The organism is Streptomyces shaanxiensis (assembly GCF_039537145.1).
In the GTDB taxonomy this organism is placed as follows: Bacteria; Actinomycetota; Actinomycetes; order Streptomycetales; family Streptomycetaceae; genus Streptomyces; species Streptomyces shaanxiensis.
This window is the reverse complement of sequence record NZ_BAAAZY010000007.1, coordinates 510,625-568,295: the sequence shown is the minus strand read 5'-3', so window position 1 is coordinate 568,295 and position 57,671 is coordinate 510,625. Positions and strand designations below refer to the sequence as shown.

At 70.0% G+C, this 57,671-nt stretch carries 43 protein-coding genes (1 of these 43 running past the window's edge); 38 read left to right on the top strand and 5 right to left on the bottom strand.

Features of this window, described 5'->3' with window-relative positions; translation table 11 throughout:
- Window positions 1–189: 189 nt before the first annotated feature.
- From tig to clpX, 4 genes are all read left to right on the top strand, one after another.
- Window positions 190–1,584 (top strand): trigger factor, encoded by a 1,395-nt coding sequence (gene tig, locus ABD932_RS11675; protein ID WP_345011439.1) that lies wholly within the window; start codon window positions 190–192, stop codon window positions 1,582–1,584.
- A 319-nt stretch (window positions 1,585–1,903) separates the two neighbouring features.
- Window positions 1,904–2,509, top strand: a complete 606-nt coding sequence (locus tag ABD932_RS11670; protein WP_020136159.1) for an ATP-dependent Clp protease proteolytic subunit — start codon at window positions 1,904–1,906, stop codon at window positions 2,507–2,509.
- A 50-nt stretch (window positions 2,510–2,559) separates the two neighbouring features.
- Window positions 2,560–3,240: an ATP-dependent Clp protease proteolytic subunit gene (locus tag ABD932_RS11665; RefSeq protein WP_345011437.1), complete on the top strand. Its 681-nt coding sequence runs from the start codon at window positions 2,560–2,562 to the stop codon at window positions 3,238–3,240.
- A 180-nt stretch (window positions 3,241–3,420) separates the two neighbouring features.
- Entirely contained in the window at window positions 3,421–4,707 is a 1,287-nt protein-coding gene (clpX, locus tag ABD932_RS11660) for an ATP-dependent Clp protease ATP-binding subunit ClpX (protein WP_126392213.1), read from the top strand.
- A gap of 73 nt (window positions 4,708–4,780) precedes the next feature.
- Here clpX and ABD932_RS11655 read toward each other — a convergent pair whose 3' ends face one another.
- Window positions 4,781–5,782 carry a hypothetical protein gene (locus tag ABD932_RS11655; protein WP_345011435.1) on the bottom strand — a complete coding sequence of 334 codons (1,002 nt, stop codon included), beginning with the start codon at window positions 5,780–5,782 and terminating at the stop codon, window positions 4,781–4,783.
- Between the two features lie 136 nt (window positions 5,783–5,918).
- Between ABD932_RS11655 and ABD932_RS11650 the strand changes: the two genes are divergently transcribed.
- The 11 genes from ABD932_RS11650 (at window position 5,919) to ABD932_RS11600 (ending at window position 21,530) form a co-directional block, all read left to right on the top strand.
- Entirely contained in the window at window positions 5,919–8,543 is a 2,625-nt protein-coding gene (locus ABD932_RS11650; RefSeq protein ID WP_345011433.1) for a valine--tRNA ligase, read from the top strand.
- A gap of 195 nt (window positions 8,544–8,738) precedes the next feature.
- The gene (gene folC, locus ABD932_RS11645; protein WP_126392210.1) at window positions 8,739–10,226 is read left to right on the top strand and encodes a bifunctional tetrahydrofolate synthase/dihydrofolate synthase; all 1,488 of its coding nucleotides are present in this window, start codon (window positions 8,739–8,741) and stop codon (window positions 10,224–10,226) included.
- A 9-nt stretch (window positions 10,227–10,235) separates the two neighbouring features.
- Window positions 10,236–10,592, top strand: coding sequence for a DUF4233 domain-containing protein (locus tag ABD932_RS11640; RefSeq protein WP_345011430.1), 357 nt, complete (start codon window positions 10,236–10,238; stop codon window positions 10,590–10,592).
- A gap of 87 nt (window positions 10,593–10,679) precedes the next feature.
- Window positions 10,680–11,093 carry a nucleoside-diphosphate kinase gene (gene ndk / locus ABD932_RS11635; protein ID WP_004001296.1) on the top strand — a complete coding sequence of 138 codons (414 nt, stop codon included), beginning with the start codon at window positions 10,680–10,682 and terminating at the stop codon, window positions 11,091–11,093.
- A gap of 268 nt (window positions 11,094–11,361) precedes the next feature.
- Window positions 11,362–12,381, top strand: coding sequence for a rod shape-determining protein (locus tag ABD932_RS11630; RefSeq protein ID WP_005479350.1), 1,020 nt, complete (start codon window positions 11,362–11,364; stop codon window positions 12,379–12,381).
- A 189-nt stretch (window positions 12,382–12,570) separates the two neighbouring features.
- Window positions 12,571–13,524, top strand: coding sequence for a rod shape-determining protein MreC (mreC, locus tag ABD932_RS11625; RefSeq protein WP_345011426.1), 954 nt, complete (start codon window positions 12,571–12,573; stop codon window positions 13,522–13,524).
- Between the two features lie 13 nt (window positions 13,525–13,537).
- Window positions 13,538–14,218 carry a rod shape-determining protein MreD gene (gene mreD / locus ABD932_RS11620; protein ID WP_345011424.1) on the top strand — a complete coding sequence of 227 codons (681 nt, stop codon included), beginning with the start codon at window positions 13,538–13,540 and terminating at the stop codon, window positions 14,216–14,218.
- A gap of 157 nt (window positions 14,219–14,375) precedes the next feature.
- Window positions 14,376–16,637: a penicillin-binding protein 2 gene (mrdA, locus tag ABD932_RS11615; RefSeq protein WP_345011422.1), complete on the top strand. Its 2,262-nt coding sequence runs from the start codon at window positions 14,376–14,378 to the stop codon at window positions 16,635–16,637.
- Window positions 16,634–17,833: a rod shape-determining protein RodA gene (rodA, locus tag ABD932_RS11610; RefSeq protein ID WP_250088036.1), complete on the top strand. Its 1,200-nt coding sequence runs from the start codon at window positions 16,634–16,636 to the stop codon at window positions 17,831–17,833. Before mrdA ends, rodA begins: the two co-directional genes overlap by 4 nt.
- Before the next feature lie 129 nt (window positions 17,834–17,962).
- On the top strand, window positions 17,963–19,468 hold the full coding sequence (locus tag ABD932_RS11605) for a CYTH and CHAD domain-containing protein (RefSeq protein ID WP_345011419.1): 1,506 nt from the start codon (window positions 17,963–17,965) through the stop codon (window positions 19,466–19,468).
- A gap of 88 nt (window positions 19,469–19,556) precedes the next feature.
- Window positions 19,557–21,530, top strand: coding sequence for a TIGR03960 family B12-binding radical SAM protein (locus ABD932_RS11600; RefSeq protein WP_345011417.1), 1,974 nt, complete (start codon window positions 19,557–19,559; stop codon window positions 21,528–21,530).
- Window positions 21,531–21,660: 130 nt separating this feature from the next.
- On the opposite strand, the gene ABD932_RS11595 is transcribed toward ABD932_RS11600, so the two are convergent.
- Window positions 21,661–22,443, bottom strand: a complete 783-nt coding sequence (locus tag ABD932_RS11595) for a DUF899 domain-containing protein (RefSeq protein ID WP_345011415.1) — start codon at window positions 22,441–22,443, stop codon at window positions 21,661–21,663.
- Window positions 22,444–22,677: 234 nt separating this feature from the next.
- Here ABD932_RS11595 and ABD932_RS11590 point away from each other — a divergent pair, with 234 nt between their 5' ends.
- The 14 genes from ABD932_RS11590 (at window position 22,678) to ABD932_RS11525 (ending at window position 44,790) form a co-directional block, all read left to right on the top strand.
- Window positions 22,678–23,856 carry a phage tail tape measure protein gene (locus ABD932_RS11590; RefSeq protein WP_345011413.1) on the top strand — a complete coding sequence of 393 codons (1,179 nt, stop codon included), beginning with the start codon at window positions 22,678–22,680 and terminating at the stop codon, window positions 23,854–23,856.
- A gap of 48 nt (window positions 23,857–23,904) precedes the next feature.
- Entirely contained in the window at window positions 23,905–24,687 is a 783-nt protein-coding gene (locus tag ABD932_RS11585; RefSeq protein WP_250088024.1) for a TIGR03936 family radical SAM-associated protein, read from the top strand.
- A gap of 262 nt (window positions 24,688–24,949) precedes the next feature.
- Window positions 24,950–29,056, top strand: coding sequence for an Rne/Rng family ribonuclease (locus ABD932_RS11580; protein ID WP_345011410.1), 4,107 nt, complete (start codon window positions 24,950–24,952; stop codon window positions 29,054–29,056).
- A gap of 284 nt (window positions 29,057–29,340) precedes the next feature.
- Window positions 29,341–29,661 (top strand): 50S ribosomal protein L21, encoded by a 321-nt coding sequence (gene rplU / locus ABD932_RS11575; protein ID WP_004931419.1) that lies wholly within the window; start codon window positions 29,341–29,343, stop codon window positions 29,659–29,661.
- Window positions 29,662–29,675: 14 nt separating this feature from the next.
- The gene (rpmA, locus tag ABD932_RS11570; protein ID WP_029387501.1) at window positions 29,676–29,930 is read left to right on the top strand and encodes a 50S ribosomal protein L27; all 255 of its coding nucleotides are present in this window, start codon (window positions 29,676–29,678) and stop codon (window positions 29,928–29,930) included.
- 127 nt (window positions 29,931–30,057) lie between these two features.
- On the top strand, window positions 30,058–31,503 hold the full coding sequence (gene obgE, locus ABD932_RS11565; protein WP_345011405.1) for a GTPase ObgE: 1,446 nt from the start codon (window positions 30,058–30,060) through the stop codon (window positions 31,501–31,503).
- Between the two features lie 259 nt (window positions 31,504–31,762).
- A complete protein-coding gene (locus ABD932_RS11560; RefSeq protein WP_345011403.1) occupies window positions 31,763–33,193 on the top strand; it encodes a VCBS repeat-containing protein in 1,431 nt (476 codons plus the stop codon).
- A 50-nt stretch (window positions 33,194–33,243) separates the two neighbouring features.
- Complete coding sequence (locus ABD932_RS11555) at window positions 33,244–34,770, top strand: FG-GAP-like repeat-containing protein (protein WP_345011401.1); 1,527 nt, start codon at window positions 33,244–33,246, stop codon at window positions 34,768–34,770.
- Window positions 34,771–34,862: 92 nt separating this feature from the next.
- Complete coding sequence (locus ABD932_RS11550) at window positions 34,863–36,350, top strand: VCBS repeat-containing protein (RefSeq protein ID WP_345011399.1); 1,488 nt, start codon at window positions 34,863–34,865, stop codon at window positions 36,348–36,350.
- A 167-nt stretch (window positions 36,351–36,517) separates the two neighbouring features.
- Window positions 36,518–38,077 (top strand): alkaline phosphatase D family protein, encoded by a 1,560-nt coding sequence (locus tag ABD932_RS11545; protein WP_345011397.1) that lies wholly within the window; start codon window positions 36,518–36,520, stop codon window positions 38,075–38,077.
- 112 nt (window positions 38,078–38,189) lie between these two features.
- Window positions 38,190–39,398: a hypothetical protein gene (locus ABD932_RS11540; RefSeq protein WP_345011395.1), complete on the top strand. Its 1,209-nt coding sequence runs from the start codon at window positions 38,190–38,192 to the stop codon at window positions 39,396–39,398.
- Window positions 39,399–39,581: 183 nt separating this feature from the next.
- Window positions 39,582–41,081, top strand: a complete 1,500-nt coding sequence (locus ABD932_RS11535; protein ID WP_345011393.1) for an SDR family NAD(P)-dependent oxidoreductase — start codon at window positions 39,582–39,584, stop codon at window positions 41,079–41,081.
- Window positions 41,082–41,228: 147 nt separating this feature from the next.
- A complete protein-coding gene (locus ABD932_RS11530) occupies window positions 41,229–43,307 on the top strand; it encodes a hypothetical protein (protein ID WP_345011492.1) in 2,079 nt (692 codons plus the stop codon).
- Window positions 43,308–43,563: 256 nt separating this feature from the next.
- Complete coding sequence (locus ABD932_RS11525) at window positions 43,564–44,790, top strand: glycosyltransferase family 2 protein (protein ID WP_345011391.1); 1,227 nt, start codon at window positions 43,564–43,566, stop codon at window positions 44,788–44,790.
- On the opposite strand, the gene ABD932_RS11520 is transcribed toward ABD932_RS11525, so the two are convergent.
- Window positions 44,759–46,831: a hypothetical protein gene (locus tag ABD932_RS11520; protein WP_345011389.1), complete on the bottom strand. Its 2,073-nt coding sequence runs from the start codon at window positions 46,829–46,831 to the stop codon at window positions 44,759–44,761. The two genes, ABD932_RS11525 and ABD932_RS11520, sit on opposite strands and share 32 nt — an antisense overlap.
- A gap of 156 nt (window positions 46,832–46,987) precedes the next feature.
- Window positions 46,988–48,400, bottom strand: coding sequence for a polysaccharide pyruvyl transferase family protein (locus ABD932_RS11515; RefSeq protein WP_345011387.1), 1,413 nt, complete (start codon window positions 48,398–48,400; stop codon window positions 46,988–46,990).
- A gap of 191 nt (window positions 48,401–48,591) precedes the next feature.
- Between ABD932_RS11515 and proB the strand changes: the two genes are divergently transcribed.
- The 5 genes from proB to ABD932_RS11490 all read left to right on the top strand — a co-directional run bounded on the left by proB (window position 48,592) and on the right by ABD932_RS11490 (window position 53,947).
- On the top strand, window positions 48,592–49,719 hold the full coding sequence (proB, locus tag ABD932_RS11510) for a glutamate 5-kinase (RefSeq protein WP_345011385.1): 1,128 nt from the start codon (window positions 48,592–48,594) through the stop codon (window positions 49,717–49,719).
- Window positions 49,720–50,100: 381 nt separating this feature from the next.
- The gene (locus tag ABD932_RS11505; protein WP_425587442.1) at window positions 50,101–50,565 is read left to right on the top strand and encodes a hypothetical protein; all 465 of its coding nucleotides are present in this window, start codon (window positions 50,101–50,103) and stop codon (window positions 50,563–50,565) included.
- A gap of 139 nt (window positions 50,566–50,704) precedes the next feature.
- Window positions 50,705–51,991 (top strand): glutamate-5-semialdehyde dehydrogenase, encoded by a 1,287-nt coding sequence (locus ABD932_RS11500; protein ID WP_345011383.1) that lies wholly within the window; start codon window positions 50,705–50,707, stop codon window positions 51,989–51,991.
- 194 nt (window positions 51,992–52,185) lie between these two features.
- On the top strand, window positions 52,186–52,764 hold the full coding sequence (locus ABD932_RS11495) for an SCO2584 family spore wall biosynthesis protein (protein ID WP_486389367.1): 579 nt from the start codon (window positions 52,186–52,188) through the stop codon (window positions 52,762–52,764).
- A 109-nt stretch (window positions 52,765–52,873) separates the two neighbouring features.
- The gene (locus ABD932_RS11490) at window positions 52,874–53,947 is read left to right on the top strand and encodes an SCO2583 family membrane protein (RefSeq protein WP_345011379.1); all 1,074 of its coding nucleotides are present in this window, start codon (window positions 52,874–52,876) and stop codon (window positions 53,945–53,947) included.
- A gap of 55 nt (window positions 53,948–54,002) precedes the next feature.
- On the opposite strand, the gene ABD932_RS11485 is transcribed toward ABD932_RS11490, so the two are convergent.
- A complete protein-coding gene (locus ABD932_RS11485) occupies window positions 54,003–55,130 on the bottom strand; it encodes a M48 family metallopeptidase (protein ID WP_425587440.1) in 1,128 nt (375 codons plus the stop codon).
- A 124-nt stretch (window positions 55,131–55,254) separates the two neighbouring features.
- Here ABD932_RS11485 and ABD932_RS11480 point away from each other — a divergent pair, with 124 nt between their 5' ends.
- From ABD932_RS11480 to ABD932_RS11465, 4 genes are all read left to right on the top strand, one after another.
- Window positions 55,255–55,416 carry a hypothetical protein gene (locus ABD932_RS11480; protein ID WP_175647405.1) on the top strand — a complete coding sequence of 54 codons (162 nt, stop codon included), beginning with the start codon at window positions 55,255–55,257 and terminating at the stop codon, window positions 55,414–55,416.
- A 130-nt stretch (window positions 55,417–55,546) separates the two neighbouring features.
- Window positions 55,547–55,711 (top strand): hypothetical protein, encoded by a 165-nt coding sequence (locus ABD932_RS11475; protein WP_345011375.1) that lies wholly within the window; start codon window positions 55,547–55,549, stop codon window positions 55,709–55,711.
- A 79-nt stretch (window positions 55,712–55,790) separates the two neighbouring features.
- Window positions 55,791–56,429, top strand: a complete 639-nt coding sequence (gene nadD, locus ABD932_RS11470; RefSeq protein WP_030051755.1) for a nicotinate-nucleotide adenylyltransferase — start codon at window positions 55,791–55,793, stop codon at window positions 56,427–56,429.
- 25 nt (window positions 56,430–56,454) lie between these two features.
- Window positions 56,455–57,671: the 5' portion of an LCP family protein gene (locus ABD932_RS11465; RefSeq protein ID WP_345011371.1), read on the top strand. It continues 484 nt past the right edge of the window; only the first 1,217 of its 1,701 coding nucleotides appear in the window; it begins with the start codon at window positions 56,455–56,457; the stop codon falls past the right edge of the window.

The window sequence follows — 57,671 nt, the reverse complement described above, 5'->3', positions numbered from 1 at the left end:
ACGCGCGGCGACCTCGTGTGATCGCGTCCTGTGATCGCCTTTGAGGGCGTGTCGTCGCTGCCGTTACTATGCAAGCTGCACGCCCGTGTGTCTCTCCGTACGAAGTCACGAAGTCCTCCGGGCGGCGAATCCGCCGGACCAGTCTGGCTCCGGCAGAAACCAAGAAGTCAGCCACAAGGAGACCGAACCGTGAAGAGCGCCGTGGAGACCCTGAACCCGACTCGGGTTCGGCTCACTGTCGAGGTGCCCTTCGAGGAGCTCAAGGACAGCCTCGACGCGGCGTACAAGAAGATCAACCAGCAGGTCACGGTGAAGGGCTTCCGGAAGGGCAAGATCCCGGCGCGCGTCATCGACCAGCGGTTCGGCCGCGGTGCGGTCCTGGAGGAGGCGGTCAACGACGCGCTTCCGAAGTTCTACACCGAGGCGGTCAACGAGGCCGAGCTCAACGTCCTGGGCCAGCCCGAGGTCGACATCACCGAGCTGAAGGACGGCGAGACGCTGAACTTCACCGCCGAGGTCGACATCCGCCCGGCCATCGAGATCCCGGACTACTCCGGCATCGAGGTCGAGGTCGACGCCGTCGAGGTGACCGACGAGGACATCGAGAAGTCCGTGGAGCAGCTGCGTGAGCGCTTCGCGTCGACGTCTCCCGTCGAGCGTGCCGCCGAGGAGGGCGACGTCGTCACCATCGACCTGCAGGCCAAGGTCGACGGCGAGGTCCTCGAGGACGGCGTCGCCGACGGCGTCTCCTACACCATCGGCTCCGGTGAGCTGCTGGACGGCATCGACGACGCCGTGAAGGGCCTGGAGGCCGGTGGCGAGGCCACCTTCACCTCCGAGCTCAAGGGCGGCTCGGCGGCCGGCAAGGAGGCCGAGGTCACCGTCAAGGTCACCCAGGTCGCCGCGCGCGAACTGCCCGAGCTGGACGACGACTTCGCGCAGCTCGCCTCCGAGTTCGACACCCTCGACGAGCTCAAGGCCGACAGCCGCAAGCGCCTCGAGAACATGAAGCAGTTCGACCAGGCCACGCAGGCCCAGGAGCGCGTCCTGGAGAAGCTGCTGGAGCTCGTCGAGGTGCCCGTCCCCGAGAAGCTGCTCGAGGACGAGATCAACACCCGTAAGCACAACCTCGAGCACCACCAGCTCGGCCAGATGGGCCTCGACCTCGAGAAGTACCTCGAGATCCAGGGCAAGACGGTCGAGGAGTTCGACGCCGAGACCAAGGAAGCCGCGGTCAAGGGCATCAAGACGCAGTTCGTCCTCGACGAGCTCGTCAAGCAGGAGAAGCTGAACGTCAACCAGGAGGAGCTCACCGAGCACCTCATGCGCCGCGCCGCCTCCTCCGGCATGTCCCCCGACCAGTTCGCCCAGGCGGTCGTCGAGGGCGGCCAGGTTCCGCTCCTGGTCGGCGAGGTCGCCCGCGGCAAGGCCCTGGCCGTCGTCGTCGAGAAGGCCGTGGTCAAGGACACCAACGGCGAGGTCATCGACCTGGACGACGAGGACGAGGTCGAGCAGGCCACGGAGACGGTGGAGGCCGCCGAGGGCACCGCCGACGCCGCCGCCGAGGAGAAGTCCGAGGGCTGAGCCCACGGCGCCGAGTAGCTCGTAGGAAGGGCCCCGGGGAGGCACGATCCCCGGGGCCCTTCGACGTACCGGTGGGAGCGCGCCCCTCAGGGGCGCGAACGGCCGCGACGGACCCGCAGCCGCCCACCTGCCGAAGTCCCCACGGCTCTACGCCCCCGGCGAACACTCCCGGAACCGGGATGGCACCGCCCAGCCTGCGCGTTAGGGTCCATGAGTATGAGGGCAGGGGAGCACCCGAATCCGCTCCCGCCCCGCAGGGAACACGTGCAGACGGCCCGGCGCCGTCGTAAGACGAGCAGGTGGATACGTGACGAATCTGATGCCCTCCGCCGCCGGCGAGCCCTCCATCGGCGGTGGCCTCGGCGACCATGTCTACAACCGGCTGCTCAACGAGCGGATCATCTTCCTCGGCCAGCCGGTCGACGACGACATCGCGAACAAGATCACCGCGCAGCTGCTGCTCCTTGCCGCTGACCCGGAAAAGGACATTTACCTTTACATCAACAGCCCGGGCGGCTCGATCACGGCCGGCATGGCGATCTACGACACCATGCAGTACATCAAGAACGACGTGGTGACCATCGCCATGGGCCTCGCCGCCTCGATGGGACAGTTCCTGCTCAGCGCGGGCACCCCGGGCAAGCGCTTCGCGCTGCCGAACGCCGAGATCCTGATCCACCAGCCCTCCGCGGGCCTGGCCGGCTCGGCCTCCGACATCAAGATCCACGCAGAGCGGCTGCTGCACACCAAGAAGCGCATGGCCGAGCTCACCTCGCAGCACACCGGTCAGACGATCGAGCAGATCACCCGTGACTCGGACCGCGACCGCTGGTTCGACGCCTTCGAGGCCAAGGAGTACGGCCTCATCGACGACGTGATCGCCACGGCCGCCGGCATGCCGGGCGGCGGCGGCACCGGGGCCTGAGACCCCCGCAGCGCCCCCAGCCGACCGCCTCAGCCCCTAGGAGACAGACAGTGAACGACTTCCCCGGCAGCAGCCTGTACGACCGCTCGCGCGCCGAGTACGCGGGTCCCGTGGCCGAGTCCCGGTACGTCATCCCGCGCTTCGTCGAGCGCACCTCGCAGGGCATCCGCGAGTACGATCCGTACGCGAAGCTCTTCGAGGAGCGCGTGATCTTCCTCGGCGTGCAGATCGACGACGCCTCCGCCAATGACGTCATGGCGCAGCTGCTGTGCCTGGAGTCGATGGACCCCGACCGGGACATCTCGGTCTACATCAACAGCCCCGGCGGTTCCTTCACCGCGCTCACGGCCATCTACGACACGATGCAGTTCGTGAAGCCGGACATCCAGACGGTCTGCATGGGCCAGGCGGCCTCCGCCGCCGCCGTCCTGCTGGCCGCCGGCACGCCCGGCAAGCGCATGGCGCTGCCGAACGCCCGTGTGCTGATCCACCAGCCGTACAGCGAGACCGGCCGCGGTCAGGTCTCCGACCTGGAGATCGCCGCCAACGAAATCCTCCGGATGCGCTCGCAGCTGGAGGAGATGCTGGCCAAGCACTCCACCACGCCGATCGAGAAGATCCGCGAGGACATCGAGCGCGACAAGATCCTCACGGCCGAGGACGCGCTGTCGTACGGGCTGATCGACCAGATCATCTCCACGCGGAAGATGAACAACGCCGACGTTCGCTGACGCGGACCCGGTATTGTCTGCTGCCCCTTGGCACGGTTTGGGACGGTGCACGTCAAAGTGAACCGCGCCAAGGGGGGCCCGAACGGGGGGCCAAGCAAGGTACCGTCGACATAAGGCAGCACCAGGAGCCGCTGGATTCGAAAACGTCCAGTCGTCTCCCAGGCGAAGGGGAAGCACACCGTGGCACGCATCGGTGACGGCGGCGATCTGCTCAAGTGCTCGTTCTGCGGCAAGAGCCAGAAGCAGGTCAAGAAGCTCATCGCAGGCCCTGGTGTGTACATCTGCGACGAGTGCATCGATCTCTGCAACGAGATCATCGAGGAAGAACTCGCGGAGACCAGTGAGGTCCGCTGGGAGGAACTGCCCAAGCCGCGCGAGATCTACGAGTTCCTCGAGGGCTATGTGGTCGGCCAGGAAGCAGCCAAGAAGGCGCTCTCCGTCGCCGTCTACAACCACTACAAGCGCGTCCAGGCCGGTGAGAACGGCGGCGGCCAAAGCCGCGAGGACGCCATCGAGTTGGCCAAGTCCAACATCCTCCTGCTGGGCCCCACGGGCTCCGGCAAGACGCTGCTCGCGCAGACGCTGGCCCGGATGCTGAACGTCCCGTTCGCGATCGCGGACGCGACGGCGCTGACGGAGGCCGGGTACGTCGGTGAGGACGTCGAGAACATCCTGCTGAAGCTGATCCAGGCGGCCGACTACGACGTCAAGAAGGCCGAGACCGGGATCATCTACATCGACGAGATCGACAAGGTCGCGCGGAAGAGTGAAAATCCGTCGATCACCCGCGACGTGAGCGGCGAGGGCGTCCAGCAGGCCCTGCTGAAGATCCTGGAGGGCACCACGGCGTCGGTTCCCCCGCAGGGCGGCCGTAAGCACCCGCACCAGGAGTTCATCCAGATCGACACGACGAACGTCCTGTTCATCGTGGGCGGCGCGTTCGCGGGCCTGGAGAAGATCATCGAGTCCCGGGCCGGCGCCAAGGGCATCGGCTTCGGCGCGACGATCCGCTCCAAGCGCGAGCTGGAGGCCAAGGACCAGTTCGAGGACGTCATGCCCGAGGACCTGGTCAAGTTCGGCATGATCCCCGAGTTCATCGGCCGACTGCCCGTCATCACCTCGGTCCACAACCTGGACCGCGAGGCGCTGCTCCAGATCCTCGTCGAGCCGCGCAACGCGCTGGTGAAGCAGTACCAGCGCCTCTTCGAACTCGACGGCGTGGAACTCGACTTCGAGCGCGAGGCCCTGGAGGCCATCGCCGACCAGGCCATCCTCCGCCAGACCGGCGCGCGCGGCCTGCGCGCCATCATGGAGGAGGTCCTGATGTCGGTGATGTACGAGGTTCCCTCACGCAAGGACGTCGCGAGGGTCGTCATCACGGCGGACGTCGTCCACTCGAACGTCAACCCCACGCTGATCCCGCGCGACGCGCGCGGGCGCGGTCCCGGCGAGCAGAAGACGGCGTAACCGCACCACGGACACACGAAGGGGCCCCGGTCAACCGACCGGGGCCCCTTCGCAGTTGACGAGCCGGCGTGGGTCAGGCCTCGACGCGGATCTCCGGGCGGAGCTTCTTGGCGATGTCCGCGGCGACGTCCTTGGTGATGCCCTGCGTGGCGTCACCCGGCGTCACCATGGCGATGGTGCTGTAGTCGGCCCAGACGCAGAACCAGTCGGTCTTCTCCTTCTGGGTCAGCAGGTCCTGCCCCTTGATGCCCTGGCACTTCATGAGCGCGCCGTCCAGGTCGACCGCCTCGGGCTCACCGAGCAGCTCGGTCTTGCCCGAGCCGGTAGAGCTGGAGTCGGAGGCGCCCTTCTTGAACGCGGTGAAGAACTCGTCCAGAGCCGTCTCGGGGTCGGCGATCTCACCGTAGGCGCCGAAGACCACGATGGTCTTGTTCGTCGCGAGGTCGGACGCGTCGGGCGCGGTCGAGGGGTCGCTCGGGTCGTAGCTGCTCAGGTCGGTCGTCGAGTAGACGCTGACCACGCTCTTGCCGTTCTTGACGCCGTTCTTCGCCAGCTCGTCCGCGGTGTCGTTGTTCTTGCCCGCGGTCTCCCCGGCCGTGGGGGCCAGCGTGTACTCGTTGAGCACCTTCTCCGGCGACGCCAGCTTGTGCGCCCCGTCGTCGTCGATGGCGCCCGCGCCACCGCCCCCGCCGAAGACGAAGTACGCCCCGACACCGATCGCCACCACGACGGCCACCGCGCCGATGATCAGGCCGGCCTTCTTGTTGCCGCCACCCGGCGCCGGCGGCTGCGGCACCCCGTACGGGGCCTGGCCGTACGGCGGCTGCTGCGGCGGGACGCCCTGCGGGTAGCCGTAGCCCGGCTGGGCGGGCGGCGCCTGCTGCGGGTAGCCGTAACCGGGCTGGCCCTGGGGCTGGGCCGGGGGCTGGGGCGGCGGCGCCTGCTGAGGGTAGCCATAGCCGGGCTGGGGCGCCTGCGGCTGCTGGCCGTACGGACCGGGCTGCTGAGGCTGCCCGCCGTACGGACCGGGCTGCTGGGGCTGCCCGCCGTACGGGCCCGGCTGGTTGTAGCTCATTTCTGGGTTCCCCTCCAGATGTTTATGTGTTCCCGACATCCTGGCGCAGGCCGGGGAAGCACGTTGCATCGGGGGGCGCACCGTTACAGAACAAACGCGTTTCGGGACACCGCTGCGACACCCCTAAACTGAGCGGGTGACCGAGAACGCTCAGCAGCAGCCACCAGCGCCCAGCACCGAACTGCCGACCCAGTACGCGCCGGCCGACGTAGAGGGGCCGCTGTACGAGCGCTGGGTAGAGCGCGGTTACTTCGAGGCGGACGCGAAGAGCGACAAGCAGCCGTACACCATTGTCATCCCGCCGCCGAACGTCACGGGGAGCCTGCACCTCGGGCATGCCTTCGAGCACACCCTCATCGACGCCCTGACGCGCCGCAAGCGCATGCAGGGCTACGAGACGCTGTGGCAGCCCGGCATGGACCACGCCGGTATCGCCACGCAGAACGTCGTCGAGCGGGAGCTCGCGAAGGAGAGCAAGTCCCGGCACGACCTCGGCCGTGAGGCCTTCGTCGAGCGGGTCTGGCAGTGGAAGGCCGAGTCCGGTGGGCAGATCTCCGGTCAGATGCGCCGCCTCGGTGACGGCGTCGCCTGGTCGCGCGAGCGCTTCACCATGGACGAGGGCCTGTCCCAGGCCGTCCAGACCATCTTCAAGCGCCTCTACGACGACGAGCTGATCTACCGCGCCGAGCGCATCATCAACTGGTGCCCCCGGTGTCTGACGGCCATCTCGGACATCGAGGTCGAGTACCAGGACGACGACGGCGAGCTCGTCTCCATCCGGTACGGCGAGGGCGACGAGTCCATCGTCGTGGCGACGACGCGTGCCGAGACGATGCTCGGCGACACCGCTGTCGCCGTCCACCCCGACGACGAGCGCTACCGCCACCTCGTCGGCCGCGAGATCGAGCTGCCGCTCACCGGCCGCCGTATCCCCGTCGTCGCCGACGAGCACGTCGACCCCGAGTTCGGCACGGGCGCCGTCAAGGTCACCCCGGCGCACGACCCGAACGACTTCGAGATCGGCCAGCGTCACAACCTGCCGTCCCTCTCGGTGATGGACGAGCACGCGGTCATCACCGCACACGGCCCCTTCCAGGGCCTGGACCGTCTCGAGGCCCGCTCGGCCATCGTCGGCGCGCTGCGCGCCGAGGGCCGGATCGTCGCGGAGAAGCGGCCGTACGTCCACAGCGTCGGCCACTGTTCGCGCTGCAAGACCACCATCGAACCGCGCCTGTCCATGCAGTGGTGGGTCAAGGTCGGCCCGCTCGCCAAGGCCGCCGGTGACGCGGTCCGCGACGGCCGGGTCAAGATCCACCCGCAGGAGATGGAGAAGCGGTACTTCGACTGGGTCGACAACCTCCACGACTGGTGTATTTCGCGGCAGTTGTGGTGGGGTCACCGGATTCCGGTCTGGTACGGCCCGAACGGCGAGGTCGTCTGCGTCGGCCCCGACGACGAGGCCCCCAGCGGCGAGGGCTGGCACCAGGACACCGACGTCCTCGACACCTGGTTCTCGTCCGGCCTTTGGCCGTTCTCCACGCTCGGCTGGCCCGAACAGACCGAGTCGCTCGCGAAGTTCTACCCGAACTCCGTCCTGGTCACCGGCTACGACATCCTGTTCTTCTGGGTCGCCCGGATGATGATGTTCGGCCTGTACGCGATGGACGGCACCCCGCCGTTCCACACCATCGCCCTGCACGGCATGGTCCGCGACCAGTTCGGCAAGAAGATGTCGAAGTCCTTCGGCAATGCGGTCAACCCGCTGGACTGGATGGACAAGTACGGCTCCGACGCCCTGCGCTTCACCCTCGCCCGCGGCGCCAACCCGGGCGTCGACGTCCCGATCGGCGAGGACTGGGTCCAGGGTTCCCGGAACTTCGCCAACAAGATCTGGAACGCGACGCGCTTCGCGCTGATGAACGGCGCGACGGTGGACGGGCCCTTGCCGGACCCGTCGGTCATGTCCTCGACGGACCGCTGGATTCTCTCCCGTCTCAACTCGGTCGTGGCCGAAGTCGACGCGCTCTACGAGGACTTCCAGTTCGCCAAGCTGTCCGACGCCCTCTTCCACTTCGCGTGGGACGAGGTCTTCGACTGGTACGTCGAGCTGTCCAAGACGACGTTCCAGGCGGGCGGCGAGGCCGCCGAGGTCTCCAAGCGTGTCCTCGGCGAGGTCCTCGACGTCACCCTCAAGCTGCTGCACCCGGTGGTTCCGTTCGTCACGGAGACCCTCTGGACGACGCTGACCGGCGGCGAGTCGATCGTGATCGCCGACTGGCCGCAGGACAGCGGCTTCCGGGACTCGGCGGCCGAGCAGGAGATCGATGTCCTCCAGCGGGTCATCACCGAGGTCCGCCGCTTCCGCGCCGACCAGGGACTGCAGCCGGGCCAGCGTGTCCCGGCCCGCCTGACCCTCGACGGCACGGCCCTGGCCCCGCACGAGCCGGCCATCCGCCAGCTGCTGCGCCTCCAGCCGGAGGGCGACGCCTTCACGGCCACGGCGACGCTGCCGGTGGCGGGCGCGGAGGTCGCGCTGGACCTCTCGGGCGTGATCGACGTGGCGGCGGAGCGCAAGCGCCTCGCGAAGGACCTGGCGGCGGCCGAGAAGGAGAAGGCCCAGGCCACGGCCAAGCTCGGCAACGAGGCGTTCCTGGCGAAGGCACCGGATCAGGTGGTGGAGAAGATCCGCGGGCGGCTCGCCAAGGCCGACGAGGACATCGCCCGGATCAAGGCCCAGCTGGACAGGCTGCCGCAGGCGTAGGTGTCAGCGCGTCAATGAAGGCCCCCGGTGCCGTGCAGGCGCCGGGGGCCTTCGTGTCCCAAGGGGCGCGGCACTGTATCGATGTGCGGCTCCGCCGCGTGGGCGTGAACAGCCCCGGCGGCCCGCAGCGGCCCGACAACCCGCACCACCCCACTCCGTAGGCACTCTGTCAGTCCCCCTCCGTAGACTGACCCCGTGAGTGAGAGCGACGACCCCTTCGACGAGATCATCGCGGCAGAAACCGACCGCGACCCCGATCTCGCGGTCATCGAGGCCGGCAGCCGCACCCTGCGTACCCAGGGCGGCCCGCCGGAGGCCGACGTGCCCGCGCGCCCCGAGGACCCCGAGGTCGACAAGGCCTTGCGCGAGGTCGAGGCGGAGCTCGCGACACGCTGGGGCGAGACCAAGCTGGAGCCGTCCGTCAGCCGTATCGCCGCGCTCATGGACGTGCTCGGCGAGCCGCAGCGGTCGTACCCCTCCATCCACATCACCGGCACCAACGGCAAGACGTCGACGGCCCGCATGATCGAGGCCCTTCTCGGCGCCTTCGAGCTGCGCACCGGCCGCTACACCTCGCCGCACGTGCAGTCGGTCACCGAGCGGATCAGCCTGGACGGCGCCGCGATCTCCGCCGAGCGCTTCGTCGAGACGTACAACGACATCAAGCCGTACGTCGAGATGGTCGACGGGCAGCAGGAGTACCGGCTGTCCTTCTTCGAGGTGCTGACCGGCATGGCCTACGCCGCCTTCGCCGACGCGCCCGTCGACGTCGCCGTCGTGGAGGTCGGGATGGGCGGCGCCTGGGACGCCACCAATGTCATCGACGGTGACGTCGCCGTCGTGACGCCCATAGACCTCGACCACACCGACCGGCTCGGCACCACCCCGGGTGAGATCGCCCTCGAGAAGGCCGGGATCATCAAGCAGGACGCCACCGTGATCATGGCCCAGCAGCCGGTGGACGCCGCGCAGGTGCTGCTGAAGAAGGCCGTGGAGGTCGACGCGACCGTCGCCCGGGAGGGCCTGGAGTTCGGGGTCGTGGCGCGTCAGGTCGCCGTGGGCGGACAGCTGGTCACCCTGCGCGGACTGGGCGGCGAGTACCCCGAGGTGTATCTGCCGCTGCACGGCGCACATCAGGCGCACAACGCCGCCGTCGCCCTCTCCGCCGTGGAGGCGTTCTTCGGTGTCGGCGCCGCGCGGGCCGAGCCGCTGGACATCGACACCGTCCGCAAGGCCTTCGCCGCCGTCGCCTCGCCGGGCCGTATGGAGGTCGTACGGCGCTCTCCCACCGTCGTGCTCGACGCCGCCCACAACCCGGCCGGCGCGCGGGTGACCGCCGAGGCGATCGGGGAGGCCTTCGACTTCAGTCGGCTGATCGGCGTTGTGGGGGCGAGCGGCGACAAGAACGTGCAGGGGCTGCTGGAGGCCTTTGAGCCGATCTTCGCCGAGATCGTCGTCACGCAGAACTCCTCCCACCGCGCCATGGACGCCGACGAACTGGCCGCCATCGCCGTCGAGGTGTTCGGCGAGGAGCGCGTGCAGGTCGAGCCGCGGCTGCCGGACGCCTTGGAGGCGGCGATCACGCTGGCCGAGGAGGAGGGCGAGTTCGCGGGTGGTGGCGTGCTGGTCACCGGGTCCGTCATCACGGTCGGCGAAGCCCGGCTGCTCCTGCGGAAGGGCTGAGTCCGAAAGATGCGTACGCTCTGTTCCTCGACTCTGATCGGCGAGTTCTTCGTCATCGGCTTCGCCGGTCTGGTCGCCATGAAGGACCCCGACCTGTCCATGTCGCAGGTGTGGACGGTCAGCGGCATCGCGATGTTCCTGTGCCTGGTGCTGTGCGGCGTGGTGACCCGCCCCGGCGGCGTCGCCCTCGGCTGGGCCCTGCAGATCGCCCTCATCGCCTCGGGCTTCATCGTCCCCACGATGTTCTTCCTCGGCGCGATCTTCGCGGCGCTGTGGTGGGCCTCGGTGCACTTCGGCAGGAAGGTCGACGAGGCGAAGGCGAGGTTCGCGGCGCAGAGCGGTGAAGGCAGCCCGTCCGGGGCTTGAGCGCAAGCTGACACTGCGTAACAGGCACCTGGGTACGCACTGTAGCCTCATCCCACCGCACCACCGGCTGTAAGAAGGAGCCCCCTCGTGACCCAGCGCACCCTCGTCCTGCTCAAGCCCGACGCAGTCCGCCGCGGCCTGACCGGCGAGATCATCAGCCGCATCGAGCGCAAGGCCGGCTGGCAGATCACGGCGCTGGAGCTGCGCACGCTGGACCAGGAGACGCTGGAGCAGCACTACGGCGAGCACAAGGGCAAGCCCTTCTACGAGCCGCTGGTGGAGTTCATGGCCTCCGGCCCGGTCGTCGCCCTGATCGTCGAGGGCGAGCGGGTCATCGAGGGGCTGCGCCAGCTCGCCGGCCCGACCGACCCGATCGCCGCCGCGCCCGGCTCCATTCGTGGTGACTACGGTGTGATCGTCCGCGAGAACCTCATCCACGCCTCCGACTCCGAGGAGTCCGCCGAGCGCGAGGTGAAGATCTTCTTCCCGGGCCGCGCCTGAGCCCCTTCAACCGGCCCGATCCGGGGCGGCCGTAGAAACCCGGCCGCCCTGCGGCATATGCGTGGCGATCGAGGGAACGAGTGCCCCCGATGGCCCGTCCCTACAAGCGGGGCGGCTCGTCATCTGCTGACAATGGCGAAGACCCTCCCGCAGTGTTCGCGAAGGCGCGTCTACGATAGAAGCCTTCACGTCACAGCACCCACTTCGCCGACCTGAAAAGCCATCAAAAGCTCCCAGGAAGGCCAGACGAATCCTGATGGGGAACTCAATGTCGTTCATCGGCCGTGACATGGCTGTCGACCTCGGGACCGCCAACACGCTGGTGTACGTCAGGGGTCGCGGGATCGTACTCAACGAGCCGTCCGTCGTCGCGATCAACACCAACACCGGTGGCATCCTCGCGGTCGGCGCCGAAGCGAAGAAGATGATCGGGCGCACGCCCGGCAACATCGTTGCCGTACGTCCGCTGAAGGACGGCGTGATCGCCGACTTCGAGATCACCGAGCGGATGCTCCGCTACTTCATTCTGAAGATCCACAAGCGGCGGTATCTGGCCCGTCCGCGGGTCGTCGTCTGTGTGCCCTCCGGCATCACCGGCGTCGAGCGCCGCGCCGTCATCGAGGCGTCGTCCCAGGCCGGCGCCCGCCAGGTGCACATCATCGAGGAGCCCATGGCCGCGGCCATCGGCTCTGGCCTGCCGGTCCACGAGGCCACGGGCAACATGGTGGTCGACATCGGCGGCGGCACCACGGAGGTCGCGGTCATCTCCCTCGGCGGCATCGTCACCGCCCAGTCCATCCGTGTCGCGGGCGACGAGCTGGACAACGCGATCATCCAGCACATCAAGAAGGAGTACTCCCTTCTGCTGGGTGAGCGGACGGCCGAGCAGATCAAGATCACGATCGGTTCTGCGTACGATCTCGACGCTGACGAGCACACCGAAATCCGCGGCCGGGACCTTGTCTCCGGGCTGCCGAAGACCGTCGTCATCTCCGCGGGCGAAGTGCGCAAGGCCATCGAGGAGCCGGTCAACGCGATTGTCGACGCCGTCAAGACGACCCTCGACAAGTGCCCGCCGGAGCTGTCCGGCGACATCATGGACCGAGGAATCGTTCTGACCGGCGGCGGCGCCCTGCTGCGCGGCCTCGACGAGCGGCTGCGCCGCGAGACCGGCATGCCGATCCACATCGCCGAGGACCCGCTGGACAGCGTGGCGCTCGGGTCCGGCAAGTGTGTCGAGGAGTTCGAGGCGTTGCAGCAGGTGTTGGACGCCCAGCCGCGCAGATGACATAACTCTTCGATTCCGCCGTACGGGATGATCTCCTCTCGTACGGCGGATCGTTGATATAGAGGCATAAGCTCCACAATGAGCCTCGAAACCTCGCAGACAACTCCGCGTACAACCTCCGTATACAGAACCCCTCGGGTTTACCGGGGGTTTCCCGAATTCCTATGAGGAAGGGCACGGCCGCCGCACGTGAGGGACACACGAGAGAGCCGGCTGCTCCTGGTGCTGCTGATCGCCATCGCGTTCGCACTGATCACGGTGGACATCCGCGGCGGTGAGGATTCCCCCGTCGACGGCGCCCGGTCCGCAGCCGCAGCGGTGTTCGGCCCGATCGAGGACGGCGTGTCGGCCGGGGTGAACCCGGTCGGCAACGCGGTCGCCGCGATCCGCGACTCCGGCGAGCGCCATGACCGGCTCGCCCAGCTGGAGCAGGAGAACGCAGCCCTCAAGGCGAAGCTCGGCAGCGACGACCGTGACCGCAGCCGGCTGCGGCAGCTCGACAAGATGCTGAAGATCGCGGGCCAGGGCCAGTACGGCATCAAGGGCGCCGAGGTCATCGCCATAGGAGCGGCCCAGGGCTTCTCCTGGACGATCACCATCGACGTCGGCGCCAACGACGGCATCAAGCGCGACATGACGGTCCTGAACGGGGACGGGCTGGTCGGGCGGGTCACCACCGTCGGCCCGAACACCGCGACCGTACTCCTCGCCAACGACCCCGACTTCACCGTCGGCACCCGCATGGAATCCACCGACGAGCTCGGCTTCGCCTCCGGCCAGGGCGACCGTCCGCTGCGTGTCGAACTCCTCAACGGCAAGGCCGAGGTGAAGAAGGGCGACCGCCTCGTCACCTTCGGTTCGCAGGCCGACAAGCCCTTCGTGCCAGGTGTCCCCGTCGGCGTCGTCTCACGTGTCGACCCGTCCGGCGGCAACCTCACCCGCACCCTGTATGTCGCGCCCTACGTCGGCTTCAGCAAGCTCGACATCGTCGGCGTCGTCGTCCAGGCCCCCGAGAAGGACCCGCGCGACACGGTGCTCCCGGACAAGCCCAAGCCGACCCCGAGGCCGACCGTGACGGTCACCGTCACACCGTCCGGCGTGCCCCCGGTCGACGGCCAGAACCAGTACGAGCAAGAGCAGTAGGAGCTGAAGCCCCATGCGCGTCAACCGAATCCTGCTCTCGTCCTCGCTGGTCGTCGTCGCCCTGGTGCTCCAGGTGAGCGTCCTCGCCCGCCTCCACCTCCCGGGCGCCGTCCCCGACCTGCTGCTGCTCACCGTGCTGGGCCTCGCCCTCGTCTACGGCCATGTCGGCGGCGCCCTCGTCGGCTTCGGCGCCGGTCTGCTCGCCGATCTCGCCCCGCCCGCCGACCACGCTGCCGGCCGCTATGCGCTGGTGCTGTGCGTCATCGGCTACCTCGCCGGGCTCGTCAAACCGGAGAACGGGCGACTCAAGTCGGCCACCGGGCCGATGGTCGTCGTGGTCGTCGCCGCGATCGCCTCGACCCTGCTGTACGCCGGTGTCGGCGCCCTCGTCGGGGACACCGCCGCCCGCCATGTCGGCCTCGGCAGCCTGCTCTTCACGGCCGCGCTGTACGACCTGCTGCTCGCGCCCTTCGTGGTCCCCGGGATCATGGCGCTGGCCCGGCGCGCGGAGAACGACCCGCTCGCCGAGACCAACTCCCAGGCGAAGAAACCCAACATCTCCTCCGGCTGGCTCTCCGGCGGCACCGGCCTGCGCATCGGCAGTCAGCGCGGTGGGCTGGGCGGACTGAAGGTCAAGGCCGGGCGGGCGCGGACGGCGCGCGCCGGGCGCATCAAGGGGGTCAAGCGGCTGTGACCGCAGCAGAGTTCACCGGAACGGGTGACGATCACCGGAACCGCGCCGCGCAGGCCCGACGTTCATCACTCGTACGCAGACGGCAGTCGTTCGTTCGCACCCGGCCGTTCTTCGCGCACACCTATTCGTCCATGAGCTGAGAGGGGGAGCAGCAGACGTGACCAACATTCCCGAGACGGGCCGGACGCCACGCGTCCAGATCCGGCTCGTCGTCATCCAAGTCCTCGTCCTCTCCCTCCTCGGCACCCTCGGCGGCCGCCTGTGGTACCTGCAGATCCGCGAGGGCGACGCCTACGCCAAGGAGGCGTCGGGCAACCATGTCCAGCAGGTCGTGCAGCCCGCGGTGCGCGGGTCGATCCTGGACGCGCGCGGGGTGGCGCTGGCGGACAACGAGACGCGGTTGGTGGTGTCCGCCTCGCGCACGGATCTGCTGAAGATGCCGGACGACGGCAAGGCGGTCCTGACCAAGCTGGCGGGTGTACTGGGAATGACCCCGAAGGAGGTGAAGGAGAAGGTCCGGCTGTGCGACGCGCAGACGCCGCAGCCCTGCTGGAACGGCTCGCCGTACCAGCCGATCCCGATCACCGACGAGGCCACGCCGAAGCAGGCCCTGCAGATCCGCGAGCGCGCCGAGGACTTCCCCGGAATCACCGCCGAGCCCCAGGCCGTGCGCCGCTACCCGAGCCCCGGCGCGGCCAACACCGCCCAGGTCCTCGGCTACCTCTCCCCGGTCACGGACGAGGAGATCCAGCAGGCCCAGGACAGTGACTCGCCCTACCTGCGCTCGGACCAGGTCGGCCGCTCGGGTCTGGAGCGCGAGTACGACAAGGAGCTGCGGGGCAAGGCCGGTGTCACCCGGTACGAGGTGGACAATCTCGGCCGGGTCATCGGCCAGGCCAAGGCGGACGCCGCGCAGGCCGGCTCCAATCTCGTCACCAGCATCGACGCACGGGTGCAGCGGGTCGCCGAGTACGAGCTGAACGACGCGATGAAGCAGGCCCGCAAGGAGTGGGACCGCAACACCAATGAGCCGTACAAGGCCGACTCCGGCGCCGTGGTGGTGATGGAGGCCAAGACCGGCCGGATCGTCGCCATGGCGTCAAACCCGACCTACGACCCCAACGCCTGGGTGGGCGGCATCTCCGCCAAGGACTACACGAGGCTGACCGGCAAGGAGTCCAACTACCCGCTGCTCAACCGCGCGATCCAGGGCCAGTCCGCCCCCGGCTCGATCTTCAAGGTCGTCCCGACGGCGGCCGCGGTCAACGCCGGCTACTCCTTCGACGGCCCCTACCAATGCTCGAGCTCGTACTCGATCGGCGGCCAGGTCTTCAAGAACTTCGAGTCCAAGGGGTACGGCCCGATCAGCCTGGGGCGTGCGCTGGAGGTCTCCTGCGACACCGTCTTCTACCGCCTCTCCCACCAGGAATGGCAGCGCGACGGCGGCACGAAGCCGAAGAAGAACGCCAACGACTGGTTCTACAAGACGGCGCACCAGTTCGGCCTCGGCGCGGAGACCGGGATCGACCTGCCCAACGAGGTCACCGGGCGCATTCCGGACCGCCAGTGGAAGCAGGACTACTGGAAGGCCAACAAGGACGCCTGGTGCAAGTACGGCAAGAAGGACGGCTCGTACGCCGAGAAGATCGCCTACGAGAACTGCCTCGAAGGCAACCGGCTGCGCGCCGGTGACTCGGTCAACTACTCCATCGGCCAGGGCGACACCCTGGTCACGCCGATCCAGATGGCCACGATCTACGGGGCCATCTCCAACGGCGGCACCTTGTACGACCCCACCGTCGGCAAGGCGATCGTCAGCGCCGACGGCAAGAACGTCGAGGAGATCAAGCCCAAATCCCACGGCAAGCTGCCCATAAGCAGGCAGACGCTGGCCGAGATGGACGAGGCCCTCGCCGGCGTCGCCACCCGCGGTACCGCCGCCTGGCGGTTCGCGGACGTCGGCTGGCCGCAGGACAAGATCCCGATGCACGCCAAGACCGGTACCGCGGAGGTCTACGGCAAGCAGACGACCTCGTGGTTCGCCACGTACACCAAGGACTACGCGGTCGTCATGACGATCTCCCAGGGTGGTACGGGTTCCGGCGCCTCGGGTCCGGCCGTGCGCAACATCTACGACGCGCTGTACGGCGTCTCCGACGACGGCGCGATCGACAAGAAGAAGGCGCTGCTGCCGACGCCGCAGAAGAGCCTGCCCAAGGTCCGGACGGACGGCACCATCACCTCGCCGAAGGTCTCCAAGGACCCGGCGAAGGAGGAGCGGGCCCGCCAGAAGGGCAGCGACTCGACGGACCAGCAGCAGCTCGCCGGCACGGTGGCGACGCCGTCGGCCGAGAACCGGGACACACGGCGCAGGCGGCGGCGCAGCCGCAGGCGGGGAAGCCGAAGGATGCTCACATGACCGGCGCCAACAGCTTCCAGGTCTCCGGGTACGGGCCGGAACGGGCGGGCTGGACCCGCCTGTTCGCCCGTGACTCGCTCGCCCGCAGGCTCGACTGGACGATACTGCTGGCGGCGATCGGCCTGTCGCTGATCGGCTCCCTGCTCGTCTTCTCGGCGACCCGTAACCGCACCGAGCTCAACCAGGGCGACCAGTACTACTTCCTGGTCCGGCATCTGCTGAACGCCGGCATCGGCTTCGCCCTGATGATCGGCACGGTCTGGCTCGGCCACCGCACCCTGCGCACCGCCGTGCCGATCCTGTACGGCGTCTCGGTCTTCCTGATCCTGCTGGTGCTCACCCCGCTCGGCTCGACCATCAACGGCGCCCACTCCTGGATCAAGCTTCCCGGCGGTTTCTCCCTCCAGCCCTCGGAGTTCGTGAAGGTCACGATCATCCTGGGCATGGCGATGCTGCTGGCGACGAGAGTGGACGCGGGCGACAAGCAGTACCCCGACCACCGCACGGTCGTGCAGGCCCTGGGCCTGGCCACCGTGCCCATGCTGATCGTGATGCTCATGCCCGACCTCGGCTCGGTCATGGTGATGGTCGTGATCGTGCTGGGCGTGCTGCTCGCGTCCGGTGCCTCCAACCGCTGGGTCTTCGGGCTGATCGGCACGGGGACGATCGGTGCGATCGCGATCTGGCAGCTGGGAGTTCTGGACGACTACCAGATCGCCCGTTTCGCGGCCTTCGCCAACCCCGAGCTCGACCCGGCGGGCGTCGGCTACAACACCAACCAGGCGCGTATCGCGATCGGTTCGGGCGGGCTCACCGGCTCGGGTCTGTTCCACGGCTCGCAGACGACCGGCCAGTTCGTGCCGGAGCAGCAGACCGACTTCGTCTTCACGGTGGCGGGGGAGGAGTTGGGCTTCGTCGGCGGCGGGCTGATCATCCTGCTCCTCGGTGTGATCCTGTGGCGGGCCTGCCGGATCGCGCGGGAGACGACCGAGCTGTACGGGACGATCGTCGCGGCAGGGATCGTGGCGTGGTTCGCCTTCCAGTCGTTCGAGAACATCGGGATGACGCTGGGGATCATGCCGGTGACCGGTCTGCCGCTGCCGTTCGTGTCGTACGGAGGGTCGTCGATGTTCGCGGTGTGGGTGGCGGTGGGGTTGTTGCAGTCGATCCGGGTGCAGCGTCCGATGTCCGCGTAGCGCCGGGCCGGACCGGGGTCCGAACCCCGAGACCGAGCCATCGGCTGCCCTGCCGCCATCGCCCGTTTGCCCGGTGTCCATGTCGGGTGGGCCCTGTTATCACGTCGTGACACCAACTAGATTCGGGTCATGGCGGACACAAAGCGCGAGATCGAGCGGAAGTACGAGTCCGACGAGAGCGGCCTGCCCGATCTGACCGGCGTCGCCGGGGTCGCGGCGGTCATCGACAAAGGTGTCGCGCAGTTGGACGCCACCTACTACGACACCGTGGACGAACGCCTCGCCGCGTCGTCCGTCACCCTGCGGCGCAGGACGGGCGGCTCCGACGCGGGCTGGCATCTGAAGTTCCCCGTCAGCCCGGGCGTACGGGACGAGATCCAGGCCCCGCTGTCCGACACCCTGCCCGGCGACCTCGCCGGACTCGTCCGCTCCCGGGTCCGGGACGCCGAGCTGGTGCCTGTGGTCCGGCTGCGTTCCGAGCGCGATGTGCGGGACCTCGTCGACACCGAGGGCCGGGTGCTGGCCGAGGTCAGCGTGGACGCCGTACGGGCGGAACGCCTCAGCGGTGGCAGTGGCACCGCACAGTGGACCGAGATCGAGGTGGAGCTGGCCGACGACGTCGACCCGGTCCTGCTCGACAAGGTGGAGAAGCGGTTGCGCAAGGCGGGGGTACGGCCGTCGAAGTCGACGTCGAAGCTCGCGCGCGCCCTGGCCGAGACCGCCCCGAAGAAGAAGCTCGCTTCCGGGTCCGCCGAGGAGGCCGTGACCGCCGGCGATCACGTGCTCGCGTACGTCCGCGCCCAGCGGGACGCGGTCGTCGAGCTCGATCCCGCGGTGCGCCAGGACGTCGAGGATTCCGTCCACAGCATGCGCGTCGCCACCCGCCGGTTGCGCAGCACCTTCAAGTCCTTCGGCAAGGTCCTGGACCGGGCGGTCACCGACCCGATCGGTGATGAGCTGAAGTGGCTGGCCGGCGAGCTGGGCGTGGACCGGGACCGCGAGGTGCTGAACGAACGCCTGTCGGCCGCTCTCGACGAGGTGCCCTCCGGGCTGGTCTCCGGTCCGGTCGCCGAGCGTGTGAGCAAGTGGGCGGGTGACAGCCCCGGCGGGGCGAGCGGCCGGCTGATCGGGGTCCTGGACTCCCACCGCTACCTGGCCCTGCTCGACACCCTGGACGCGTTGCTCACCGACCCGCCGCTGCGGAAGGCGGCCGGGAAGAAACCCGGCAAGGTGCTGCCCAAGGCCGTGAAGAAGGACTTCCGCAAGGTGACCGGGCTCGTCGAGCAGGCGCTGGAGCTGGACCCCGGCAGCGACCGGGACGTCGCCATCCACGAGGCCCGCAAGAAGACCAAGCGCACCCGTTACGCGGCGGAGGCGGCCACCCCGGCGCTCGGCAAGCCGGCCAAGGACCTGGTCAAGACCATGAAGTCCTTGCAGAACCTGCTCGGCGAGCACCAGGACAGCGTCATGGCCCGCGGGACCCTGCGCGAGCTGTCCGCGGTCGCGCACGCGGCCGGGGAGAGCGCCTTCACGTACGGCCTGCTGTACGGGCGTGAGGAGCAGCGTGCGGCGGCCGTGGAGGCCGAGCTGCCCGGGTTCTGGGCCGGCACCAAGGGCGCGGCGGAGGTCCTCTGAGCGTTCGGACGTACGGGGGGTGTCCGCGGTCGCGTTAGGCTAGATGGTCACCCCTGTCAGTTCAGTCCAGCTCACGAAGGTTCGCGACATGCCTGCCGAAGCCGCTGCGGCCGCCGAGTCCGTGTTCCCGCAGCTCGAAGCTCTGCTCCCGCATGTGCAGAAGCCGATCCAGTACGTCGGCGGAGAGCTCAACTCCACGGTCAAGCCGTGGGAGTCCTGCGACGTCCGCTGGGCGCTCATGTACCCCGATGCCTACGAGGTCGGACTGCCCAACCAGGGCGTCATGATCCTTTACGAGGTCCTGAACGAGCAGGAGGGCGTCCTCGCCGAGCGCACGTACAGCGTGTGGCCGGACCTGGAGGCGCTGATGCGGGAGCACGGCGTCCCGCAGTTCACGGTGGACAGCCACCGCCCGGTGAAGGCCTTCGACGTGTTCGGCCTGTCCTTCTCCACCGAGCTCGGCTACACCAACATGCTCACGGCCCTGGACCTGGCCGGTATCCCGCTGGAGTCCAAGGACCGGACCATCGACGACCCGATCGTCCTGGCCGGCGGCCACGCGGCCTTCAACCCCGAGCCGATCGCCGACTTCATCGACGCCGCCGTCATCGGCGACGGCGAGCAGGCCGTGCTCGACATGACGAAGATCATCCGCGAGTGGAAGGCGGAGGGCTGCCCCGGCGGCCGCGAGGAGGTCCTCTTCCGCCTCGCCAAGACCGGCTCGGTGTACATCCCGGCGTTCTACGACGTCGAGTACCTCGCGGACGGCCGTATCGCCCGAGTCGTGCCGAACAAGTCGGGCGTCCCGTGGCGGGTGTCCAAGCACACCGTCATGGACCTGGACGAGTGGCCGTACCCCAAGCAGCCCCTCGTGCCGCTCGCCGAGACGGTCCACGAGCGCATGTCGGTGGAGATCTTCCGCGGCTGCACCCGAGGTTGCCGCTTCTGCCAGGCGGGCATGATCACGCGCCCGGTGCGCGAGCGCTCGATCACCGGCATCGGCGACATGGTCGACAAGGGCCTGAAGGCGACGGGCTTCGAGGAGGTCGGCCTCCTCTCGCTGTCGTCGGCGGACCACAGCGAGATCGGCGACATCGCGAAGGGTCTGGCCGACCGCTACACGGAGGACAAGATCGGCCTGTCCCTCCCCTCCACCCGCGTCGACGCCTTCAACATCGACCTGGCGAACGAACTCACGCGCAACGGCCGCCGCTCCGGTCTGACCTTCGCCCCCGAGGGCGGCTCGGAGCGCATCCGTAAGGTCATCAACAAGATGGTCTCGGAAGACGACCTGATCCGGACCGTCGCGACGGCGTACGGCAACGGCTGGCGCCAGGTGAAGCTGTACTTCATGTGCGGCCTGCCGACGGAGACCGACGACGACGTCCTGCAGATCGCCGACATGGCGACGAAGGTCATCGCCAAGGGCCGCGAGGTCTCCCGCTCCAACGACATCCGCTGCACGGTCTCCATCGGCGGCTTCGTCCCCAAGCCCCACACCCCCTTCCAGTGGGCCCCGCAGCTCAGCGCGGAGGAGACGGACGCCCGCCTGGAGAAGCTCCGCGACAAGATCCGCGGCGACAAGAAGTACGGCCGCTCCATCGGCTTCCGCTACCACGACGGCAAGCCCGGCATCGTCGAGGGCCTGCTGTCCCGCGGCGACCGCCGGATCGGCGCCGTCATCCGCGCGGTCTACGAAGACGGCGGCCGCTTCGACGGCTGGCGTGAGCACTTCTCGTACGACCGCTGGATGCAGTGCGCGGACAAGGCGCTGGCCCCCTTCGGCGTCGACGTCGACTGGTACACGACGCGTGAGCGGACGTACGAGGAGGTCCTTCCCTGGGACCACCTGGACTCCGGCCTCGACAAGGACTGGCTCTGGGAGGACTGGCAGGACGCCCTCGACGAGACCGAGGTCGAGGACTGCCGGTGGACGCCGTGCTTCGACTGCGGCGTGTGCCCGCAGATGGACACCCACATTCAGATCGGCCCCACGGGCAAGAAGCTGCTCCCGCTGACGGTCAAGAACGCGGGGCCGGTGCCCAGCGGGCACGCGCACTGAAGGGTCGAGGCGCTCGATCCGGCGGTTGATGGCCCCGGACCTCGCTGACGCCTCGTACGGCGCCCCTGAGCCCCCTCTGGATCGAGAGATCCAGAGGGGGCTCAAGGTTTACTCCCACGCCGAAGGCGCGTCAGTGGTGATGACCCTGCCGGCCCAGGGTCTCCACAGGGGTCGCGCCGGGGCGGGTCCACTGCGGGACGGGGCGGCTGGTCGGGCCCCAGGTGGCGTTGCCGTCCGCGTCCGAGCGCCAGGACCAGCACGGGTCGCTTCCCTTGGGCCGGCCCTCGGGGTTGTCCTCCCATGCCTCGCCGCGGCCGTAGGGCGTCATGTCGAGCAGGCCGAGGGACCCGTTGACCCGCTCGTTGCCGCGGCCCGTCGTGGAGTAGGTGAGGAACACGCGGTCGCCTTCGCGCAGGAAGCAGGCGAGGTAGCCCATCTCGCCGCCGACCGGCTCCGCCACGTCGCGCACCGAGTACCAGGGCTGGGTGTAGCCCATGAACGCGACGTAGGAGGCCACTTCGTCCCACGGGCCCGTGGTCAGGACGGCGAACGAAACGCCGCGGGCGTTGAGGTAGACGGCGTCCTTGAGGTGCCAGGCCGTGGTGGTGCAGCCCTCGCACTGCCCCTGGTGCGGCGCCCCGTCGTACCACATGTGCTGGTAGACCACGAGCTCGTCGCGGCCCTGGAACAGGTCCAGGAACGGGACCGGGCCGTCAGGTCCGACGACCTCGACCGCCCCGTCGAACTCCACCATCGGCAGCCGGCGGCGGGCCGCGGCGAGGGCGTCTCCCTCGCGGGTGTAGGCCTTCTCGCGGACCAGGAGCTCGTCACGGGCGGCCTGCCAGGTGGCCAGGTCGACGACGGGAGGGCGGCCGGGCAGCGCGGCGGTCGGGTCACTGGGCGTGGTCGTCATGGCGTCCTCCGTGATGTCTCGTGCCGGGCGGTGTCGTACGACGGCGTTCCACGACATCAGAAGAGACCCGCGGACCGGCCGGAACTAATCGCGGGACGCCTCGCCCGCTCCTTCACCGAACCAAAGGACAAAAGCCGAGGCCATCCCTGCCTTCGCCTGGCGGCGGCCGCGCGACGGCCTCGGCTTTTGTCCTTGCTCTGCATCCGCCCAGGCCGTTCAGGCGTCTACGACGGTATGGATCTCGAAAAGCCGCCACCACCGCGCCAGGAACCCGAAGGGTGTCTGGTCGTCGCGATTCGCCTGCCGGTGCGGATCGTCGTGCTCGTACTGGTCATGCCGGTGCGGATGGCGTGGGACGCGCTCGTCGTTGCCGGGCGGTTTCTGAACGACACGGTGTTGCGGCCGGTGGGGCGGGCGCTGCTGTGGCTCGGGCGGGCGGTGTTCGTGTGGCCGTTCGTGGGGCTGTGGCGGTATGTGGTCGTGCCCGTGGCGAAGGGGCTCGCCTGGCTGGGGAACGTGCTCGTCGTCGTGCCCGCGGTGTGGCTGTACCGGTATGCGCTGACTCCGGTGGGGCACGCGTGCGCGTGGGTGGCGCGTGGGATCGGAGCAGGACTCGCGTGGGTGGCGCGTGGGATCGGCGCAGGGCTCGCCTGGGTTGCGCATGGGATCGGCGCAGGGCTCGCGTGGCTCTACGCGCGCGTGCTCACGCCCGTCGGGCATGCGGTGATGTGGGTCCTCAAGGGGCTCGGTACGGTGCTCGCCGCGATCGGGATCGGCGTGTTCGGCGTGGTGGCGTGGCTGGTGAGGTATCTGGTCGTCGTCCCCGCCCTGTGGGTGTACGAGTGGATCCTCACGCCCGTGGGGCGGGCGATCGCCTGGTGCGCCCGGGGCCTCGTATGGGCCGTGAGCACAGTCGTCACCGGGATCGGGACCGCCCTGTACTGGATCGTCCGTGTGCTGTTCGTGCTGCCCGCGCTGGGCCTGTACCGGTGGGTTCTCGCGCCCGTCGGCCGGCTGTTCGCCGTCATCGGCAGGGAGATCTGGGACGCGCTCGGGCACGCCTGGCGGGTCGCCGGGCGGCTCTCGCTCGCCGTCGGCCGGTTCCTCGCGACTCTGTTCCGGTGGACGTTCGTCGAGCCGGTGCGGTGGGTGTACCGGACGGTGCTCACGCCGGTCGGGCATGTCGTACGGGACATGGTGCTGCGGCCCGTCGCCGAGGCGGCGCGCAGCGTGGGGCGGGCCACCCGGCAGGCCCTCACGGCCGCCCGCGAGTCCGTACGGCAGGCCCGCGCCGACTTCCGGCGGATGCTGTTCGGGGAGCCGAAGCAGCGGGAGGTGGTCGCCCGGCGGGAACCTGAGGGCCGTGAGACACGTACTCTTGGTAGCAGTACGACCGCTCTCACGAAGGACTGAACGACACTGGGCAAGCGACAGCCCGAAGGCCCGCCGCCCGCACCTGCGGTGCAGCGCATCCGACTGCGCTACACCAAGCGCGGCCGCCTCCGGTTCACCAGCCACCGTGACTTCCAGCGCGCCTTCGAGCGTGCGCTGCGCCGTGCCGAGGTGCCGATGGCGTACTCGGCGGGGTTCACGCCGCATCCGAAGGTGTCGTATGCCAATGCCGCACCCACCGGCACGGGCAGTGAGGCGGAGTACCTGGAGATCGCGCTCACCGAGGCGCGCGATCCGGAGCAGTTGAGAGTGCTCCTCGACGAGTCGATGCCCGCCGGGCTCGACGTCATCGAGGCGGTCCAGGCCCGGACCTCCGGGCTCGCCGACCGTCTCACGGCGTCCGTCTGGGAGCTGCGGCTCGACGGTGTGGACCCGGCCGAGGCCGGGCGCGCGGTCGCCGCTTTCAACGCCGCCGATGCCGTCGAGGTCCAGCGCATGACCAAGAACGGCGTGCGCACCTTCGACGCCCGTCCGGCGGTCGTCCACCTGGAAAGCACCGAAGGAACAGAAACGCACAGTTCGACGGCTGATAGGCCGACCGACCAGCCCTGTGCGATACTGCGGCTGGTTGTTCGGCACGTGACGCCTGCCGTACGACCCGACGACGTCCTGTCCGGTCTCCGCGCCGTGGCCGACCTGGCGCCGCCGGTCCCCGCAGCGGTGACCAGGCTGGCGCAGGGGCTGTTCGATGAAGAGACCGGCACGGTGACCGACCCGCTCGCGCCCGACCGCGAGGCAGCGACGGCCCCATCCGAGGCCGAGACCGCTGCCGCCGCGACGGCGCCGGCGTAAGGAAGGTTCCGCGTAGGGACGTACGTCGAAGCGCCGCCCTCGTACTCGGGAGCCACCTGGGTCGGGCAGCGCACCGACCAGAAGACTTTCGCCAGGCCGTGCGCATGAGGCGTACGGAACCGGCGAGACAGGACACAGAAAGCTCCCGTGCGGCGCCCGCGCCCCGGACGGCGGTAGTCGCGCATCGCGCGAGCCGCGGACGTCACCGGCATATCGCCGGACCAGGCGCGGCGCCCGGGAGCCTGACGGGAGAAACGCCCGCATGCTCGAACCGACCGAACCCACCGAGGGTTCCGAACTGAACACTCCCAGCGACACCTTGCCGCCGCGTCGTCGGCGCCGTGCCGCGTCCCGCCCGGCGGGCCCGCCTGCGGCCGGCGCCGAGACGCAGGCCGCAGAGGTGGTCGAGCCGGCCATACCGGTCGCCGATGCCGCCGATGTCGCGGCGGTGACCGAAGAGGCCGAGACGGCCGAGGAGAACGTCGAGGCCCTTGAGGCCGAGGTGACTCCCGAGGCCGCAGAAGCCGAAGAGGCTGTAGAGGCCGAGGAGACGGCGGAGGCCGCGCCTGCCGGTCGTACGCGTCGGCGTGCCGTGCGTCGCGCGTCCGCGCCCGCCGGAGCCCCTGCGGCTGCCGAGGCGGCCGAGACCGTGGTCCCGGCTGCTGCCGCTCCCGCGCCGGTCGCCGAAGCGGCGAGCACGGCCGTCACCGAAGAGGTCGCGCCCCCTCGTACGCGTCGGCGTGCGGTGCGTCGGGCGTCGGCGCCTGCTGGTGCTCCGGGTTCGGCGGAGGCCGCTGAGACCGTGGTCTCCGGTGCCGCTGCCGAGGAGGCCGCGAGCCCCGAGGTCGCCGAGGTGCCCGCCGCCGCTGCAGAGGACGCCGCACCCGCCGAGGAGGCCGCGCCGCGTCGTACGCGTCGGCGTGCGGTGCGTCGTTCGTCCGCGCCCGCCGAGGCCGCTGCTCCCGCCGAGGCCGGTGAGAGCGTCGAGGCGCCCGTGAGTGCCGAGGTCGCCGCTGAGGCCGAGGTGCCGAAGGAGGCCGCCGAGTCGGGCGAGGCCGCCGAAGCCGCCGAAGCCGCTCCGCGTCGTACGCGTCGGCGTGCCACGCGGCGTGTGACCGCGCCCGCCGCATCCGACGAGGCCGCTGTCGCCGAGGCTCCCGCCGCCGCCGAGACTCCGGCGGCCGCGGAGACTCCCGCGACCCCCGAGACCGAGGTCGCTGCCGCGACCGGTGCCGATGTGCTCGCCGAGGCACCCGCCGCCGAGGCCGGCGAGGAGGCCGCCCCGCGCCGTCGCCGTCGGGTCGTCAGCCGCGCCGCCACCGGGTTCGCCGCGCCGGCTCAGTCCCGCGCCGCCGAGTCGGCCGAGGCTCCGCGCCCGGCGCGTCCCTCCGTGGCCGTGTTCCAGGCGCCCGTGTTCACCGAGCCCCAGTTCCAGACGCCCCAGCGGGCCGCGGCCGAGGCTGCCGCGGAGGCCGAGGTCGAGGACGTCGAGGAGTTCCCGGAGGAGCAGGCGGGCGCGTCGCGGCGTCGTCGCCGGCGCCGGGGCGGCGCGTTCGGCGAGGAGCCCGAGGCTCAGGGCGTCGAGGCCGCCGCCGAGGACGAGACCGAGGAAGCCGAAGAGGCCGCCGAGGACGTCGCCGACGGCGAGGAGGCCGAGGAGAGCGAGGAGACCGGGTCGCGTCGGCGTCGTCGCCGCGGTGGTCGTCGCCGTCGTCGTGGTGAGTCCGCCGATGCCGAGGCCGGCGAGGCCGGTGACGCCGAGGGTGAGGAACTCGCCGCCGCGCAGGCCGCGCAGGACGCCGAGGACACCGCCGAGCAGGAGGAAGAGGACGCCGAGGACGCCCGCGAAGAGGGCGGTGGCTCCAGCTCCAGCACCCGTCGCCGCCGGCGCCGTCGTCGTCGCGCCGGTGACAGCGGCGTCGACACCGAGCCCGGCGAGGGCGACCCCGAGCGCACCGTTGTCAAGGTCCGCGAGCCCCGTCCCGCGCGGGAAAAGGGTGCCGAGCCGTCCGACGAGGTGCAGTCCATCAAGGGCTCCACGCGTCTGGAGGCCAAGAAGCAGCGCCGCCGGGAAGGCCGTGAGCAGGGCCGCCGTCGCGTCCCGATCATCACCGAGGCCGAGTTCCTGGCCCGCCGCGAGGCCGTCGAGCGCGTGATGGTCGTCCGCCAGCACGGCGACCGTACGCAGATCGGCGTCCTCGAGGACAACGTGCTCGTCGAGCACTACGTCAACAAGGAGCAGTCGACCTCGTACGTCGGCAACGTCTACCTGGGCAAGGTCCAGAACGTGCTGCCGTCGATGGAGGCCGCCTTCATCGACATCGGCAAGGGCCGCAACGCCGTGCTGTACGCCGGTGAGGTCAACTTCGAGGCGCTGGGCATGGCCAACGGGCCGCGGCGCATCGAGTCCGCCCTGAAGTCCGGCCAGTCCGTGCTCGTCCAGGTCACCAAGGACCCGATCGGGCACAAGGGCGCGCGTCTGACCAGCCAGGTCTCCCTGCCGGGCCGTTACCTCGTGTATGTCCCCGAGGGCTCGATGACCGGCATCAGCCGCAAGCTGCCCGACACCGAGCGGGCGCGGCTGAAGACCATCCTCAAGAAGATCGTCCCCGAGGACGCGGGCGTCATCGTCCGTACGGCCGCGGAGGGCGCCTCCGAGGACGAGCTGCGCCGCGATGTCGAGCGACTGCAGTCGCAGTGGGAGGACATCCAGAAGAAGGCCAAGAACGGCAACGCGCCGACGCTGCTGTACGGCGAGCCGGACATGACCGTCCGGGTCGTCCGCGACATCTTCAACGAGGACTTCACCAAGGTCGTCGTGAGCGGTGACGACGCGTGGGAGACCATCCACGGATACGTCTCGCACGTCGCACCCGACCTGGCCGACCGGCTGTCGAAGTGGACCTCCGAGGTCGACGTCTTCGCCACGTACCGGATCGACGAGCAGCTCGCCAAGGCACTGGACCGCAAGGTCTGGCTGCCCAGCGGCGGTTCGCTGGTGATCGACCGGACCGAGGCGATGGTCGTCGTCGACGTCAACACCGGCAAGTTCACAGGTCAGGGCGGCAACCTCGAGGAGACGGTCACCAGGAACAACCTGGAGGCGGCCGAGGAGATCGTCCGCCAGCTGCGGCTGCGCGACCTCGGCGGCATCATCGTCATCGACTTCATCGACATGGTGCTGGAGTCCAACCGGGACCTGGTGCTGCGGCGCCTGCTGGAGTGCCTGGGCCGGGACCGTACGAAGCACCAGGTCGCCGAGGTGACCTCGCTGGGGCTCGTGCAGATGACCCGTAAGCGGGTCGGCCAGGGGCTGCTGGAGTCGTTCTCCGAGACCTGCGTCCACTGCAACGGGCGCGGCGTCATCGTGCACATGGAGCAGCCGACGGCCGTCGGTGGCGGCGGCAAGCGCAAGAAGCGCGCGCGTGCCGGTGCCGGTCCCGAGCAGGTGCACGAGGCGTCCGTCGCCACCGAGCCGGTCGAGACGGCCGAGGAGGAGGCGGAGACCGAGGCCGAGGTCGTCGCGGAGGTCGCCGAGCCGGCCGCGCTGCCCGAGCCGGCCTTCGCGCCGGACGAGGAGCTGTACAGCAGCGTCGCCGAGGCGGAGGCCGCCGTGCGCGGCGGTCGTTCGCGGCGCCGTGGCGGCCGGCGGGTGTCGGCTCCGGCCGGTGCGCCGAAGAAGGCCGAGACGGTTCCCACGGCTCAGGACGTGACCGTTGCCGAGGAGGTCGAGCGCCCGGTGCGGCCGGAGTCGGCCGCGGAGGCGAAGGCCGAGCCGGTGGCGGCGGAGGACGCGGTGGTCGAGGCTTCGGTCACCGAGGCCGAGGCTCCGGTCGCCGAGGAGGCCGCGCCCAAGGGACGTACGAGGCGTCGCGCGACCCGTAAGGTGTCCGCGCCCGCCGGGTCGCCCGCGGGGGCCGAGGCCGCCGTGGTGACGGTCGGCGAGGCCGCTGCGCCGGCGACCGAGCAGGTGACCGAGGCCCCGGCCGAGTCGGCTGCGGCCGAGGAGGTCGCCGAGAGCGCGGCTCCGGCCCGTCCGCGGCGCCGTGCCGTGCGCAAGGCCACCGCGCCGACCGCGTCCGACGAGGCGGCCGTCGTGGTCGTCCCGGCGGGGGAGGCCCAGGCGGAGCCCGCGGTGGCGGAGGCCACGGCTGCCGAGGAGGGCGTCGAGGAGGCCGCTCCGGCCAAGAAGACGGCCCGTAAGACGGCCAAGAAGGCCACGGCGAAGAAGGCCGCCACCAAGAAGACCGCGGCCAAGAAGACGGCCGCGAAGAAGGTGACGGCCAAGAAGGCGGCGAAGACCGCCAAGACGGCCGCGGCCAAGTCGGCGGCGAAGAAGACCACGGTCTCGGCGGCCACCGACGAGTGACGCTCATCGACGAGTGACGCTCACCGACGAGTGACGCTCATCCGAGAGTGATGTGTGGTGCGGCCGGTCCTTTGTGACCGGCCGCACTTCGTTGGGGCCCGGCCCGGTTTGACCCCCTCGGCCACGGCCCCGTAACCTTGACCGTCGGCGTGTCCGTGGATATAGGCGCGCCACATCCCCGTAAACCTCTTCCTCCGGAGCACAGGGTGTTCCGGAGAGGCTGCTCGCCTGCCGGGTGGCTGGACTTCGGGGGTGCCGTTCCCGAGCGAGAGAGTGAGATCCGCGTGTACGCCATCGTGCGCAGCGGTGGTCGCCAGCACAAGGTTGCTGTCGGCGACATCGTTGAGGTTGACAAGATTTCCACTGCCAAGGTTGGCGACACGGTCGAGCTCTCGACCCTGCTCGTTGTCGACGGCGACGCTGTGACCAGCGACCCGTGGGTGCTGGCCGGCATCAAGGTCCAGGCCGAGGTCGTGGACCACCACAAGGGCCAGAAGATCGACATTCTGCGCTACAAGAACAAGACCGGCTACCGCCGTCGTCAGGGCCACCGCCAGCAGTACACGGCGATCAAGGTCACTGAGATCCCCGCGGCTGCGAAGTAAGGGACTGAGGAGAGATGGCACACAAGAAGGGCGCATCGTCCACCCGTAACGGTCGTGACTCCAACGCTCAGCGCCTCGGCGTGAAGCGCTTCGGTGGTCAGGTCGTCAACGCGGGCGAGATCCTGGTCCGCCAGCGTGGCACGCACTTCCACCCGGGTTCGGGCGTCGGCCGTGGCGGCGACGACACGCTGTTCGCCCTGCAGGCCGGTTCGGTGCAGTTCGGCACCCACCGTGGCCGCAAGGTCGTGAACATCGTTCCGGTTGCCTGAGTCCTCTGACTCAAGGCTTCGACCGAACGTTTCGCGAGGCGGACCTCACTTCCCTTCCGGGAAGGCGGGTCCGCCTTTCGCGTGTTAGTACAAAGACACATCCGTACGTTTCTGGAGGCACTGAACCATGACCACCTTCGTGGACCGCGTCGAGCTGCACGTCGCCGCGGGTAGCGGAGGTCACGGCTGTGCCTCCGTCCACCGTGAGAAGTTCAAGCCGCTCGGTGGACCCGACGGCGGTAACGGCGGGCGCGGCGGGGACGTGATCCTCACCGTCGACCAGTCGATCACCACGCTGCTCGACTACCACCACTCCCCGCACCGCAAGGCCACCAACGGCAAACCCGGCGAGGGCGGCAACCGGTCCGGCAAGGACGGGCAGGACCTGGTCCTTCCCGTGCCGGACGGCACCGTCGTCCTCGACAAGGCCGGCAACGTACTCGCCGACCTGGTCGGGCACGGCACGTCGTACGTCGCCGCGCAGGGCGGCCGGGGCGGGCTCGGAAACGCGGCGCTGGCGTCGGCGCGGCGGAAGGCGCCGGGGTTCGCGCTGCTGGGTGAGCCGGGTGATCTCCAGGATGTCGTCCTGGAGCTGAAGACCGTCGCCGACGTGGCACTGGTCGGGTACCCGAGCGCCGGCAAGTCCTCGCTGATCTCCGTGCTGAGCGCCGCCAAGCCGAAGATCGCGGACTACCCCTTCACGACTCTCGTGCCGAACCTCGGTGTGGTGACCGCCGGTTCGACCGTCTACACCATCGCCGACGTCCCGGGGCTCATCCCGGGCGCCAGCCAGGGCAAGGGCCTGGGGCTGGAGTTCCTGCGGCACGTCGAGCGGTGCAGTGTGCTCGTGCACGTCCTGGACACCGCGACGCTGGAGTCCGACCGGGACCCCGTCTCCGACCTCGACATCATCGAGGCGGAGCTGCGGGAGTACGGCGGGCTGGACAACCGGCCCCGGATCGTGGTCCTGAACAAGATCGACGTGCCGGACGGCAAGGACCTCGCCGAGATGGTGCGGCCGGACCTGGAGGCCCGTGGATACCGGGTCTTCGAGGTGTCGGCCGTCGCGCACATGGGGCTGAAGGAGCTGTCGTTCGCGCTGGCCGAGCTGGTGGGCAGGGCGCGGGCCGCGAAGCCGAAGGAAGAGGCGACGCGGATCGTGATCCGGCCGAAGGCCGTCGACGACGCGGGCTTCACCGTGACCCGCGAGGAGATCGGCGGCGAGCTGCTGTTCCGGGTGCGCGGTGAGAAGCCCGAGCGCTGGGTGCGGCAGACCGACTTCAACAACGACGAGGCCGTGGGGTATCTCGCGGACCGGCTCAACCGGCTTGGTGTGGAAGAGGAGTTGATGAAGGCGGGGGCCCGCTCCGGTGACGGCGTCGCCATCGGGCCCGAGGAGAACGCCGTCGTCTTCGACTGGGAGCCGACGGTGGTGGCCGGGGCGGAGATGCTGGGGCGGCGTGGCGAGGACCACCGCTTCGAGGCACCGCGACCGGCCGCGCAGCGCAGGCGTGACCGGCAGGCCGAACGGGATGAGGCGGCGCAGGAGTTCGACGACTTCGAGCCGTTCTGATTCCGGGCGCCCGGCGCTGTCGTGGCCGTTGTCCGGGGGCTGCCGCTCCCGGACCCCTGCTTCGGCTCTGAACGTGCCCTTGCCCTTACCTGCCGGCCGGGCTGAATACGGCCGGTTTGGTTAACGTCGGGAAAATTCGCGGCGCATTCCAGGGCAACCCCTTCGCCTCGCGGTGAGTCGTACTGGGCGGCGTGGATGAGGATCTTGAACTTTGAGGTCCTCTCCACCGTCAACTGCCCATCTGATTCCCGGAGTCGACGTGGTCGAGGCTGTTCCACGCAGGACGCTGCGTACCGTTGCCATAGCTGTCGCCCTGGTGGCCGCGTGCGCCGGAGTGCTGCCGGCCGGGCCCGCCCGTGCGGCGACCGGCACCGTGCCGCAGGACTTCAACGGCGACGGGTACGGCGATCTGGCCGTGGCCGCTCCCAACGCCACCGTGAACGGCAAGGCCAAGGCGGGCTACGTCGCCGTGCTGTACGGGTCCGCGAACGGGCTGCGCGGCACGGCCAAGAAGGTGTACACGCAGGCATCCGCCGGCATTCCGGGCACCGTCGAGGCCGGTGACCGCTTCGGCTCGGACCTGGTCACCGCCGATCTGGACGGCGACGGGTACAGCGACCTGCAGGTGTCGGCCGACGACGAGCAGTGGGAACAGGGCGGTATCGCCAGGGAGGGCAGCCGGACCGTGCTGTGGGGCGGCCCGGGCGGCTTCACCTCGGGGAAGGTGCGGCCCGCCGTCGGCGACGGCCGGTACCAGAGCGGCGAAGGGACCGTCACCGGCGACTTCAACGGTGACGGGCATCAGGACCTGCTCGACAACGGCCGTGTGGAGTACGGGCCCTTCGGCCGTGACGGTGCGCCCGCCGGCACGACCGGCGTGCAGCTCGTCGACGGCGACATCCAGCTGGTCAAGGTGGTGGCCGGTGACGTGGACGGCGACGGCATCACCGACGTGGTCACCCTCGCTCAGTCGTTCGACGATGACGACGAGGGCAACCGGGGCGAGCATCTGAACTTCCTGCGCGGCAGCCGCGACGGCCTGCGGCCGCTCGTCGTCCTCAAGGACGCGCAGGGCGAGAAGATCGAACCTGGCTGGTCCCTGGCCATCGGCGACGTCAACGGCGACCACCGCGGGGACATCGTCATGGGCTACGGACGGCTCAGGTTCATCTACGGCACGGCGAACGGCCCGGCCAACTCCGTCGCCCCCCACGGCATCACCCAGGACACCCCCGGCGTGCCCGGTGCCGACGAGGCCGGGGACGTGTTCGGCCACGACCTCGCGGTCGGCGACGTCAACGGCGACGGCTACGGCGACGTCCTGGCCGGCGACCCGTTCGAGGACCTGGGCACGGTGCAGCAGGCTGGCGCCTTCGTCGTCGTGCCCGGCGGCCCGAACGGGCCGACCGGGGCCGGCTCCAGGCTTCTCGGCCAGAACAGCGCGGACGTTCCCGGCACCGTCGAGAAGGACGACCGCTTCGGCGAGAACGTTCACCTCGTCGACGGCAACGGCGACGGGCGGGCCGAACCCGTCGTGGCCGCGGTCGGGGAGGACTCGTACGCCGGTGGCGTGTGGGTGTTCCGGTCCGGCTCGGCCGGTGTCACCGCCAAGGACTCCTTCGCCTTCGGCGCCCGCACGCTCGGGACGCTCGCGAGCGGCGCCTGGCTCGGTGACCGGTTCCCACGCTGATCAGCTGCCCCCCACGTCAACTCGCGCGCCCTCCTCACGTCAGGAATCACATGGCTTCGCCCTCTCACCGCCGCACCCTCCTCACCCGGCGCAGACGTCTCGCCCTCGCCACCGGCATCGCCGTCGTCGCCGGAGCGCTGGCGGTGCCCGCGGTCAACGCCGCCACCACCGAGGCCACGACCGCCGCCACGCCGAGCACCAAGCGGCTGCACGACGACTTCAACGGAGACGGCTATCCCGACCTGGCGATCGGCGCGCCGCAGGCCAAGCGGGGCGAGCAGGTCAAGGCGGGCGCGGTGAGCGTGCTGTACGGCTCGGCCGGCGGATTGTCGACCTCCCGCAAGCAGGTGCTGACCTGGCCGTCGCGGGAGAACGCCGAGCCGCCGCAGCAGCTGTACGGCACCGCACTGCAGAGCGCCGACCTGGACGGGGACGGGTACGCGGATCTGCTCTCGTCCGTCTCGGAGTACGTGATGGACATCGACTCCGGGTACGCGGTCGTCGTCAACTGGGGCGGACCCCAGGGGCTTTCGACCACGCCGACGAGGCTGCTGTGGGCGCCGGACAACGAGTGGCACGGCGGGTTCACCGTGGCCGACGTGGACGGCGACAAGCGACAGGATCTGGTGACGGTCGCCACCGACCGGTGGGCGGACGGGGCCCACCGCGGGGCCGGCACGGTGTGGCACGGCCCGTTCACCCGTACCGGAGAGTCCGCGAAGAAGTCCTCCTTCGGCATCGATCCCGATCAGTACTCCTTCTACGACGCCCCGGCCGCCGGCGACGTCAACGGTGACGGCTTCGCCGACCTCGCGGTGCCCAACACGTTCCAGGACGAGTCCGACTCGCGAGCGGTCACCCTCCTTCTGGGCGGCCCCGACGGGTTCACCCGCAAGGGCAATCTCAAGGACGCCCAGGGCCGCCGCATCGGTGGTGAGGACGTCGAGATCGGTGACCTGAACAAGGACGGGTACGGCGACATCGTCGTCGGTCACTTCATCGACACCTACGACAGCGACGTCGAACTCCCCAGCAAGGGGGGCGCGTTGATCGTCGTCTACGGCGGCCCCGACGGCACGTCCACCACCCGCAAGCCGGTGTGGATCAATCAGGACACCCCCGGTGTGCCGGGCGTCGGTGAGTACCGCGACGGCATGGGCTGGGGGCTGTCGATCGGCGACACCAACGGTGACGGCTACCTCGACGTGGCGACCGGGCTGCCCGGCGAGGACTTCGACGGCATCACCGACGCCGGCACCGTGCTCGTGCTGCGGGGCAGCGCGAACGGCCTGACCACCACCGGCTACAAGTCGTTCAGCCAGAACACCGCCGGGGTGCCGGGCACCGCCGAGAAGCTGGACCGGTTCGGTGAGCAGACCGCCCTCGTCGACGCCAACGGCGACAAGAAGGACGGCCTGATCGTCGGCGACCCGGCCGAGAACGCCGACTTCGGCTCGGTCTGGGTCTTCTCGGCCGGCTCCGGCGGCATCACCGCCAGCGGCTCCTTCTCGTTCGGCCCGGCCACCATGGGCCTGCCCGCGACCGGGGCCAGGTTCGGCGCCTCGCTGGCGGACTGACGGCACGACAGCCTCGTACGACGCATACATCCCCGTATTCCGACGACTCTCCGTACGACCATCCCCCCACGAAATCGACAGGAGACAGCACCATGAACAGGCGCAAAGGAACCTGGCGCACGGGACTCGCCGTCGTCTTGGCGGTGACGGGAGCGGCCGTTCTGCCCTCCGCCCACGCGGCCGGGGACGTCCCGTCGGCCACGGCGAAGACTCAGGACGACTTCAACGGCGACGGCTACTCCGACCTCGCCGTGGCCGCGCCCGAGGCGACCGTCGACGGCAAGACGCGGGCCGGATACGTCGCCGTGCTGTACGGGTCGGCCAGCGGGCTCAAGACCACCTCCAAGCAGGTCATCAGCCAGAACACCGCCGGTGTCACCGACTCCGCCGAGACCGGCGACCTGTTCGGCAGCGCGGTGAGCAGCGCCGACCTCGACCGGGACGGGTACACCGACCTGATCGTCGGCGTCACCGGCGAGGACTCCGTCGAAGGGGGTGCCGAGACCGGCCTCGTGCAGGTCGTCTGGGGCGGGGCGAACGGACTGTCGGGCGGGGCGCCGCTGGCGTACGGACACAACACGTACGACGGGCTCAGTGCCCGGGGCGAGCTCACCGTCGGCGATGTGAACGGGGACGGGGCGCCGGACCTCGTGGTCGTCGAGAGCATGGTCAAGCTGCGGGTCGTCAAGGGCCCCTTCGGGCGGGACGGCGCCGCGAGCGGCGGGGAGCAGATCGTCCTCGACGACTCCGACCCCCGGTTCCTGGACCTGGCCGCCGGTGACGTGAACGGCGACGGCATCGACGACGTCGTCGGCACGATGAACGACGGCGACGAGTACGACGCCCGCCGCATCACCTACTGGCAGGGCACGCCGGAGGGGCTCGCCGCCGACGGGGTCGTGCTCCGGGACAGCAGGGACTGGCGGGTGCAGGGCGGCGAGTCCCTCGACCTCGGTGACGTGAACGGGGACGGGTACGCGGACATCGTCGTCGGGCGTCCCGTGGACGGCTACGACAGCGACCTCGACACCCCGATCCCCAAGGGCGGCCGGGTCGCCTTCGTCCCGGGCTCCGCGAACGGGCCCATAGGCACCAAGGCGATGTACGTCAACCAGGACAGCGCCGGAGTCCCGGGCGCCGCCGAGCGGGGGGACGGCTTCGGCTCCGACGTCTCGGTCGCCGACGTCAACGGCGACGGGTACGCCGACGTCTCGACCGGCGTTCTGGGCGAGGACTTCGACGGGCTGAGCAACGCCGGCGGGGCCATCGTGCTGCGCGGCGGCGCGAACGGCCTGACCGGCGCCGGCGCGACGGGTGTCAACCAGGACACCACGGGCGTGCCGGGCGCGGCGGAGACGAACGACGCCTTCGGCGCCACCACTCACCTCGTGGACGCCGACCACGACGGCCGCGCCGAACTCGTCGTCGGTGCCACGGGGGAGAACGCGAACGCCGGGTCGGTGTGGGTGTTCCAGCCCACGTCGGCAGGGATCACGCCGACCGGTTCGTTCACCTTCGGGGCCGGGACCCTCGGCACGGTCGCGGCGAACGCGAAGCTGGGTTCCGGGTTCAACTACTGATCGATCGACAGACCCGTTGTGGCAAGGGCACGTTCCGGTGCCGCAACGGGTCTTCTGTTGTCTCCCTATTTGTCATGCACGCGAAGCTCGCAGTTCAGCAGCCAGGCCGCCCACGGGCGTGAGCATCCGAAGTGTCCAAGAGGCCAGCGAGGCAGGGGAGTTCGCCGATGACCGGTGTTTCCGGATCCGTATCGCCCGACCGACGCCGCTTTCTGACCGCCGGAGCCGCCGTGCTCGGCGCCGCGGCCTCCGCCCAGCTGTGGCTGCCGACCGCCGCCCGAGCAGCCGAAACCCCGCTGCCCGACGGAGTGTTCAGCCTCGGCGTCGCCTCCGGCGACCCGCTGCCGGACGGCATCGTGCTGTGGACCCGGCTCGCACCCGACCCGCTGAACGGCGGCGGGATGCCCGACCGCGTGGTGACCGTCGAGTGGGAGCTCGCCGAGGAGGAGCGGTTCAGAAAGCCGGTGCGGCGCGGTGTCGCCCAGGCCCGGCCCGAGCTGGGGCACAGCGTGCACGTGGACGTACGGCGGCTGCGTCCGGGCCGTACGTACTGGTACCGCTTCCGCGTCGACGGGCAGATCTCGCCCGTCGGGCGCACCCGCACCGCGCCCCACCCGCACAGCTCCGGCGGCCGGCTGCGCATGGCGCTGGCCTCCTGCCAGAACTGGCAGCACGGCTACTTCACGCCGTACGCCGACATGCTGGCCCAGGACCCCGACTTCGTCCTGTTCGTCGGCGACTACATCTACGAGTCCACGCCGTCGACGACGGCCCTGCGCAAGCACGAGGGCACGGGTGAGCCGTACACCCTGGTGCAGTACCGCAACCGGTACGCCCAGTACCGCACCGACCCGGACCTCGCCGCGATGCACGCGAACGCGCCCTGGGTGGTCACCTTCGACGACCACGAGGTCGACAACGACTTCGCCGGCGACATCCCGCAGGACCCGGACAAGCAGCCGCACGACGCGTTCGTGGCCCGGCTGACCGCGGCCTACCAGGCCTTCTACGAGCACATGCCGGTCCGGGCGAGCGCCATCCCGAACGGCCCGCACATCCAGATGTACCGCCGACTGGAGTTCGGCCGCCTCGCCCGGCTCAGCGTGCTGGACACCCGGCAGTACCGCAGCGACCAGGTCAAGAGCCAGGAGGCGGCGCAGGACCCGTCGCTCACCATGCTCGGCGCCGAGCAGAAGGAGTGGCTGATCGACGGGCTGCGTCACTCGCCGGCCCGCTGGAACATGATCGGCTCGCAGATCATGATGGCCGAGACCGACCTCAAGGTCGGCGAGGGCAAGCTCTGGTACTACGACGCCTGGGACGGCTACCAGGTCGAACGCAACGCCCTGATGCAGGAGCTCAAGCAGGTCCGCAACCCGGTCGTGTTCACCGGCGACCGCCACCTGACGATGATCAGCGACCTCAAGGAGGACTACGCCGATCCGGGCTCGGCCGTCGTGGGCGCCGAGTTCGTCGGTACGTCCATCTCCAGCAACGGCGACCAGGACCAGGCCGCCTTCCACCGGGAGTGGGACCCGCGCGTCCCGGACAACCCGCACTGGAAGCTGCTCGACGCCCACCGCGGCTATCACCTCTTCGACATCCGCCGCGACGGCATCGACGCCCAGGTGCGGATCGTGGACACGGTCCGGCAGCCGACGGCCACGCCGAGCACGCTGGCGCGGCTGCGCGTGGAGGCGGGGCGGCCGGGCGTCGAGGTCGGGTAACCCTCGTAACTCCGGCAACTCCCGTAACTCCTGGTGGGGGGACCTGGGACTCATCCGTGTCCCAGGTCACTCTCAGGGCAGTCTCAGGAAGTGCTCTTACCGTCCTCTGACCATGGAGACGGACTGTACGAGAGATGAGATCCCTGCGAACGGCGGCGTGATCACCCCGCTGCCCACCGGCACCCGCCTGCTGCACATCGGCCCGCACAAAACGGGCACCACCTCGATCCAGGGCGCGCTGTTCGAGGCCAGGGACGAGGTGGCCCGGTACGGCGTCGAGTGGCCGGCCACCACCCGGCACCCCATGGAAGCGGTCCTGGCCGCCTGCGACCGCACCGGCATGATGGGCGACACCGCGCCCACCGCGCGGCACTGGGAACGGCTGCTGGAGCGGGTGCGCGCGTCGGGGCGGCGTACATCCGTGATCAGCAGCGAGTTCTTCGCCGACGCCCCGGACGAGGCGACGATCGGGCGGATCGTCGGGCAGCTCGGCGGTGACCGCGTGCACGTCCTGGTCACGCTGCGCCCACTGGCGCGGATCATGCCCTCGCAGTGGCAGCAGTACGTGCAGAACGGTCTGCGCATGGGCTACGAGGACTGGCTGGAGCACATGCTCAGGAAGCCGCCGTACGACAAGCCCAACCCCAGCTTCTGGCACCGGCACCGGCACGACCGGCTGGTCGGGCGCTGGGCCCGGGTGGTCGGGCCGGAGCGGATCACCGTCGTCGTGGTCGACGACCGGGACCGGGAGGGTCTGATGCGCACCTTCGAGGCGCTGCTCGGACTGCCCGCCCACCTTCTGCGCCCCGCTCCGGATGCCGCGAATCGGTCACTCACCCTCGCCGAGACCGAAATGCTGCGGAATCTTAATAAGGAATTCCGCGCCAATGAACTGCCCGAGGAGCTCTATTCACAGCTCGTCCGGAACGGCGCTGTGATGCATATGAAGAACACGTGCGCTCCCGGTCCCGGCGACGTGAAGATCCGCACTCCGCAGTGGGCCGTCGAGGCCGCCGCCGAGATCGGTGCGGAGATCGCGGAGCGTATCGGCGGGGCGGGGGTGCGAGTTATCGGTGATATGCGTCTTTTGTCCGCTGTGCAGTTGTCCGCCACGCAGAAATCCGCGCCCCCGACCGCCACCGAGCCGCGTATCGCCCCCGAGGCCGCGGCGCAGGCGCTCTACGGGGTCCTCGCCGCGGCGGCCGCCGCGCCCGTGCGGCACACCGCGGCCGCCAAGTCGCGTACGGTTCACCAGACCTCGTCGAAGGAGCTCGTGCGGGTACTCGGCCACCGTTGCCTCAAGCGGCTACGGCTTCGCTGAACACCTGTGCCGTTACTCACAGCAAATACCGTGAACTTCCGGAGAGGGTCTCCACAATGACCATGCGTACAAGGTGAATGACAGGTTGCGCGCACATATGCAGCCGGGGACGCTCACCTTGCACTGCGGTAACCCCAAGTGGGACCATTTCGAAGTTCCCAGTCGCCACAAGGTAGGTCACCTGTGTCCCAGCACATAGCCAAGCCCCGTACCACCGCAGTGATCCTGGCCGGCGGTACCGGTCAGCGCGTGGGTCTGTCGATCCCCAAGCAGCTGCTGAAGATCGCCGGCAAGGCAGTCATCGAGCACACCCTGACCACCTTCGAGAACGCCGACTCGATCGATGACGTCATCGTCCTGATGGCGCCCGGTTATGTGCCGGACATCGAGAAGATCGTGGCCAAGGCCGGGTTCACGAAGGTCAAGAAGATCATCGAGGGCGGCTCCACCCGGAACGAGACGACCGAGCGCGCCATCGACGCCCTCGGCGAGGGCCTGGCCGAGGGCGAGGACCTCAACGTCCTCTTCCACGACGCCGTACGCCCCCTGCTGTCACAGCGTGTGATCGACGACTGCGTGGTGGCGCTGGAGCGCTTCCAGGCCGTCGACGTCGCCATCCCGTCCGCGGACACCATCATCGTCACGCGCACGCACGGCGAGGACGGCGAGTTCATCACCGAGATCCCGGACCGCTCCCGGCTGCGCCGCGGCCAGACGCCGCAGGCCTTCAAGCTGTCCACGATCAAGCGGGCCTACGAGGTCGCCGCGGGCGACCCGAACTTCCAGGCCACCGACGACTGCTCCGTCGTGCTCAAGTACCTGCCGGACGTGCCGATCCACGTCGTCGCGGGTGACGAGTACAACATGAAGGTCACCCAGCCCGTCGACGTCTTCATCGCCGACAAGCTCTTCCAGCTGGCCTCCACCGCCGCTCCCGAGCAGGTGAGCGAGGAGGCCTACCGCCAGCTGCTGACCGGCAAGACCATCGTTGTCTTCGGCGGCTCGTACGGCATCGGCAAGGACATCGCCGAACTCGCCGAGTCCTACGGCGCCAAGGTGTACGCGCTGGGCCGCTCCACCACCGGCACGCACGTGGAGAACCCGGAGGAGGTCGACGACGCGCTGTCCAAGGCGTACGCCGAGACCGGGCGCATCGACTACGTCGTCAACACCGCCGGTGTGCTGCGCATCGGCAAGCTCGCCGAGACCGACAACGCCACCATCGAGGAGGCGCTGAAGGTCAACTACCTGGCCCCGGTGCAGATCGCGCGCTCCTCGTACAAGTACCTGTCGGAGACCAAGGGCCAGTTGCTGCTGTACACCTCCAGCAGCTACACCCGCGGCCGCGCCGAGTACAGCCTGTACTCCTCGACCAAGGCCGCCATGGTGAATCTCACCCAGGCCCTGTCCGACGAGTGGGCCGGCGACGGCATCCGCGTCAACTGCATCAACCCGGAGCGCACCGCCACCCCGATGCGCACCAAGGCCTTCGGCCAGGAGCCCGCGGGCAGCCTGCTCTCCTCCGAGGCCGTCGCCCGCACCTCGCTCGACGTCCTGCTCTCCGAGCTGACCGGCCATGTGATCGACGTCCGCCAGCAGGACCCGACGGCGCCCGCCGGCAAGGCGTCCGGCTTCGAGCAGGCGCTCGCCAGTGTCCTGGACCGCCAGGACGGCGTGGCATAATCAGCAGTCAATAGCCTTATGGAATTCAGGCCTCTGCGATTCTTCGTTCACGAAGAATTCACAGGGGCCTGAGTCCTTCACCCCTCAGACCGGCCCCTCTCCCTGAGCAGGTTCTCCGTGATATCCACCGCTATTCGCGTCGCCCGGGTGGGCAGCCCGGCCGAGCTGGCCGCGGCGGCCCTCATGATCCTGGGCTTCCCGGCGCTCATGCTGGCCGCGCTCGTCCCGAGCGTCCCCGCCTTCGCGGCCGCGGCCGCCGTGACGTACCTGGCGGACCACTATCTGCACCGCAAGGGCAGTTATCTGGTCAACCGCCTGAGCAAGGTCCGGGCCGGTCTGTCGATCCGCTTCCTGATCAGGCAGCTGCTGCTGATCCTGCTGCTGGCCCGGCTCGGCTTCGCGGACGACCTGGTCTACTACGGCGCGATCGCCTGCTTCATAGCGTTCTACGGCCTCCAGGCCCCGCACGGCGCGCTGGTCACCCTGATCCGCAACCGCCGCCGTATGCCGGTCGCCACCCGCAACGTCGACCTCGCCTCGCGCATCCGCATCCCGGACGCCCCGCCGCGCCGGCTGCTGCACCGCTCCGCCGAGAAGATGCTGCACCTCGACGTCGCCGCCGTCGCCGGCATCCTCGTCTCGGCCGCCCTGGAGTCGGCCGTCGCCGGATTCATCGGCATCGGCGTCACCGTGGGCCTGGGCTGCCTGTACGTGGTCGCGCTCGTGCCGTACGTCCGCGGCCGCAAGGTTCCGCCGAACGCGGAGACCGTTCTCGCCGCCGTCGACGACTGGCTGGGCGAGTACCGGCCCGAGACGGTGCTGTACTTCTCCGGCTCCAAGGACTCGGCCTACCAGGTCAACATGTGGCTGGAGACCATGGAGCAGCTCGACTCCAAGCCGCTGATCATCCTGCGCGAGCGGGTCATCCTGAACAACATGGCGCCCACCACGGTCCCCGTCATCTGCGTGCCCGGCGGTGTGCACCTGATGAACATGGACCTGTCCAACGTGCGTGTCGCGCTCTACGCGGCGAACGTCGGCAAGAACATCCACCTGCTGCGCGTCCCGACCATGAAGCACGTCTTCATCGGCCACGGCGACAGCGACAAGCTGGCCAGCGTCAACCCGTACAGCAAGGTCTACGACGAGGTGTGGACCGCCGGGCGCGCGGGCCGCGACCGCTACGCCATCGCCGACGTCGGCGTCCGTGACGACGACATCGTCGAGGTCGGCCGCCCGCAGCTGGCGCCGATCCAGGGCTGGGACGGTGTCCCGGAGGGCCGGATCCCGACGGTCCTGTACGCGCCGACCTGGGAGGGCTGGGACGGCAACCCCGGCAACACCTCGATCGTGCTGGCCGGCGAGAACATCGTGAAGAAGCTGGTCAAGGCCGACCCGCCGGTCCGTGTCCTGTACAAGCCGCACCCCTTCACCGGCACCGTCAGCAAGGAGGCCGGCGCCGCGCACCGCCGGATCACCGCCCTGGTCGAGCAGGCCGCCACCGAGCGCGCCGCCGACTCGCGCTTCCAGGTCGACGGCGCCGCGCAGGCCGCCGCGCGGGCCGAGCTGGCCCGTATCGAGGCCCGCCTCGCCGAGCTGTCCGGCAAGGGCAAGGGCAACGGCAACGGCCGGGGTGACGAGGCCGAGGCCACCCGCGACGGTCTGGTCGACATCGCCAGGCACGAGGAGGTCGCCCGGCTGCGCGCCGAGTGGAACGCCGCGTACTGGCTCTCCTTCGGCAGCCACGAGCACCGTGTCATCACGGGAGCCGAGCCGCGCCTCTACGACTGCTTCAACGTCTCCGACGCGATGGTCTCCGACATCTCCAGCGTGGTCTCCGACTTCATCGCCAGCGGCAAGCCGTACGCCGTCACCGACTCCGCCGAGCTGGGCGTGGAGGAGTTCAAGCGGCAGAACACGGCCGTGCGCGCCGCGACGATCCTGTCCAACAGCGCGGGCGAGCTGGGTGAGTTGCTGGACGCCGTGCGGGACCCGGCCGCCGACCCGCTGGCCGAGGACCGGGGGGACCTCAAGCGGTACCTGCTGGGGCCGGACGAGCCGACCTCCATCGAGCAGTTCAACACCGCGGTGGCGAACCTCGCGATCAAGGCCCAGACGCGCAACGTCGGCCAGGAGTCACGGGCGGCGGCCGGAGCCGCCGGGGCAGAGCTGGCGGCCGTACCCGGGCAGCGGATGTCGGCGGCCGGGGACGATGTGACGGCCTGACCCACAAGGTCACCCGCGAATCCAACGGCGCGGCCCCCGAGGTGTGTTCCTCGGGGGCCGCGCCGTTTCTTGTGGGCGGCCGAACCGCCTCTGGCAGGCCTCTTACGTTGCCCGAATACCGTGACTCCATGTCAGTTCGCTGTGTGGCTTGAGTCACAAATGCGGGGATGTGAGGCAACCGCTTGCAGTGTCCAGCCGTCTACCAAGTAGCGAATGAGGCGATACGGGGGAAATATCCCGTTGACAAGGGGGAAACGTGACCGTCACGCAGCCTGATGTGACTGTGATCATCGGGGCGTACGAAGCGATGCCGTATCTCGTCGAGTGCCTTGCGTCAGTGGAGGCACAGACCATCGACCCGGAGCGCATCGAGGTCATCGCCGTCGACGACGGGTCGACGGACGGCACGGGGGAGTGCCTGGAGGAGTTCGCCGCCCGAGTGCCGATGTCGGTGACCGTGATCCGGCAGGAGAACTCCGGGGGCCCCAGCGGGCCGCGCAACGTCGGCCTGGGCAAGGCGGCCGGGCGTTACGTCTTCTTCCTGGACGCCGACGACCGGCTGGGCCCCGAGGCCCTGGAGCGCATGGTCGCGATGGCCGACAGGAACGGCACCGACGTGGTGCTCGGCCGGGTCGAGGGCGTCAACCGCACCGCGCCGAAGTCGATGTGGGGCAAGACGCTGGACCGGACCGACGTCTTCTCCTCCAACATCAAGTTCACGCTGAGCGCGCAGAAGCTGTTCCGTCGCGACCTGCTGACCCGGCACAACATGCGTTTCGACGAGTCCCTGTGGACCGGCGAGGACGCGCTGTTCACGATGGAGGCCTATCTGCGGGCCGACGGCGTCTCCGTGATCGCCGACCACACCTGCTACTACCTGGTGGGCCGGGACGACGGCAAGCACGTGACGAAGAGCGGCGGTTACACCCTGCGCTTCGACTCCGCGCGGGCCCTGATGAACCTGATAGCCGAGCTCGTGCCCGCCGGCGACCGGCGCGACCTGCTCATGGTGCGCCCGTTCCTCATCACCCTGCTGCCGCAGTTCGGCCCCAAGTACGCCAAGGACAGCGAGAAGGTGCGCCGGCACAAGCTCGAACTGGCGGCGCCCCTCATGGCCGCCCACTGGTCCGAGGGCGTCGCCCGCCGCCTCAAGGTCGAGGAGCGCCTGCGGCTGCACCTGGTCGCCGAACAGCGCCCCGAACTCCTGCTGCCCGTCGTGGAGTTCGTCAAGGCCAAGAAGCAGGCGGCGGCCCTCCTGGAGAAGAAGGGCCGCCGTGTCTACCTCGCCTACCCGCACTTCCGGGACGCGGCCGCGGGGATACCCGACTCGGTGTACCTCGCCGAACCGCGCGAGGCCCGCGCCTTCCCGGGGTACCGGGAGGGCGGGGTCGACTCGTTCCTGCGGCGGGCGGTGCGCAAGGCGCGCCGGATGCTGAAGACCTCGGGCGGGGCTACGCCGGGTGGGCGGGCTGCTGCGGCGTGACGGACCGGCGCTGGTCCGGGATCTCCGCGGGGAGCTCGGCCGCCAGCCGCTCCGCCATCCGGACCTGGTGCTCCCGGGCCGCCGAACACAGCGCCTGTACGGCCTCGTTGAAGCGCACCTGCGACGTCGGCTCGTCCGGCCCCAGCAGGTGCCGCTTCAACTCGGCCCGCGCCTCGACCAGTTCGTCCTTCTCGGGATGCCGCACCGCGTCCAGCAGCTCCGGCATCCCGGCCGCGTCCGGCGTCAGCACGGTCGCCGCGCGTACGGTCGGGAAGGTCTTGCGGAACACGTCCTCCGCCAGCCCGCTGGTGTTCGCCACGGCGTACGGCTTCCCGCTCGCCAGGAAGTCGCTGATCACGCTCGACACATCGCTGATCAGCAGGTCCGCCTGGTTGAAGCAGGCGTACAGCGTGGGCCGGACATCCGTGACGACCTGGTGCTCCCCCTCCGGCAGCGACGCCCAGTACGCCTCCTCCCAGGCGGCCGTCGCCCGCGCCACCGCCTCCGCTCGCCCCGGCTCCGGCGCCGACTGCAGCAGCATCCGCTCGACCTGGTCGGCGCTCGCCCGGACGGTCGTCGTGGTGAGGCGGTCCAACTCCCGTGCACACCGCTCGAGTTCAGCGGTCTCGCGCGGCTGCTCGCCCGCCCGCTCCCGGTTCGCCGCCCGGATCAGCTCACGGATGCGCAGATCGGCCGCCCCGGCCCGCGGATCCACCGACCCGGTCAGCGGATGCGGCTTGTACAGCACCCGTACACCAGGGTCCGCGAGCAGCGCCCGTACGACGTTCTCGCCGGCCTCGATCACCGAGGTGTTGCCCGGGTTGCCGTCCCAGCCCTCCCACGTCGGCGCGTACAGGACGGTCGTGCGGTGTCCGTCAGCGGCTCCGCCGCGGGCACCGGTCGGCGGGCCCGCGTACGGCTGTACGGCGTCCAGCTGCGGGCGGCCGATCTCCACCACGTCCTTGTCCTCGACGCCGACCTCGGCCAGCGCGTACCGCTCCCGCGCCGCCGGACCGGCCACCCACACCTCGTCGTAGGCCTTCGCGTACGGGTTGCAGGACGACAGCTTGTCGCTCTCCCCGTGGTTGACGAAGGTGTGCTTCAGCGTGGGGATGCGCAGGACCTGGGAGGTCTTGCCGGAGTTCGAGGGGTGGATGAGGGCCTGGAGCGTGGACTGCTCCAGGCGCATCAGCGTGGAGACCTTCGGCAGGCACAGGATCGGCACGTCCGTCGGGCCGATCTTCTGCACCATGAACCGCTCGCGCAGCACGATCAGCGGACGCCCCTCCAGCTGCGCGAGCGGCTCCAGCCACATGTTCGCCTGGTACGCCGACGCGGCTCCACCGGAGAAGTACAGGCCGACCGTCGGCCGGTACGCCGCCAGCCACGCGTCCAGCCAGGCCAGCGCCTCCCGCTCGCCCGCCGGGCGACGGCTCGGCAGCAGCCGTACGAGAAGGTCGTACAGGCCCAGCAGGGCGAGCCCGAGGGACAGCGCGATGCCCAGGGCCGCGCAGCGCGGGTCGTCGGTGGCCGCCGTGGTCAGCAGGCCCGCGGTGGCCGGGAGGCCGAAGGCCGGCAGGCGGTCGCCGGGGCGGCGCAGCAGGGCCGGCGGGGCGGGGGACAGGCGCAGGGCGGAGGCGTCGATGTTGCGGGTGACCACCGGGAGGGTGCGGGTGCGGCGGACCAGCACCGAGACCGCCTGGATCGCGCAGTGCAGCGCGTAGAAGGCGAGCAGGCCCGCGACGAGCGGGGTGTACAGCGTCTCCCGGTGCTGCTCGCCGAGCCGTAGCAGGGCCACGACCAGCAGCAGGTCCCGCAGCACGTGCCGCACGGTGATGTCCGCGTGCGACTTGGCGAACACCGACAGCATGCCCCGGTGCCAGCGGTACAGCATGCCCTCGACGGCCAGCGAAGCGACCGTCGCGGCGACCAGCAGCGGGATGTGCGGGCGCAGCGCTGCCACGGCCTGGGCGCAGAAGGCTGCGCCCAGGAGAGCCGTGACGAGGGCTCTCGCCGGGATGCGGGACAGGGGTGTGGGCAACTGCGGTCACTCCAAGGTCGGCGCGGGACGTCGTGCGTCCGGGTTAACGTGCGCCGACCTCCGGACGACACGCGAGTGTCCGGATGGTTTGGAGTGAACCGCCGGGTGTTCAGGGTTGTCGCCGACATCGCGGAAGCGAGCGCGGCCGAGCGGGCACTACCCTCGCGCCGGCCGGATCACCTTCCGGATAGGCTGCCCCACCATCCGCCGCGCCCGCCGGTAGACGGACGCCGCCGGAAGGGCAGCACCCCCCTTGCCGGTGCGGGCCACTTCCCGCCTCAACCGGTCGTTGTCCGCGGCGAGTTCGGAGATACGGCCCTGCAGCCAGCCGAACCGGCTGGTGAGCGAGGCGAGGTCGGCGTCGTTCCAGGGGCGGATGCCCGCCGGGAAGGACAGCGACCGCATGCGCTCCTCGTGGGCGGCACCGCCGTCGCCGTGCGTGAACGTGTTGTCCAGGCCGTTGCGGTCCAGGAACGCCGTGAACCGCTCGAACCGCTCCTGGTGGCCGCTCATCAGGGCGCCGAAGTCCGCCTCCTCGTACAGCGCCGCCGGGTCCAGGTCCTCGGGCAGCTTGTCGATCCGGCGGTGCGGGATGCCGAAGTAGCGGCACAGCTCCAGGGTGCGGGAGTCGCCGCACAGGACCGTCGCCGGTGTGCCCGCGAGCAGCGCCGCGATGTTGCCGTGGATGCGGGAGCCGAAGGAGAAGTCGAACGCGCGCAGGTCGTCGATCCAGGTGACCGGGTCGATGTAGACGCGGACCTTGTCCTCCCGGTACATCGGGTGCTCGGGATGCGTCGGCATCGCCGTCACCAGGCCGTTCGGGTCGGACAGGTCACGCCAGTGCAACTGCCGTGCGTCGCTGATGTTCTGGCCGATGAAACGCAGGTACGGGTAGCGGGCGTGGGCGCGGTTGATGACCCGGTCAAGGCCCTGGGACCGCACCGCGCTGTGCGAGCCGTTGACCGCGATCCGGGAGCCGGCACCGAGGGCCGGCTCCCGCTTGGTGACGGTGAGTTCCTTGCCGTACATGAAGAGCGACGGGCAGCCGATGACCTCGACGTCCCGGAAGCCCAGGTCCTTGAGGTACTTCTCGGTGAACTCGCCCCGGACACCGATCGAGGCGCTGCGGTCGAGCACGGCGGAGACGAACTCGCGCACCGCGGGCTCGATGCCCTTCAGCCGCGCCGCGTTGTAGCCGAGCCCCGCCTGCGCGCCGACCCCGACCACGACCACCGGGATCCTCAGCTTGCCGATCAGCCGCGTCAGCCGCTTCAACTGGCCCTCGAACGAGGGCCGGAACGCGTTGGCGAGCGGGACGACGAACGCGTCGTACTCCTCGTTGATCCGGCCCGCGGCCGAGACATCGGTACGGATGCCGTTCGAGACGACCTCGGTGTGCGGGGTCTCGAGGATCTTGTGGGTGGCGTCGCTGAAGATCAGGTTGCCGGCGTTGGTGGCGATGACGTCCCGGTGGAGGGCTTCCTCCACGGGGACGACGTCGTAGGGGCTCTTGCCCGAGCGGAGCAGGATGCGCTTCGCGCGGTGACCATGATGGGCATTGTGTGACACAGCGTTCAAAATAAGTTTGCCCGGTCGTTGTTTTCTATAGGCAACGAACGCAACCTTTTTGCCGTACGCAAACCGTGAGCGAACAGTTACCGCCCGCCTGTCCGGAGGCTGGAATCCCCGCGCGCCACACGATCCGCTTCGCGTAGATTGCCGAGCACGGAACCGGACGTACGCGAGGGGAAAGAGCACAGGTGGCAGGGGCAAGGCAGGGTGTGCGCGAGGCCCGCAGGATCGTCGTCAAGGTGGGGTCCTCGTCGCTGACCACCGCGTCCGGCGGCCTGGACGCCGACCGCGTGGACGCGCTCGTCGACGTTCTCGCCAAGAGTCGCAGCGGCGGGGAGAAGGAGGTCGTCCTCGTCTCCTCCGGCGCCATCGCGGCCGGACTCGCCCCGCTGGGCCTGCGCCGGCGCCCCAAGGACCTGGCCCGCCAGCAGGCAGCCGCCAGCGTCGGCCAGGGCCTGCTCGTGGCCCGCTACGCGGCCTCCTTCGCCCGCTACGGCGTCCGCGTCGGCCAGGTCCTGCTGACCAGCGACGACATGAGCCGCCGCGCCCACCACCGCAACGCCTCCCGCACCCTGGACAAGCTGCTCGCGATGGGCGCGTTCCCGATCGTCAACGAGAACGACACCGTCGCCACGGACGAGATCCGCTTCGGCGACAACGACCGGCTCGCCGCCCTGGTCGCTCATCTCGTACGGGCGGATCTGCTGGTGCTGCTGTCCGACGTGGACGGCGTGTACGACGGCGACCCCAGCAAGCCGGGCACCTCGCGGATAGCGGAGGTACGGGGCCCGGAGGATCTCGCCCACGTCGACATCGGCAGCACGGGCAAGGCCGGCGTGGGCACCGGCGGCATGGTGACCAAGGTCGAGGCCGCCCGGATCGCGGCCGCAGCCGGCATCCCGGTCGTCCTCACCAGCGCGATCCACGCCGCCGAGGCGCTGCACGGCGGCGACACCGGCACGTACTTCCACCCCACCGGCAAGCGCTCCGCCGACCGGCTGCTGTGGCTGCAGCACGCCTCCACGCCCCAGGGGTCGCTCACCCTCGACGACGGTGCGGTACGGGCGGTCGTGGAGCGCCGAAAGTCCCTGCTGCCGGCCGGAATCGCGGCCGTCGAGGGCGAGTTCAGCGCGGGCGACCCGGTCGAGCTGCGCGACAGCACGGGACGCGCGGTAGCCCGCGGGCTCGTCAATTTCGATGCCAAGGAGATCCCGCAGCTGCTCGGGCGGTCGACACGGGAGCTGGCGCGGGAGTTGGGAGCGGAGTACGAGCGGGAGGTCGTCCACCGGGACGATCTGGTGATCCTGCACCCCTGAGGGCCGGGTGAGCCGGGGCCGGCGGGCCCTTGGGCCCCGGCCGAGAACGGGGGTCGGGGGGAACGCCCCGTCGCAGGTGTCGACCTGAGGTGGACGTTCCGCGCTGCATTGCCCCGGGGGGCAACCCCCGGACCCCCGGCCGAAAACGGGGGGAACGCCCTGCCACGCATGTCGCCCTGAGGTGGACGTTCCGCGCTGCATTGCCCCGGGGGGCAACCCCCGGACCCCCGGCCGAAAACGGGGGGAACGCCCTGCCACGCATGTCGCCCTGAGGTGGACGTTCCGCAAAAGCGCCCCGCGATCGCTTGCGGCCTGCTCAACTTTGTCTCAGGGAGACATTCCGCGCGACCCCGGTTCGGTCACTGCGTAAAGGAGGCCGTCGTGAGACGAGTGCGCCCTGGGACGGTGTCCCGCGGTGCCGGAGGGGCCTCGTCCCGTGCGGCCGGTGAGGAGCGCGCCTTGACGAGCGTCGCGGCCGGCGGACGGTACGAGGAGCCCAAGGACCTGCCCCGCCTGTGGCATGTCACCCTCAGCGTCTCCGGCCGGGAGGCCCCGCTGAAGGAGGTGCGGCGCGCCCTCGAACAGCTGGCGCACGACCACCCCTTTCTGCTGACCAGCAGGTACGCCAACGACCACGCCGAGATCCGCTACTGGGAAGAGGCCCGCGACCTGCACGACGCGGCCGCCGTGGCCCTGCGTCTGTGGGGCGAGCACCGGCAGAGCGCGGGGCTGCCGCCCTGGGAGATCGTCGGCCTGGAGGTCATCGACCGGGAGACCTACCACCAGCGCATCGCGGAGGGATACGGTCCGCCACCGGCGACTCCGGTGGGTGTCCACCCGTACTAGGGACCGTCCGGCCGGCTGATCATGCCCATGTCGCGGGTCTGGCGCGCCCGAACCGGCCCCGCTCTCGGCACCCGGGAGGCTCGTCTCGCGGTTCGGAATGCCCGATGGACCGGCCGCGCGAGCGCACTACCCTTCTTTCATGACCACGCTCTCGCCGTACGACTCCATGACCCCGGTCACCCAGGCCGCCTACCGCGCCAAGTCCGCCGCCGCCGACCTCGCCCCGCTGCCGCGGGCCGAGAAGGACGACGCGCTGCTCGCCATCGCGGACGCCCTGGAGGTCCGTACGAGCGAGATCGTCGAGGCCAACGCCAAGGACATCGCCAAGGCCCGCGAGGCCGGCACCAGCGAGGCGATCATCGACCGGCTGACGCTGACGCCGGAGCGTGTGCGGGCCATCGCCTCCGACGTGCGGGACGTCGTCGCGCTGCCCGACCCGGTCGGCGAGGTCGTGCGCGGGTCCACGCTCCCCAACGGCATCGACCTGCGGCAGGTCCGCGTACCGCTGGGCGTCGTCGGGATCATCTACGAGGCCCGCCCGAACGTCACCGTGGACGCCGCCGCCCTCTGCCTGAAGTCCGGCAACGCGGTGCTGCTGCGCGGCTCGGCCTCGGCGTACGAGTCGAACAGCGCACTCGTCCGGGTGCTCCGCGACGCCGTCGGCGGGGCCGGGCTGCCCGCCGACGCCGTGCAGCTGGTGCCCGGGGAGAGCCGGGAGAGCGTGCGCGAGCTGATGCGGGCCCGCGGCCTGGTCGACGTGCTGATCCCGCGCGGCGGCGCCTCGCTGATCCAGACCGTCGTCAACGAGTCGATCGTCCCCGTCATCGAGACCGGCACCGGCAACTGCCACGTCTACGTCGACGCCCACGCCGACCTCGACATGGCGATCGAGATCCTGATCAACTCCAAGGCCCAGCGCGTCAGCGTCTGCAACGCCGCCGAGACCCTCCTCGTCCACCAGGACATCGCCCCCGAGTTCCTGCCGCGGGCCCTGGACGCCCTCGCGGAGGCCGGGGTGACCGTGCATGCCGACGAGAGGGTGCTGGCGTACGCCAAGGACTCCAAGGCGACCGTCGTCGAGGCCACGGCGGAGGACTGGGAGACCGAGTACCTGTCGTACGACATCGCCGCCGCGGTCGTGGACTCGCTGGACAAGGCCGTCGAGCACATCCGCCTCTGGACCTCCGGCCACACCGAGGCCATCGTCACCACCTCGCAGCAGGCCGCCCGCCGCTTCACCCAGCTGGTCGACTCCACGACGGTCGCGGTGAACGCCTCCACGCGCTTCACGGACGGCGGCCAGTTCGGCTTCGGCGCGGAGATCGGCATCTCCACGCAGAAGCTGCACGCCCGCGGCCCGATGGGGCTGCCGGAGCTGACCAGCACGAAGTACATCGTCACGGGGGACGGGCACGTACGACGCTGAGTCGCGCCGTATCCGGGCCGTCCGGGACGTCGGGGGCGCGTAGGCGGGTCATCGGGGCGCGGGGTGTGCGGCCAGGGCATATGCGCCCGACACGCGCCCCCGGCTGCCTCCGTGACGCACAGGAGGTGTCTCACAAGGCGGATGAATTTCCATACCGTCTGCCCAAATTGACCCCCCAGGACTACTCTGGAGCCGTGCCGGAGGACGTGGGGGGCACGCCGTTCCCTGACGGCTGGGAGCCCGACGACGACCACGACCGCGGGGTGTCGGACGAAGAGTTCGCCTCCGTGGTCTTCGACGAGGCCTTCGTACAGGCGGCCGTGGTGCACGAGCCGACCGCCGTCGAACGCCTCCTTGCCGCCGCTCAGGCGAGAGCGGAGGCCTCCGAGGCGGAAGCGCGCCGGGCACACGGCCGCGGCGAGCGGTACGACGACGGGTACGGCCCCGACGGCCACACCGCTTTCGGCCATGATCCGGACTTCGACGATCTGGACGACACGGACATACTCGAGGGCCGTTACGGCGCCCCGGGGACCTACGGCAAGCAGGTCCGCTGGCATCGTCCCGTCGCCTGGATCCTCGCCCTCGTGATGGGCGTCGGCATGGTCGCGCTGGCCTTCGCGGCGGTCTACCGCGGCGCCTCCTCCAGCAGCCAGGACCAGCAGGTCCCGCCGCCCGCTTCCACCGGGCTGGAGCAGGGCAGCGGAGCGGCTCCCTCCGCCTCCGCCGACCACTCCCAGCCCGCCATCTCGGCGACCCCGCGCACTCCCTGACCGGCCCTGAGCGTGGCCGGGAGCTGCCCGGCCGTCCTGGTGAGAACCTGTCAGAACTTGTCGTGTACCAGGGCGTTTACCGGGGCTCCCGGCGACCTACCCTGAATATATGGGAGGGCCTGGAGAGCCACCTGAGGGGACACCCGAGGGCGGACCCGGAGGTGGCGAGGACGAGTACCGATCCGTCGTCTTCGACGAGTCGTTCGTGCGCGCTGCCCGCCTCCAGGAGTTCTCCGCACAGGAGCGCCTGAGCGACCACGCGCCCGCCGTACGCCGCCGTGCACCCATGCGCCGGGGACTGTCCCGGCAGGCGCTGATCCTCGTCCTGTTGATCGCCGTGGCCTTCGGTACGGCGATCTATATGGGTGTACGGCATCCCTATCAGAGCCCCGCCGGTTCCGGGCCGCCCGCCGAGCCCCTGCGGATGACCGTCATCCCGCTCGCCCCGCAGGGCAAGGTGCCCGGGGCGACCGACACCGACCACCTGTACGCGCAGAGCCCCGCCGCGCAGTTCCGCATCGGCGCGGAGGGCATTCCGCTTCCGGCCGCGCGGCGGACGGCGCACTTCTCGGACAGCCAGGTGACCAACGCGCTGAGCATCGCGAAGGACTACATCGTGCATTCCTCGCTGTATCCCGAGGTGCTCACCGGAGACCAGGTCCGGTCGGTCCGGGTGCTGCTCGACCCCGATCAACTGGACCAGTTCGACCAGAGCTTCAGGCAGCCGGCCGCGGACGGGCGGCACGCGCCGACCGGGTGGCTGGTTCGCTTCGACCCCTCTGAGGCCGAGCTGGCCGATCGCAAGGTCCGGGTGCAGGGCACGCTCCAGGCCGCCGAGACCGACTCCTCCACCCTCGAGGTCACGGCCGACCACACCTTCGTGTACGCGCTGCGGGCCGCTCAGGCGGAGCAGGCGGGCGAGGCGTCACTGTTCACCGTCCGGCGCGAGCTGCACTTCCGTTTCGACCGCGAGGACCTGCGGCTGCACCAGGCGCAGCTGGTGGTGTCCTACGTGCAGGCCGGCCCGCTGTCCTGCGCCGAGGACTCCACGAACCGGCTCCACCCGCTCCTGGCCGGGCAGACGGCGAAGGAGGGCGGCCCGGCGGGGACCGACCCCTATGCCACGGGTGGGGCCACGGCGCTGTGCGGGTCGCTGGCGGCGGGGGCCCAGCCGAAGGTGTGAGCCCCTCCTCAGGTGATGTGAGCCCGCCGGCGGTGTGCGTCCGTCGTCAGCTGCCTCAGCTGCCGGACCCCTGGTCGTCCGTGTCGTCCCGCCTCGGCTCGTCCTTCGGTGTCGAGGTCGTCGTCGTGCCCGTGCCCGTGAACCCGCCGAATCCCCGCCGCACCCGGCCGCCCAGGTCCCCCGCACCGCCGGCGATGTCCGTGACCAGCTTCATCAGGGGGTCCTTGGAGGACTTCACGTGATCGGCGTAATGGGACGCCGACTCGCGGAAGGAGTCGGTGACCGACGTGTCCTTGTCCTCGGTGCGGCGCGGGTAGTGGCCGTCCATGATCCGCTGGTAGTCGCGCGTCTCGGCCCACTTCTTCAGCTCGGCCGCGCGGACCGTGGTGAACGGGTGCGAGCGGGGCAGGACGTTCAGGATCTTCAGGACCGAGTCGCGCAGGTCGCCGCCCGCCTCGTACTCCTCGGCCTGCTTCAGGAACGCGTCCACGTTCATCTCGTGCAGATGGTGGCCGCCCGCGAGCTTCATCAGACCGCGCATCGAGGACTGGAGGTCCTGGCCGACGAGCAGGCCGGCCCGGTCGGCGGAGAGCTCGGACTTGCGGAACCACTCCCGCAGCGCCGTCACGATCGCCATGATCGCGAGGTTGCCCAGCGGGATCCAGGCGACCCGGACGGCCAGGCTGGTCAGGAACAGCAGGATCGTGCGGTACACGGAGTGGCCGGAGAGGGCGTGGCCCACCTCGTGGCCGACCACCGCCCGCATCTCCTCCTCGTCGAGCAGCTCGACCAGACCGGTGGTGACGACGATGATCGGCTCGTCCAGGCCGATGCACATCGCGTTCGGCACCGGGTCCTGGTTGACGTACATCGGCGGGATCTTTTCCAGGTCCAGGATGTAACAGGCGTCCCGCAGCATGTCGTTGAGGTGCGCGAACTGCTGGTCCGACACCCGCACCGAGTCCGACAGGAACAGCAGCCTGAGGCTGCGCTCGGGAAGCAGGCCGCTCAGCGCCTTGAAGACCGTGTCGAAGCCGCTGAGCTTGCGCAGGGCCACCAGGGCCGAGCGGTCCGCCGGGTGTTCGTACGCACGCGAGGAGATCCCCGGGAAACGCCTGCGCTGCCTGCTCGGCACGTTCTCGTGCCCGTTGTGCTCGTGGCCGTCGGACATGTCTTCCCCCATGTGCGTGTGGATGGATCTGTGCGGCCCTTTGCGGAGCCTTTTTCCGCCCTTTGCGCCCCCGAAGCAGAGCCCAGCCTAGGCGGAGTTACCGTGGACGGGCACTACAGCGAAGGAGTTCCGCGCCATGGAGCACAACCCCGCAGCCGACTGGCTCACCCAGGCCGCGAGCGCGGCCGAGCAGCAGGGGGCGGGGAATCTGCTCCGGGTCGTGCTGATCGTGATGGTCGTGGGCTGTGTGCTGACCGCGTGGTTCCTGTTGCGGGGCTACAGGCGGAAGGACGATTGAGCCGCCGGGAAGGTTCCCCGCCGGTTCGTCCGGGCGCCCCAACGGTGGAGTCGGCGTGAGCGCCGTCATGGCGCCCGCTTACGATGGGCCGACATCTTTATCCCGCCCACACCGATAGGTCACGCCGAAGATGAGCCTCCACAGCGCCGCTGCCCAGTTGGTCACCCTCGCCGCCGAGGGCGAGGAGCACGGCGGCAACCACGACAGCATCAGCGCCCTGGCCACCGGCGGTGGCGCGTTCATCATCCTCATGCTGCTGCTGTGGATCACGACCCGCTTCAACCGCGACCGCTGATCGTCTGCCAGGCCCCTCCCGCTCCGCCCGGACAGCTGTCGGCCGGAGCTCTCAGGCGGGGCCGGTAGGGTCTGCACGCATGGGAGAGCAGGACATGCCTACCGGCCCCGGAAACGGCCCGTCGAACCCCGGCAAGCGCCGTCTCGGCGTCATGGGCGGAACGTTTGACCCGATCCACCACGGGCACCTCGTCGCGGCCAGTGAGGTCGCCGCGCAGTTCCACCTCGACGAGGTCGTGTTCGTACCGACCGGCCAGCCGTGGCAGAAGAGCCACCGGCACGTCTCCCCGGCCGAGGACCGCTATCTGATGACGGTCATCGCCACCGCCGAGAACCCGCAGTTCTCCGTCAGCCGCATCGACATCGACCGAGGCGGCCCGACGTACACCGTGGACACTCTGCGCGACCTGCGCGCGCTCAACCCCGACACCGACCTCTTCTTCATCACCGGCGCCGACGCCCTCGGCCAGATCCTGACCTGGCGGGACTCGGTGGAGCTGTTCTCCCTCGCGCACTTCGTCGGGGTCACCCGGCCCGGCCACCATCTCGACGACGCCGGGCTCCCGGAGGGCGGCGTGTCGTTGGTCGAGGTTCCCGCGCTGGCCATCTCGTCCACCGATTGCCGCGCGAGAGTCGCAAAGGGCGACCCCATCTGGTATCTGGTGCCGGACGGAGTCGTGCGCTACATCGACAAGCGTGAGCTGTACCGCGGCGAGTGAGGCGAGTGAGCCGAGAGGGGCGACGGTGAACGACCGATACGACGCGGGGTATGGAGACGACCAGTACGAACTCGTCGGCTACGACGAGTACGGGCGGCCGGTGTACCGACAGGTGGCGCAGCAGCAGCCCCAGCAGCAGTACGACCCCTACGCACAGCAGGGGTACGGCTACGACCCGTACGCGACCGGCCGGCAGCAGCCGGTCCCGCCGTACGACCCGTACGCCCATGGCGACACCGGTCAGCAGCCGCCCACGCCCTCCTACGACCCGTACGGCACCGGCACGCACCAGCAGCAGGCCGGCGGGCACTCACCCCCGTACGACCCCTACGGCCGCACCGCCACCAGCGGTCACCAGCCCCGGGTCGCCGAGCAGACCGCCTACATCCCGCATCAGGCCGGGCCGGTCGAGGAGCCCCTGACCCAGGGCCGGGGGGACCAGGGGGACCGGGACTACCGCACCGAGCAGTTCGCCTTCGTCGAGGAGCCAGACCAGGACTCCGAGGACGTCATCGACTGGCTGAAGTTCACCGAGAACCGCACCGAGCGTCGCGAGGAGGCCAAGCGCCGGGCACGCGCGCGTGTGGTCGCCCTCGTGGTCGTACTGGCGCTCGTCGCGGCCGGTGGCGTCGGCTACCTCTGGTACGCCGGGAAGCTGCCCGGACTGTCGTCGACGGACGACAAGACCGGCACCGACACCCCGGTGGCCGCCCAGAAGCGGGACGTGATCGTCGTCCATCTGCACAACACCAAGAAGGGCGGCACCTCCACGGCGCTGCTCGTCGACAACACCACCACCAACCAGGGCACCACCGTCCTGCTGCCCAACTCCCTCGCCCTGTCCGGCGACGACGGCGCCACGACCACCCTGGCCAAGTCGGTCGACGACGACGGCTCCTCCGGGACGCGCGACGCGATCGACACCGTCCTCGGCACCGAGATCCAGGGCACCTGGCGGCTGGACACCCCGTATCTGCAGAACCTCGTCGACCTGGTCGGCAACATCGAGGTCGACACCAACACCGACGTGCCCGACCCGGACGCCAAGACCAAGGGCGCCGCACCGCTCGTCCGCAAGGGCAAGGCCCAGACCCTCAGCGGCAAGACGGCCGTCGCCTACGCCACGTACCAGGCCTCCGGCGAGGCCCAGAACGCCCAGCTGGAGCGGTTCGGGCAGGTCATGCAGGCCGTGCTGCGCAAGTTGACCTCCGACACCCAGGGCGCCACCGTCACCGTGCAGAC

Coding starts and splice junctions, on each gene's coding strand:
- ABD932_RS11670 (WP_020136159.1), top strand. CDS start 1,904: ATGCCCTCCGCCGCCGGCGAGCCCTCCATCGGCGGTGGCCTCGGCGAC.
- ABD932_RS11655 (WP_345011435.1), bottom strand. CDS start 5,782: ATGAGCTACAACCAGCCGGGCCCGTACGGCGGGCAGCCCCAGCAGCCC.
- ABD932_RS11640 (WP_345011430.1), top strand. CDS start 10,236: ATGCGTACGCTCTGTTCCTCGACTCTGATCGGCGAGTTCTTCGTCATC.
- ABD932_RS11630 (WP_005479350.1), top strand. CDS start 11,362: ATGTCGTTCATCGGCCGTGACATGGCTGTCGACCTCGGGACCGCCAAC.
- mreD (WP_345011424.1), top strand. CDS start 13,538: ATGCGCGTCAACCGAATCCTGCTCTCGTCCTCGCTGGTCGTCGTCGCC.
- rodA (WP_250088036.1), top strand. CDS start 16,634: ATGACCGGCGCCAACAGCTTCCAGGTCTCCGGGTACGGGCCGGAACGG.
- ABD932_RS11605 (WP_345011419.1), top strand. CDS start 17,963: ATGGCGGACACAAAGCGCGAGATCGAGCGGAAGTACGAGTCCGACGAG.
- ABD932_RS11600 (WP_345011417.1), top strand. CDS start 19,557: ATGCCTGCCGAAGCCGCTGCGGCCGCCGAGTCCGTGTTCCCGCAGCTC.
- ABD932_RS11595 (WP_345011415.1), bottom strand. CDS start 22,443: ATGACGACCACGCCCAGTGACCCGACCGCCGCGCTGCCCGGCCGCCCT.
- ABD932_RS11590 (WP_345011413.1), top strand. CDS start 22,678: ATGGATCTCGAAAAGCCGCCACCACCGCGCCAGGAACCCGAAGGGTGT.
- ABD932_RS11580 (WP_345011410.1), top strand. CDS start 24,950: ATGCTCGAACCGACCGAACCCACCGAGGGTTCCGAACTGAACACTCCC.
- rpmA (WP_029387501.1), top strand. CDS start 29,676: ATGGCACACAAGAAGGGCGCATCGTCCACCCGTAACGGTCGTGACTCC.
- obgE (WP_345011405.1), top strand. CDS start 30,058: ATGACCACCTTCGTGGACCGCGTCGAGCTGCACGTCGCCGCGGGTAGC.
- ABD932_RS11555 (WP_345011401.1), top strand. CDS start 33,244: ATGGCTTCGCCCTCTCACCGCCGCACCCTCCTCACCCGGCGCAGACGT.
- ABD932_RS11550 (WP_345011399.1), top strand. CDS start 34,863: ATGAACAGGCGCAAAGGAACCTGGCGCACGGGACTCGCCGTCGTCTTG.
- ABD932_RS11545 (WP_345011397.1), top strand. CDS start 36,518: ATGACCGGTGTTTCCGGATCCGTATCGCCCGACCGACGCCGCTTTCTG.
- ABD932_RS11540 (WP_345011395.1), top strand. CDS start 38,190: ATGGAGACGGACTGTACGAGAGATGAGATCCCTGCGAACGGCGGCGTG.
- ABD932_RS11500 (WP_345011383.1), top strand. CDS start 50,705: ATGACCACGCTCTCGCCGTACGACTCCATGACCCCGGTCACCCAGGCC.
- ABD932_RS11490 (WP_345011379.1), top strand. CDS start 52,874: ATGGGAGGGCCTGGAGAGCCACCTGAGGGGACACCCGAGGGCGGACCC.
- ABD932_RS11485 (WP_425587440.1), bottom strand. CDS start 55,130: ATGGGGGAAGACATGTCCGACGGCCACGAGCACAACGGGCACGAGAAC.
- ABD932_RS11480 (WP_175647405.1), top strand. CDS start 55,255: ATGGAGCACAACCCCGCAGCCGACTGGCTCACCCAGGCCGCGAGCGCG.
- ABD932_RS11475 (WP_345011375.1), top strand. CDS start 55,547: ATGAGCCTCCACAGCGCCGCTGCCCAGTTGGTCACCCTCGCCGCCGAG.
- nadD (WP_030051755.1), top strand. CDS start 55,791: ATGGGAGAGCAGGACATGCCTACCGGCCCCGGAAACGGCCCGTCGAAC.